Origin of the sequence: Lutibacter oceani, assembly GCF_003384935.1 — a bacterium.
Taxonomy (GTDB): domain Bacteria; phylum Bacteroidota; class Bacteroidia; order Flavobacteriales; family Flavobacteriaceae; genus Lutibacter; species Lutibacter oceani.
Map to the genome: position 1 here is coordinate 1,153,430 of NZ_QTTQ01000009.1, position 57,671 is coordinate 1,211,100.

Genomic DNA, 57,671 nt, shown 5'->3' on the forward strand with positions numbered 1-57,671 from the left:
AATCCAATTGGATAAAGAAGATAGGATTTCAACTAAAAATAACGAGTTAAATAGAGTTTTAGGAGGAGGGTTGGTTAAAGGTTCTATGACACTTTTAGGCGGTGAACCCGGTATTGGAAAATCTACATTATTATTACAAATAGCATTAGCTATTCCAAAAAAAGTATTATATGTTTCAGGGGAGGAAAGTCAGTCGCAAATTAAAATGCGTGCTGAGCGACTTCAAATTAAAAATACCAACTGTTTAATTTTAACCGAAACAAATACACAACATATTTTTAGAGCCATCGAAGAAGTACAACCAGAAGTTGTTGTAATCGATTCAATTCAAACCCTACATACGGAATATATTGAAGCCTCACCAGGTTCTATTTCACAAATAAGGGAAACTACGGCTGAACTTATAAAATTTGCAAAAGAAACTGCCACACCAGTACTTTTAATTGGTCATATTACTAAAGATGGAAATATAGCAGGACCAAAAATTTTGGAACATATGGTGGATGTAGTATTGCAATTTGAAGGAGATAGAAATCATACATACCGTATTTTACGAGCCAGTAAAAATCGTTTTGGTTCTACTGCTGAACTTGGAATTTACGAAATGCAAAGTATTGGTTTACGTGAAGTTGATAATCCTTCTGAAATATTAATTTCTCAAAAAGAAGACGATTTAAGTGGTACGGCAATTGCGGCAACTTTAGAAGGAATGCGACCTTTAATGATAGAGGTTCAGGCATTAGTAAGTACTGCTGTTTACGGTACACCCCAACGTTCAGCAACAGGTTACGATACAAAAAGATTAAATATGTTGTTAGCTGTATTAGAAAAACGAGCTGGTTTTAGACTAGGCGCAAAAGATGTTTTTTTAAATATAGCCGGTGGAATTAAAGTTGATGACCCAGCTATTGATTTAGCAGTTATAAGTGCTATTTTATCTTCAAATGAAGATGAGGCCATTCCTCAAGATTTTTGTTTTGCTGCAGAAATAGGTTTGGCAGGCGAAATTAGACCGGTAAACCGGGTGGAACAAAGAATTTTAGAGGCTGAAAAACTTGGTTTTAATAAAATATTCATTTCAAAATTTAATAAAATAAGTTCAAAAAACCATAGTATTAAAATTGTTCGGGTTACTAAAGTTGAAGATATTTACGCAAATTTATTTGCATAAAAAAAACCGAGTTTTAGACTCGGTTTTTTTATAGGTAATGTTATAAACTATTTTTTGTTTACTTCTAAAATATATTTTTCCAAAGCCATAGTCATAGAAGGTGTTTCTGGAGTTGGTGCTTCAATATTACATTTTAAGCCAGCCTCTGTTGCAGCTTTTACTGTTGAATTTCCAAAAACGGCAATTCTAGTATTATTTTGCTGAAAATTAGGGAAATTTTGAAATAAGGAATCTATTCCTGAAGGGGAAAAGAAAACCAAAATATCATAAAATACATTTTCTAAATTAGATAAGTCACTTACAACAGTTTTAAATAAAATAGCTCTAGTCCAATTAACTTCAAGTTCATTTAAAGTTTCAGGAACAATGTCTTTTAATTTATCAGATGAAGGTAAAAGAAACTTTTCATCTTTATATTTTTTAATAATTTTAGATAATTCCGGAAAAGTACGTTGGCCAACATAAATTTTACGTTTTCTATAAACTACATACTTTTGCAAATAGTAAGCAACTGCTTCAGATTGACAAAAATATTTCATAGTATCTGGCACAGTAAATCTCATTTCTTCTGCAACTCTAAAAAAGTGATCAACAGCATTTCTACTAGTTAAAATAATGGCTGTATAGCTTCTTAAATCAATTTTTTGAGTTCTAACTTCTTTTGCAGAAACTCCTTCAACATGAATAAAAGGCACAAAATCAATTTTAACTTTTTGCTTTTCTATTAAATCTGTATATGGAGAATTTTCCGTCTTGGGAGCTGGCTGAGAAACCAAAATTGTTTTCACTTTCATAAACTTCAATTTTGTCTTTAAATCGTTAGTTTTAAAATAATTACTATAGGTACTATTTCAAGTGCGCAAAGGTACAAAATAAAATAAAACAAGTTATTAAATATCAACTTTTTATTATTTATTAGTAAAAGACCATACCTTATTATTAATAGAAAAAGAAAAACAGCAAGCGTTATTTTAAAAATTAAATCATCAAATTGTTTTGTGTAAGTAGATAAGATTAATAGGGGTAATATCCATAAAATCAAGTTATTAAAATAACTTATTTTTTGAAATGAAATTTTTTGATGAACGGATTTTATATCAAAAATGAAAGCTAGAAAAATTCCAGTTAATAAACGAAAAGCAAAATACAAACTTACTCCTATAGCAATTGCTATATATAATTTTAAACCTGCAAAGCCAATTTTTAAACCTAAAAATCCATTTAAATAATATAACAATAAAGCAATAGTTAAAAGCTGAACAATAAAAAAAAGTATTTGATAAAGGTTGAAGAAAATATTTTTTTCTTTATTAAAATAGGAAAGCATGTTCTTTTTCTTAAAAAAAAAGGAACTTGTCTTTAGCAATCTATTTTCAAATAAAAATTTTTCAATTGTTAAAATTGAAAGAATTATTAAAAAAACAAAAGTAATCCAGTCGTTATTTAAAATAGTTATTTTTTCTGCACCAATCATTAATCAATGATAAAATTTTAAGGCAAAATTAGTAATAATTTGTTTTATCTTTGCCGCATAATTTTTCTATATGTCAAATACATTAGTAATAATACCAACTTTTAATGAAAAGGAAAATGTTGAATCAATTATTAGAGCAGTATTTAGTCAAAAAAAACAGTTTGATATTTTAATTGTTGATGATAATTCTCCAGATGGAACTGGAGATATTGTAAGCGAATTGCAAAAGGAGTTTCAACAATTATATTTAGAAGTAAGAACTGAAAAAAAAGGCTTAGGGACCGCTTATATACATGGTTTTAAGTGGGCTTTAGAAAGAAATTATGATTTTATTATTGAAATGGATGCAGATTTTTCTCATAATCCAAAAGATTTAATTAAATTGTATAAAGCTTGTGCTGAAGATGGTGCTGACTTTTCAATAGGTTCAAGGTATTTAAACAATAAAATAAATGTAGTAAATTGGGATATTAAAAGGTTGTTTTTATCTTACTTTGCTTCAAAATATGTGAAAATTGTAACAAGAATACCAATTTTTGATACCACAGCTGGTTTTGTTTGTTACAAACGTAAAGTTTTGGAAAGTATAGATTTAGATAAAATTAAATTTGTGGGGTATGCTTTTCAAATTGAAATGAAATTTAAAGCTTGGAAACACAATTTTAAGCATAAAGAAGTTTCTATAATTTTTACTGATAGAAAAAGAGGAACATCAAAAATGAGTGGATCAATAATTTCAGAAGCTATTTTTGGTGTCATTAAAATGAGAATGCAAGGATTGCCAAAATAAAGAAAGAGAAAAATATGGGGTTAACACTTATTAAAAACGCTCAAATTGTTAACGAGGGTAATATATTTGAAGGCGATGTATTAATTGATGGTGAATATATTGTAGATATTGATATCTCAATAAGTTCAAAATCTTCTGATACTGTGGTTATTGATGCTGAAGGAAAATTTTTAATTCCTGGAGTAATAGACGATCAGGTGCATTTTAGAGAGCCAGGACTTACTCACAAAGCAACTATTGAAACAGAAAGTAAAGCTGCGGTAGCTGGAGGAATTACTTCATTTATTGAAATGCCAAATACGGTTCCGCAAGCAACTACACAAGAATTACTGGAAAAAAAGTTTGAAACAGCTTCAAAAACGTCTTATGCAAATTATTCTTTTATGTTTGGTGGAACAAATGATAATTTGGACGAGTTGTTAAAAACAAATCCAACAAATGTTGCAGGAATAAAATTATTTTTAGGATCTTCAACAGGAAATATGTTGGTTGATGATGCTGTTGTTTTGGAAAAGATTTTTTCTTCAACAAAAATGCTTATTGCAGTACATTGTGAAGATGAAGCAACTATAAAAGCTAATTTAGAAACTTATTTAAAGGAATATGGAGATGACATTCCTATTGAAATGCATCCTAAAATTAGAAGCGAACAAGCTTGTTATTTATCATCTTCAAAGGCAATTGAATTGGCAAAAAAAACAGGTGCACGTTTGCATGTGTTTCATTTATCAACTGAAAAAGAAACCAAGCTTTTTACAAATAAAATACCTTTAGAGAAAAAGCAAATTACAGCAGAAGTTTGTGTACATCATTTAACCTTTGATGATAGAGATTACAAATCAAAAGGAACATTAATAAAATGGAATCCGGCAGTAAAAACTGAAAAAGATAAAGAAGGTTTATGGAAAGCATTGCTTGATGATAGAATTGATGTAATTGCAACAGACCATGCGCCACATACAATTGAAGAAAAAAAGCAAGTATATACAAAAGCTCCTAGCGGTGGTCCATTGGTTCAACATGCGCTACCAGCAATGTTGAAGGAATACAGAAACGATAAAATTTCAATAGAAAAAATAGTTGAAAAAATGTGTCATAATCCTGCTATTATTTTCAAAATTGAAAAAAGAGGATTTATAAAAAAAGGATTTTATGCTGATTTGGTTTTAGTTGATATAGCTTCACCTTGGACCGTAAAAAAAGATAATATTTTGTATAAATGTGGTTGGTCTCCTTTTGAAGGCACAACTTTTTATTCAAAAATTACACATACTTTTGTAAATGGAAACCTTATTTATAATAACGGAAAATTTAATGATACAATAAAAGGCAAAAGATTGTTGTTTAATAGAACAAATGAATAAATTTATTTACATAGTACTTATTAGTTTTTTATTGTTGAATTGTACTAGTAATACAATTTTAAAAAAACCGGATAACTTGATTCCAAAAGATCAAATGGTTGATTTATTAACCGATCTTTTTATAGCTATGAATGCTCAAACAACTAAAAATATTGATTTAAAAAGAAATGTAAATTACTTTCCATTGGTTTTTGAAAAGTATAAAATTGATAGCACACAGTTTAAGGAAAGTAATTATTATTATACCTCTAAGGTAGATGATTATGATGATATTTTAAACGAGGTTCAAGTACGTTTAGAAACTTTAAATGAGGTTTATAAAAAAGAAAAAAAGCTTAAAGATTCAATAGAAACTGTTACAAAAAAAATTGAGGACTCAATTAAAAGAGTTGAAGGAATTAATAAACCCATTACAAAACCAATATTTAAATCTAAAATTAAAAAATAATTAGTGGTTTTCTATTTTATATAAAACACAATCTTTTAAGTTTTCAGATTCCAAAAGTAAAGGGTGCATAAAATTTTTAACTTTTTTTAATCCTATTTTCTTCATTACATTTTCTGAAACTATATTAATTTTTGGTGCAATAGCATATATTTCATTTAAATTTAAATGTGTAAAAGCATATTCTAAACACTTTTTTGCGCCTTCAGTTGCAAAACCTTTATTCCATGCTTTTTTATGTAGTCTCCAACCAATATCTATACAAGGAGTAAAGTCAGCATCATAATTTTGTTCAGAAAGTCCAATAAAACCAATAAACTCATTATTTTTAATTGTATCAACTGCAAAATAGCAAAACCTTTTTTCAATAAATTGTTGTTGCATTTTTTTAATAAATAATACAGTATCAGTTTCAGAAAGTGTTTTAGGGAAAAATTTCATAACTTCTTTATCTGAGTTTATTTCAGCCATTTTTTTGAAATCAGATTTTTCCCAATTTCTAAATCCTAACCGTTGTGAAGTAAATATATAATTTGACATATTTTTATAAATCTTTCAGATAAAATTTACAGACTTCATTAATACTTGTTGAAATAGGTTGAAATTTAAAATCCAGGGTGTTTTTTATTTTTTCAGAAGAAAAATAACGTTTTTGGTGAATTGATTTTGATGATTGTTTTGTTAGTAATGGAGGTTTTTTTATTAAAAATGATTTAACCTTTTCAATTCTCCAGCCAATTTCACTCATTAATTTTGTCACTTTTATAGAGGGTATATTTTTATTGAAATTTATAGCAATTTTAGTAAATATATCTTGAAAACTATTGTTTTCTGCAACTAAAATAAAACGCTCGTTTTGCACATCGCTTTTCATTAAAAGCCGCATTGTTTTTACTACATCATTTACTGAAACATAACCGGTAATTCCTTCAGAATAAAATTTAAAGCCTTTGTAAATTTTATCAAATATTTTTCCCGATCCGTTTTTCCAAAACCCAGCACCTAAAATAACACCCGGATTAACAATAATAACTGGAATTCCTTCTTGAGAAGCACGCCAAACTTCCATTTCAGCGCCATATTTTGAAATGGCATACCCGTAATTACTTTTTTCAATGTCCCATTCATTGGTTTCATCAATAGGTTTTTTATGTATTGATTTTCCAACAGCGGCAATAGAGCTAACAAAGCAGAGTTTCCGAATGTTATTTTCAATGCTAAAATTTACAATATTTGCAGTGCCCTCAATATTGATTTTTCGCAATTTCTTATAATCATTAGGGTTGAATGAAACCAACGCCGCGGCATGGTATACTTCTGTAACATTTTTAAAAGCAATTTCTAATGTAATAACATCTGTAATATCTGCTTCAATCCATTGTATTTTATTAAATAACATTTCAAAATCTTCAGAAAAATAGCTAAATACATTTTTTACAGCTTGTAAATTGCTTTTTTTTCTATAAATCGCTTTTACCGTATCATTTTCCAAAGAAAGTTGATACAATAAATGAGAGCCTACTAAACCTGTTCCACCTGTAACTAATATCATAAAACGAATGTAACAAAAATGTTTATTTAAAGTTATTTCTACAAAGTAAAATTTTATCTTTGCTGAAATTTAAAAATTTGGAAATGAATTTTGTTGAAGAACTACGTTGGAGAGGCATGTTACATGATATTATGCCTGAAACTGAAGAATATTTATTAAAAAATAAAACTACTGGTTATATTGGGTTTGATCCTACAGCTGACTCTTTGCATATTGGAAGTTTGGTCCCAATAATTATTTTAATGCACTTTCAAAAAGCAGGACACAATCCAATTGCTTTAGTTGGTGGAGCAACAGGTATGGTTGGTGATCCTTCTGGAAAATCTGATGAACGAAACTTATTGGACGAAGAAACATTAAATAAAAATGTTGCCGGTGTAAAAGGTCAGTTAGCACGATTTTTAGATTTTGATAGTACGGTTGAAAACAAGGCCGAATTGGTAAATAATTACGATTGGATGAAAAACATTTCATTAATCGATTTTGTTCGTGATGTAGGTAAACATATAACGGTTAACTATATGATGGCAAAAGATTCTGTAAAAAAACGTTTAGGATCAGATTCTCAAGCAGGAATGAGTTTTACAGAATTTACATATCAGTTATTTCAAGGATACGATTTTTACCATCTGTATAAAGAAAAAAATTGTGTGCTTCAAATGGGAGGTTCAGACCAATGGGGAAATATTACAACAGGTACAGAACTTGTTAGAAGAAAAGCACAAGGTAAAGCCTATGCGTTAACCTGCAAACTAATTACCAAAGCTGATGGATCTAAGTTTGGGAAAACTGCTGGAGGAAATGTATGGTTAGATGCTAACAGAACTTCTCCTTATAAATTCTACCAATATTGGTTAAATTCTTCTGATGAAGATGCCGAAAAGTATATTAAAATATTTACTTTTTTAGATAAGGAAACTATTGAAAAATTGATTGCGGAACATAAAGAGGCACCACATTTAAGAATACTTCAAAAGGCAATTGGTGAGGAAGTAACAGTTATGACTCACGGACAAGAAGCTTACGAAAATGCTATAAAAGCTTCAAATATTTTATTTGGAAAATCAACAGCTAATGACTTAAAGAGCCTGGATGAACAAACATTTTTAGATGTTTTTGATGGTGTGCCTCAAGCTGAGGTTGAACGTGCGGTTGTTGAAAAGGGTTTGGAAATAGTTCCGGCTTTTTCTGAAACAGGATTTTTAAAATCTAATGGAGAAGTACGAAGAGCTTTAAAGGAAAATTCAATATCAGTTAACAAAGAAAAAGTAAATGAAGAATTTGTAATTACTTCAGATGATTTAATTGCTGATAAATTTGTGTTGTTACAACGCGGTAAAAAAAGTTATTATTTACTAAAAATAATTTAAATTTTTAATTAAAAAAAGATTTTAAAAGACTACTGGAAAGTGGTCTTTTTTATTTTAAAACTAATAAGTTACAACCTCTAATATCGGAATTATCAAAACGTCCAAGAACTTCAAAAGTTCCATTTGTATAGGTCTTTCCTAAGTCTTGAGTAGCAATAAAAGAACACGAATTAATATTTGCTAAATCAATTACGTTAATTCCACCAGATTTTCCTTCGGGTAAAATTGTTAAAGCGTCTTCGGTATCACGAGTTAGTATTTTCATCCAAGGAGGGCATTCAAAAATTCCATTTCCTTTAGAATAAGCCTGGCTTAACAACTCTGTCATTCCGTATTCTGAATGGATTTTTTCAACTCCAAAACCCTTACATAAAATTTCGTGTAATTCTTCTCTAATTAATTCTTTTCTTCTGCCTTTCATTCCACCAGTTTCTATAACTATGGTGTTTTTTAAGTTGAAGTTGAATTTTTCAACCAAATCTAGCAAGGCAAAAGAAACCCCAATTAAAAGTATTTTTTCACCTTTTTGGTCTAGTTCAACTAAATTTTTCCATAATTTATCTAAATTATTTAAATAAAAGCCACTTTTTGGTTTTTTAGATTTTTTAATTAAATCATTTACCATGTAAATTAATGAAGAGCCATCCCGTTCTAAATAAGAAGGTAATAAAGCTAAAACAGTGAAATTTTCAATGGATCCATAAAAAAATTCAAAACCTTTATTAAAGCTGGTTTCATAAATAGATAAATCTGTAACAAAGTGTTTGCTTTGAGTTACTCCCGTGGTACCACTACTTAAAAACACTTCTTCTATTGGTTTTGTTGAAGAAATAACAGTGTGTGATTTAAAAAATTGAATAGGGAGAAAAGGAATTTCATTGATATTTTTAATAGAAGAAATATCAGTATTTAAAAGGCTTAAAAATTTCTGATACACTAAATTATTTGTTGCCTGAAACCTAAAAATATTTAAGGCAGTTTTATTAAAGTCATTAACACTATGTAACTTAAATAGCTTATTTGTTTTCATAAAAATTGGGAAACATCACAAAAGTAATGTAAATTTACGCAACCTATTATCTTTTTAGGTATCTTATTAACAATTAAAACGCTAGTATTTGAGTTTAAATAAGCTCATAAAACAATGTGCAAATAACGATAGAAAGGCACAAAAAGAAATTTATCAGCTTTTTGCGGGTAAGTTGTTTTCTATATGCCTTAAATACTCTAAAAATAAACAAGAGGCTCAAGATAATTTTCAAGATGGTTTTGTAACCATTTTCGATAAAATTGGGCAGTTTAATTTTAAAGGTTCATTTGAAGGTTGGTTAAAACGCGTTATGGTAAACACGATTTTATTAAAATATAGAAAAAAAACCGTGTTAAATATTGTTACTGAAGAGATTCCTGATGAGGTGGTTGTTGACATCGACGATGATGAAATTTCTTTAGATTTTTTGTTAAATCTTATTCAAGAGTTGCCAGATAGATACAGAATGGTTTTTAACCTTTATGTATTGGATGGTTGTTCTCACAAGGAGATTGCAAAAATGTTGAAAATTGCAGAAGGCACATCAAAATCTAATTTGGCTAGAGCAAGAGGCATTTTAAAACAAAAAATCGAAGTATATCAAGAGAGTCAACAGTCTGTTTAAGATAAAAGGTTATAGTGAGAGATTATAAAAACATTGATAGAATATTTCAAGAAAACTTAAAAGATTTGGAGGTGTTTCCACCAAACAGAGCTTGGAGTTCAATTGAAAAAAACTTAGCCCCTGTTTCTAATAAGAAACGATTGCCAATTTGGATAAAATTTGCAAGTATTGCTGCATTATTAATACTTTTTTTTAGTATTGGTACAATTTACTTTATTCCTGAAAATAATTTTTCAAAAAATTTCCTGAAAACAACTAGCAAAGAAGAAATAGTTGTTGATGAAAATGCTAGTGTAAATGCAAAAAATTTAAGCGAAAGCAGCAAAAAGAAAAACATAAAATTACTTCCTAAAACGAATGAAATAGAAACTTTAGAGAATGGTGCTGATTTAACAGATTTAGTTAAAGACATTGAAAATAATAATGTGGAAGACGCTACCTTTAAAAATAAATCTAATAGAAATTCTATTTTAGCAGATGCATTGAATTTACCACTTTCAAATGAAAAAAATCAGAAAGTTGAGCCTGTTGAAGATACAAATGGAAGAATTACTGTGGCAACTATTTTTGCACCAATTTATATTAATTCATTAGGTGATGGTTCTGGAATAGATGGTCAGTTTAAAGATAGCAGAGCATCAGGAAATTCATCCTATTCTTACGGAGTTAAATTTGCGTACCAACTTAATAATAGGTTTAGTGTACAATCAGGTGTAAATCTTATTAATTTAGGATATAAAACAAACAACGTTTATATAACTCCGGGTGTTTCGGTACTTGGGTTTTCTAATTTATCAACAAATCCTATTGCCTCAAAAACACAAAGTTTAGCAACATCAAAACAAAGTGATGTAAATGCAATAGATCCCAATAAAGGAAGTATAAATCAAGTGTTTGGTTATGTTGAAATTCCTGTTGAAATAAAATATAGCGTTACCGATGGTAAGTTAGGAGTAAATTTAGTTGGTGGTTTTAGTACGCTTTTACTTAATAAAGATGAAGTTTTTGTGGAAACAAATTCTTTCACACAAAGTTTAGGAGCTTCAAACAATTTAAGATCCATAAACTTTAGTGGAAATATTGGTGTTGATGTAGATTATTCAATAAAGAAGAATTTATACATTAATATTTCACCAATGTTTAAAATGCAAACAAATACCTTTTCAAAAAACTCGGGTAGTATACAGCCTTACTACTTAGGAGTTTATACAGGATTAAATTATAAGTTTTAGTTGGTTTATTATTTGGTTGGTTACCAAATATTGAATGAAGAGGGCCATTTCAAATTTGAAATGGCTTTACTTTTTATACCATATAATATTTGTAGCTTTGTTAATCAGATAAATTAAATAAAACAAAAAATGGAAATTTTAACTATAAAAAGTACTATTAAAAAAGCATTAGATAAATTAGGTGTTAAACAACTAAATAATGGTACATCAACAGGTTCAAATTCTTTTGGAAAAGGTGAAATTATTCAATCATATTCACCAGTTGATGGTGAATTAATTGGTGCTGTTTCAACTACAACTAAAGAAGATTATAATAAAGTATTAATTACAGCACAAAAAGCTTTTAAAACTTGGAGATTAAAACCTGCACCTCAACGTGGAGAAATTGTAAGGCAATTTGGAAATAAATTGCGAGAACTAAAACAGCCTTTAGGAGAATTAGTTTCTTATGAAATGGGTAAATCTCTGCAAGAAGGCTTGGGTGAAGTACAAGAAATGATTGATATTTGCGATTTTGCAGTAGGATTATCACGTCAATTACATGGTTTTACAATGCATTCTGAAAGACCTGGACATAGAATGTACGATCAATATCACCCTCTTGGAATTGTTGGTATTATTTCAGCATTTAACTTTCCGGTTGCTGTTTGGGCTTGGAATACAGCTTTAGCTTGGATTTCAGGTGATGTTTGTATTTGGAAAGCTTCAGAAAAAGCACCTTTATGCAGTATTGCTTGTCAAAATATAATTACAGAAGTATTAAAAGAAAATAATTTACCAGAAGGAATTTCAAATATTATTAATGGAAATTATATTGTTGGTGAATTTATGACAACCGATAATCGTGTTCAATTAATTTCAGCAACGGGCTCTATTAGAATGGGTAAAATTGTTGCTAAAACTGTGGCAGAGCGTTTAGGTAAATCATTGTTAGAATTGGGAGGTAATAATGCTATAATTGTAACACCTGATGCAGATCTTAAAATGACTGTTATTGGAGCTGTTTTTGGAGCTGTAGGTACTGCCGGACAACGTTGTACATCTACAAGAAGGTTAATTATACACGAATCTATGTATGACAAAGTAAAAGATGCATTGGTTACTGCTTATAAACAATTAAGAATTGGAAATCCATTAGACGAAAATAATCATGTTGGACCTTTAATTGATAAAGATGCAGTAAAAATGTATGAAAAAGCATTAGATAAAGTTATAGAAGAAGGTGGAAAAATAATAGTTCGAGGTGGAGTTTTAAGTGGGAAGGGATATGAAAGTGGTTGTTATGTAAAACCTGCCATTGCAGAAGCTGAAAATCATTTTGAAATTGTACAACATGAAACATTTGCTCCTATTTTATACTTATTAAAATATACAGGTGATGTAACGAATGCAATTGAAATTCAAAACGGAGTTGTACAAGGGTTATCATCAGCAATTATGACGAATAATTTACGTGAAGCTGAACAATTTTTATCTCAAGCAGGATCGGACTGCGGAATAGCAAATGTAAATATTGGTACTTCCGGAGCTGAAATTGGAGGAGCTTTTGGAGGTGAAAAAGAAACAGGCGGTGGTAGAGAGTCTGGTTCTGATGCTTGGAAAATTTATATGAGACGACAAACAAATACAATTAATTATACTACGGAATTGCCTTTAGCACAAGGAATAAAATTTGATTTATAAAAAATAAGAAGAATAAAATAAGGCTATTTAAAAAGTATATTTTTCGTCAACCTGAAATAAATTCAGGTTCTCAAAGTAATTGATTAACGGTACGATGAGATTCTGAAATAAATTCATAATGACGGTTCTCAATACTTTTTAAATAGCCTTATTTCAACTTTAATAAAAATTCTTTTATCTTTTCTTTAGATAAATTTATTTTTTCAAAAAGCGCTTCAACTTTTCCATGTTCTATAAAATTATCTGGGACTCCTAAGGTTTTTATTACATTATTTTTGTAATTATTTTCAGATGCAAATTCTAAAATAGCAGTTCCAAATCCGCCAATAATTGTACCATTTTCTATAGTTACAATAGTTTTAAATTTTTTAAATATTATATGAAGTAATTCAGTATCTAAAGGTTTTATAAAGCGCATGTTGTAGTGAGCTACTTTATTTTTAGGTAAATCCTTCTGAATATCTATAATTGTATTTCCAATATTACCAATACTTAATATAGCAATTTCATTTCCTTCTGTAATACAATTTCCTTTACCAATTTTTATAGCTGAAAAAGGTTGTTTCCAGTCGATAATTGTTCCTCTACCACGAGGATATCTAATTGCAAGAGGGAAATTAATGCCTAATTGTGCCGTGTACATTATATTACGCAATTCAATTTCATTTAACGGAGCAAATAGTACCATATTTGGTACGCAACGTAAATAAGCAATATCAAAAACACCATGATGCGTAGCACCATCTTCACCTACAATTCCTGCTCTGTCAATACAAAAAATTACAGGTAAATTTTGCAAAGCTACGTCGTGAATAATTTGATCGTAGGCACGTTGTAAAAATGTAGAATAAATGTTGCAAAACGGAATTAATCCTTGTGTTGCCATTCCTGCACCCAAAGTAACTGCATGTTGCTCAGCAATACCAACATCAAAAGCTCTTTCAGGAATTTCATCTATCATTAGTTTTAAAGAACTTCCAGTAGGCATTGCGGGTGTAATACCTACAATATTTTTATTTTTTTTAGCCAGTTCAACAATAGTTTCTCCAAAAACATCCTGAAATTTAGGAGGAAGTAATTCATTGCTTTTTGGGGCTAACTCACCTGTAATTTTATCAAATTTACCGGGAGCATGGTATTTTACCTGGTCTTGTTCAGCTTTTTGTAACCCTTTTCCTTTGGTGGTAATAATATGTAAAAATTTAGGCCCTTTAACCTGCTTTAACCTTTGTAATTCCTCAATAACAGCATCAATATTGTGTCCGTCAATTGGTCCCGAATAATTAAAGTTTAAAGCCTCAATGATATTATTTTTTCTAACTTTTTTACCTGCTTTTACATTGGTAAAATAGTTTTTTAAAGCCCCAACACTTGGGTCTATCCCCATAGCATTGTCGTTTAAAATAATTAACAAATTTGCATCAGTTACCCCTGCATGATTTAATCCTTCAAACGCCATTCCACTTGCAATGGAAGCATCACCAATTACTGCAATATGATGTTTTTCAAAATTCCCATTTAATTTTGAAGCAATTGCCATTCCTAATGCTGCAGAAATTGAAGTTGACGAATGTCCAGTGCTAAAAGCATCATATTTGCTTTCACTTCTTTTGGGAAATCCAGAAATACCACCTAATTGTCTGTTAGTATGAAAAACACTTCTGCGTTCAGTTAAAATTTTATGCCCATAAGCTTGGTGACCAACATCCCAAATTAATAAATCATTTGGAGTGTCAAAAACATAATGCAGCGCAATTGTTAATTCAACAACACCTAAACTTGCACCTAAATGACCTTCTTTAGTTGCAACAATATCAATAATAAAATCACGTAATTCTTTAGCAACTTGTGGAAGTTGTTTTTTTGAAAGATTTTTTAAATCTTTTGGATTGTTAATATGTGATAATAAATTGTTTTTCATTCATTACAAAACTACAATATTTAAATTGTTCGTTATATTAAAATAATTACTTTTGAATTATGATAAATCCTTTTGATGATATTTATTTTATGAAACGTGCTTTGCAGGAAGCTCAATTGGCTTTTGAAAAAAATGAAGTTCCAATTGGTGCTGTTATTGTAATGAATAATCAAATTATTGCACGAGCTCACAATTTAACAGAAACGCTAAATGATGTTACTGCTCACGCTGAAATGCAGGCTTTTACTGCTGCTGCAGATTTTTTAGGAGGTAAATATTTAAAAGAATGCACATTGTATGTTACGCTAGAACCTTGTCAAATGTGTGCTGGAGCAAGTTATTGGACTCAAATTGGTAAAATTGTTTATGGTGCTTCTGAAGAAAAAAGAGGGTTTTTAGTTATGAATACTACTTTACACCCAAAAACAAAAGTTATTGGTGGAGTTTTAGAAGAAGATTGCAGTAAACTTTTAACTCGTTTTTTTATTGAAAAGCGGAATTTGAATTAGCTATTTTTTTTATTATGTTCTTCTAGGTCTTTTCTATATTTATCAAAGGTAAAATCTTTAATATTTTTGTTTTTATATCTATGAAAAATAAATAAAGGCATAAAAACAAAAGCTAATACCAACACACCAATTCCAATTATAATTTCACCATTTGGATCTCCTGAACTTTTTGTGTAAAAACCATATCCTAGCGTTCCTAAAATAAGTATTAAAAGAAAAAATAATGTAAATTTCATAATTAGTTAAAATATGTATGGATTACAAAATTACAAAAAGTAATACATTTAGATAGTTTTTAAAATAAAAGATGAATAGAGTTTTAGTATTGTTATTATTTATAAGTTTGTTGGGTTGTGAGTACAAAAATTCACCTTCTAAAAGTATGTCTGTTAAAGCCAAAAAAACCGTAATAGCGCATAGAGGAGCATCGGGTTATTTACCTGAACACACACTTGCTTCAAAAGCTATGGCTTATGCTATGGGGGCTGACTATCTTGAACAAGATATTGTTTTAAGTGCTGACAATGTTCCAATTGTAATTCATGATATACATTTAGAAACGGTTACCAATGTTGCTGAAAAGTTTCCGGAAAAGAAAAGAATTGATGGGAAATTTTACGTGATTGATTTTGCTTTTGAGGAATTAAAACAACTAAATGTTTTGGAAAGATTTAATCCAGAAACTAAAAAAGCTGTTTACCCCTTGAGGTTTCCTGAAAATAAATCATCATTTAGACTACATTCTTTGCAAGAAGAAATTGAATTAATACAAGGATTAAATAAAAGTACAGGTAAAAATATTGGTATATATCCAGAAATTAAGGAACCAAATTTTCATAAAAATGAAGGTAAGGATATTTCAAAAATTGTATTGGAAATCCTTAGTAATTATGGATATACAACTAAAAATGATAATTGTATTTTACAGTGTTTTAATGCCGAAGAATTAAAACGAATTAGACAAGAACTTAAAAGTGAATTATTTTTATTGCAACTTATAGAGTTTGGAGAAGATGAAAAAAGAATAGAAGAATTTTCGGAATATGCAGATGGAATTGGACCTTGGTATAAACAAATTATTAAAGGAAAAGATAATAAAGGAAAATGGTTAATATCAGATTTGGTTAAACAGGCTCATAAAAATAAATTGATAGTTCATGCATACACTTTTAGAGCAGATCAGTTAGGTGAATTTAAATCGTTTGAAGAAATATTACAAGTAGCTTTGTTTGATGCTGAAATTGATGGTGTTTTTACTGATTTTCCAGATAAAGTAGTTAATTATATAAATAAAAAAATTAAGCAGTAACTTCAATCAGTTTTCTTCTGTAAGCTGTTAATAGTCTTGATTTAGAAATAAAACCAAAATATTTACCTTCTTTTATAACTACTAAATTCCAAGCACCAGTCATTTTAAATTTATTCAAAATTTCTTCAGTAGAATCTTTTTCATAGTAAATAATATCAGAAGCACTATGCATTAAGCTTTCAACTTTTACTTTTTCGTATAAATCCTTATTAAACATAATACTTCTTATATCGTTAAGAGTAATAATTCCTAAGAATTCATTGTCGTCATTTACAACAGGAAAATGATTTCTTGACGATTTTGCAACTGCATTATTTACAATTTCACCCAAAGTCATTTCGGGATTTAATAAAATAAAATTAGTTTCAATTACTTTATCTAAATCTAGTAACATTAGCACATTTTTATCTTTATCATGTGTTAAAAGTTCTCCCCTTTTAGCTAATTCAGAAGCATAAATATTATGCGGTATATACCTTTTAGTTATTAAAAATGAAATAGAAGAAACAATCATTAAAGGAACAAATAATTCATACCCGCCCGTAATTTCTGCAATTAAAAATATTGCAGTTAAAGGCGCTTGTAAAATTCCAGCCATTAAACCAGCCATACCAACCATTGCAAAATTTGTGGAAGATAATTGGTGGCTAAAAATGTTACTATTATTAATTATTAAGGCAAATACATAACCTGTAATACTACCTGTAAAAAGGGTTGGGGCAAAAACTCCACCAACTCCACCAGCACCAAAAGTTAAAGATGTGGCGATAACTTTAAATAAAACCAATCCTATTAAAAAGGCAATAACAACCAATATATTATCTACTTCAACATGAAAAATATTATTTGAAATAATAGGTTCAATATTTCCTTTTAAAACATTATTTATTGTTGAATAGCCTTCACCAAATAAAGGTGGAACTAGAAAAACGGTAATACCTAGTAAAATTCCTCCAAAAAGTAATCTTTTGTGCGCCCCTTTAAAATCTCTAAAAAATGCACTAATTTTAAAATAAACTTTGCTGAAATAAATGGAAGCAGCTGCAGATGAAACACCTAATAAAATGTAAAATAACACATCGTTTAATTGAAACTTATCCTCAATATTAAAGTGTAATAATACGTCATCACCAAAAAAGAAATAGGAAGTTAAAACAGCAGTTATTGATGCTAACAATAATGGAATCATTGAAGCTAAAGTTAGTTCTAAGCTAAAAATTTCAACAGCAAAAACAATTGCAGCAATTGGAGCTTTAAAAATTGAAGACATTGCTCCTGCAGCTGCAGCTCCAATAAGCAGTGTTCTTGTGGTTTGGTTTAAGTGAAATAATCTGGCAAAATTAGAGCCAAGAGCAGCTCCAGTAGCAACCGTTGGACCTTCCAAACCTACAGATCCTCCAAAACCAATTGTAATGGGTGCGGTTATTAATGAAGACCACATTTGGTGACTAGGCATTATGCCTTTTAATTTTGATATGGCAAATAAAGTGGAAGGAATACCATGACCTACTTTTTTCTTAATTATGTATTTTTTAATAAAACGCACCAAAAGCAACCCAATTATTGGGAAAATGAAATAAAATGCACTATGAATTTCTTTAATAAATTCACCTTCTAATAGTTCTTGAATTAGGTGGGTAAGGTTTTTTAACATCACGGCTCCAAGACCTGCTAATAAACCAATAACAGCACTAGCTATACGAATAAATTGTTGATTAGAGATATTCTGATATCTCCACTTTAAAAATTTAAGTAATAAATATTTTGATTTTGTTGACATTTAATTTTAACAAAAAAGGATTTGCAAAAGTATTAAAATAATGTGGTTAAGTTTTACGTTTGGGACAACTTTTACATTTCTTTTCTCCTTTTTTTTTGTATTTTTTGCAACATTCATCTTTGGTATCGCCTTTAGACTTTTTGCCTTCCGGTTTTTCCCAATTAAAATCGTAATTAAAAATAGTTAAAGGTTTTGAATTCGTCACTTTTATTATTTAGAATGATTTTAAACGAAGGTACAAATACTTTATAAATCATTGTAATTTTTTTTATATAGCAATTAAATAATTAAACGAACTCCTCCTAATTCTTCAATTTTATAAGGAAACTTATCGCTAGGAGAACCTATAAACATAAAGTTAATTGGAATGTTCCACTTTTTAGAAAGATTTTTGATTAACTCAGGATTAAATTTTCCATCAACAGTAATAAATTCAATGTTAATTTCAGGATATTCTTTACCTAAAAAATCAATTTCTTGTGCTAAATTTTGAGGAGCGCTTTGGTCCTTTTCTAAAGCTAATACTATTTTAATTTTTTTTGTATGTTCATTTTTAATAATATAAAGCATTACTTTATTAAGAGAAGCAATATTATCACCCTTTGTAAAAAAAACAAATTCCTGTGAGTTAATTTTATTTATAGTACGCAGAATTATTCGGTCTGTTTTTAAAACGAAATTTCTAATTGGGTCAAAAACAACATGGATAGCGTTCAATAAAAAATTTAATAATACTGTTCTATTTAGCATTATAATAATAAATATTATTGAAGGAACAAAGTAGTCTAGAAAAACTGTTAAATTGCTTGGTGAACCATTTTTTGTTTCCATAGAAATATTTCCAAAAAGAGCAATTAAAACAGCTCCAATTGCAATAAATAAAGACAACCAGGAAGCTCTTTCTTGGCGCGGTAAAGAATTACGTTTTACTTTTAATAAAATATTACCAATTCCAAAAAGAGCCATTACTGATAGAAATGAAATAGTGTAAACTCCAGCTAGTAATTGTACATTTCCTTTTGTAATTAGCAGTACTGAAACAGATAATAAGAAAAACATTATTATAATTCTATATGAACTACCTGTTGTGCTTTTCTTCAAGAAAAATTGAGGCATAATGCGATCCAAAGTCATACGTTCTAACAATCCAGATACACCTACAAAGCTTGTTAAAACGGCACCACTTAATACTAAAAATGCATCAACTGCAATTAAAATTGGTAGCCAAGAACCTCCAACGTGTTTTCCCATTTCAATTAATAAAGTATTTTGGTATTCACTGCTTTGTAAAACAGGAATTGCAAATAAAGCTAAAGCAAAAATGGCCATTAAGGGGTTTATAATACTTACAATACCCCACATATTTTTTAATGTTTTTGGAAAAACTCCTTTTTCTTGTTCTTCAACAAAATTTGCAGAACTTTCAAATCCAGAAACACCTAACATTGAAGCTGCAAAACCTAAAAATATTGCGTTTGTTATACTACCTCCTTCTAATGGGAAATGCCAGTTTTCAAAAAAAGTACCAATTCCATTTTGAGTTAAAAAGTAAATAATAAAACCACTTAAAATTACTAATGAAGCTAAATGAAATAGAAAAATTCCAATAGCAACTTTAGCAGACTCTGTAATACCTCCAATTGTAAGACCTGCAAAAACAGCAAGTAACCCAATTGTGGCAATTATTATTGGCATTGTAGGAATTAAATGATGTAAATAATGAATGGCTTCATTTGCAGAAATTACTGCTGTTGCCATATACGATAGTAATGTTAAAGTAGCCGCAAATGATGCCATACTTTTACTAGTAGTATTTAATAAAGCATTATAAGCCCCGCCATTTAAAGGTAACGCACCAACCACTTCACCATAAATTTTTCGAAATAAGAATAAAACGAATGATACAATTAACAATGTTATCCAAGCATATTGTCCTGCAAAAGCAATGGCCAAAGCAGAAACATAAAGTACTGAGGAGCTAATATCATTTCCACAAATAGCTGTGGCTGCTAACTCGTTCAATTTTTTATGGACTTTTTTAGTTTCCATTTTTAGAATATTTAAATGTTTAATATAAAAAAAATCCTCGATAAAATTTTATCGAGGATTTTTTTATTTATTTTTCAAATCTAGTTTTAAACATAATTCTTTTAATTGCTCATCATCTATTTTGGATGGTGCATCAATCATTATATCTCTTCCGCTATTGTTTTTCGGAAAAGCTATAAAATCTCTAATAGTTTCTTGTCCTCCTAAAATGGCAACCAGTCTATCCAACCCAAAAGCAAGTCCGCCGTGTGGAGGAGCACCATATTCAAAAGCATTCATTAAAAATCCAAATTGTTCTTTTGCCTGTTCAGGTGTAAAACCTAAATGATCAAACATTAAAGCCTGTGTTTTTTTATCGTGAATTCTAATAGAACCACCACCTATTTCATTGCCATTTAGCACCATATCATAAGCATTGGCTCTTACTTTTCCTGGATCTGTATCTAAAAGATGCATATCTTCTGGTTTTGGAGAGGTAAATGGGTGGTGCATTGCATGGTAACGTTGTGTTTCTTCATCCCATTCTAGCAATGGAAAATCTATTACCCATAATGGAGCAAATTCATTTGGTTTACGTAAACCTAAACGCGTAGCTAATTCCATACGTAATGCGCTTAATTGTCCACGAACTTTATCAGCATTACCCGATAAAACACAAATTAAATCTCCAGGTTTTGCACCAGTAACTTCAGCCCATTTGGCTAAATCTTCCTGGTTGTAAAATTTATCAACAGATGACTTATAAGTTCCGTCTTCATTACAACGAACATACACCATTCCTAAAGCACCAATTTGTGGACGTTTTATCCATTCAATTAATTTATCAATTTCTTTACGAGTATATGCATTTCCACCTGGTACGGCAATACCAACAACCAATTCAGCATTATTAAATACGCCAAAATCTTTGTGTTGAGCAACTTCATTTAATTCGCCAAACTCCATTCCAAAACGAATGTCTGGTTTATCATTTCCGTATTTTTTCATGGCTTCTTCGTAAGTCATACGTGGAAATTTAGCAACTTCAACGCCGTTAATTTCTTTTAGTAAATGACGTGTAAGTCCTTCAAACGTATTTAAAATATCTTCTTGCTCAACAAAGGCCATTTCACAGTCAATTTGTGTAAATTCCGGTTGTCTGTCTGCACGTAAATCTTCATCTCTAAAGCATTTTACAATTTGAAAATACTTATCCAGTCCACCAACCATTAATAATTGCTTAAAAGTTTGAGGCGATTGAGGCAATGCATAAAACTGACCTTCATTCATTCTACTTGGCACTACAAAATCACGGGCGCCTTCTGGAGTAGATTTTATTAAAACAGGTGTTTCAACTTCAATAAAACCTTCATCAGATAAATATTTTCTTGTTTCAATGGCAACTTTACTTCTAAAAATAAGGTTATTTTTTACTGGATTTCTTCTAATATCCAAATAACGATATTTCATACGCAACTCATCACCACCGTCTGTTTCATCTTCAATTGTAAAAGGAGGAACTAATGATTTGTTTAAAACCGTAAGTTCTTTAACCAAAATTTCAATTGCACCAGTAGGTATATTTTTGTTTTTAGAAACACGCTCAATCACTTCACCTTTAACCTGAATTACAAACTCACGCCCTAATGTTTTAGCTTCTTCAACCATTTCTTTAGAACTTCGGTCAGCATCAAAAATTAATTGCGTAATACCATATCGGTCACGTAAATCAACCCAAATCATAAATCCTTTATCACGGGTTTTTTGCACCCAACCAGCCAAGGTAACTTCCTGACCTACATTTTCAATTCGTAATTCTCCGTTAGAATGTGTTCTATACATTTTTTTGTATTTTTTAAGAATGTGCAAATTTAGTGATTTCATTTATAGTTTAAACAGTTTGTACAACTTTTTGTAACAACAGCTATTTTTTTAAGAATTTAATTAGATAAACACAATTTTGTGTTTTAAATATAAAAATAAACAACTTATAAATAATTGAAAATAAGTAAGTTGATAAAAAATTTACAATTTACTTGTTAAATAGTACGAAACGTACTATATTCGTAATACGAAACGTACTAAAAATTAAAATTATGAATATAAAACCAACAGTTTTAGATTTTGCGATCTTAGGCTTAATTCAGGATAATTCACTTTCGGGATATGCAATTAGAAAAATGTTTGAAGAAACTGCTTTGGGGAGTTACAGTAGCAGTCCTGGAACAATTTACCCGGCTTTAAAAAGACTTCAAAAAGGTGGATTAGTAGAGAAAATTTCACAAATAGATTCTGCCAAATCTAGTTTTAAAATTACACAACAAGGGTTATTAATATTGAAAAGCTGGTTTTTAAAACCTATAGAAAAAGTTGATGTGGAGAAAAAAATAAATGAACTGTTACTTCGATTTGGATTTATGGAATCTTTGATTGATAAACAACAACGAATTCATTTTTTAATATCATTTCAAGAAGAACTTATAAAATATATCTCTGAATTAGAAACTTACTATAAAAGCGAAGGATTTAAAATGCCACTTCACGGTAAACTTGCATTTCAATATGGTATTGAATCTAATAAAACAACCTTAAAATGGTGTAAAAAATCAATTTTACAATTAACTTAAAAGCAATTTATTATGAAATCTAATTATTTAAAAGTATTGTTGGGAACCCTTATTATGTTCTTTTTATACACTATTTATAGGTTAATTACTGGAACAGAAGTTTCTTTCAACACCTCAGGAGTTTTACTTGGATTATTTTCAAGTTTATTAATCGTTATTTTACTTAGTTATTATATTTTTCATTCCTCTTTTAAAGGCATTAAATTGGTTTTTGCTGTTTTTATTATTCACTATGTTATTGGGTGTTTTAATATTTTAATTGAGTCCTATATATTTAATGTTACCAATAGAGTACAAACTTTACAAGAAATGCTACAAGGGTTTTTTGTATCTGTATTTTTTGCTCCAATATTTGTATGGTTATTAGGGAAATGGAATGATGAATCTGCGAAATTAAAGTTTGAAAAACGTGCTGTTTTTAGTTGGATATGGCGAAGTGCTTTAGGAATTTTTTTGTATTTAATATTTTATTTAGGTGCAGGAATGGTACTCCAAATGTCATATCCAGAATTAATGGACTTTTACAGTGATAAAATTCCACCCTTTGATGTAATGATTTTAACCCAGTTTCCAAGAGGATTATTATTTGTAATAATTGCAATTTTAATATTAAGATCTTTAAAACTATCAAACTTAAAAAAAGCTGTTTTAATTGGATTGATATTCTCTATTTTAGGAGGTATTGCACCATTAATTCCACCAAATGATTTAATGCCAAGTAATATTAGATTTGTACATGGAATTGAAGTAGGAATCTCAAATTTTTTATATGGATTTATAATTAGCTTTTTGTTAGGTCAAAAAAAGAATAAAACAATGAATGAAATTCAAGGTTGAGTTCTAATCTAAAATCTTGTAGATTTGTGGTTATGAAAGCTATAAATATTTCAGAAAAATTTAAACTGTTTAATGAACATTGGACTCCAAAAAAAATTGGAGAATTAAATGGACAACAAGTTTTACTAGCTAAATTGAAAGGTGAATTTATTTGGCATTCTCATGAAAATGAAGACGAACTTTTTATGATTATAAAAGGTTCCTTAAAAATTGAATTAAGAGATAAAACCGTTCATTTAAATGAAGGTGAACTCTATATTATTCCAAAAGGAGTGGAGCACAAACCAATTGCCGAAAAAGAAGTTCATGTACTTTTGTTTGAGCCTTTAGCGATTAAGCATACTGGAAATGTTACCAATAAATTAACTGTTAAAACATTTGAAACAATATAATTATGGGGAAACTTTTTTTAGTTCCTACACCAATAGGAAATTTAGAAGATATGACTTTTAGAGCCGTAAAGGTTTTAAAAGAAGTAGATTTGATTTTAGCCGAAGATACAAGAACCAGTGGAAAGTTATTAAAGCATTTTGAAATTGCTACACATATGCACAGCCATCATATGCATAACGAGCATAAAACGGTTGAAAATATAGTGAAGCGTATACAAAATGGTGAAAATATTGCCTTAATTTCAGATGCTGGAACACCAGCAATTTCAGATCCTGGCTTTTTATTAACCCGTGCTTGTATAGAAAATGATATTGAAATTGAATGTTTACCTGGCGCAACTGCATTTGTTCCTGCATTGGTAAATAGCGGATTGCCAAACGATAAATTTGTTTTTGAAGGATTTTTACCTGTGAAAAAGGGAAGACAAACACGGTTAACGTTTTTAGCTGAAGAAACCAGAACTATGATTTTTTATGAATCGCCTCATAAATTATTAAAAACCCTTAATAATTTTGCTGAATATTTTGGAGAAGATCGTCCAATATCAGTTTCTAGAGAATTAACAAAGTTATATGAAGAAACTATTAGAGGAACAGTTTCAGATTTGATTGAACATTTTACAAAAAAAGATCCAAAAGGGGAATTTGTAGTTGTGGCAGGTGGGAAGAAGTGAAAAACTTAAAGCCTAAGAAATTATTAAATTTCTTAGGCTTTAAGTTTTTTAAACTCATTTTAATAACTCATTTTAACAATTTTTTCAACAGCCTTAGGAGTTACTTTTCCGTGCTCCCCTAATCCTTTCCAACCTCGCTCTTCAAAACGCTTTGAAATTATTTGAGCAGTTCCCTTGTAATCTTCGGTATATTCAGACAACTTGGTTTTTATACCTAATGAATGGAAAAATTCAGTAGTTTTTTTAATTCCAGCTTTTGCTTTATCATCTTTGGTTCCTTCAGTAACATTCCAAACACGTTCAGCATATTGTGCCAATTTATCTTTTTTACTGTCTAAATTAAAAGTATAATGACTTTCAGCAATAATTGCTAACGTTCTGGCATGGTCTATACCAAATAAAGCTGTTAATTCATGTCCCATCATATGTACAGCCCAATCTGAAGGTACACCTTGCTGAATTAATCCGTTTAATGCCATTGTACAACTCCACATAAAATTTGAGGCCGCTTTATAATCAGATGGATCTTTTAATATTGCAGGCGCAACTTCAATTAAGGTTTGTAAAATACTTTCCGCAAAACGATCTTGTAATTTAGCATCTACTGTATAGGTCATATATTGCTCTAACACGTGCGTAAATGCATCTGCCAAACCGTTTGCAATTTGACGCGTTGGGATTGATTTTACAACTTCGGGATCTAAAATTGAAAATACAGGAAATAATCCTGGTCCGCCCATGGCAAATTTTTCTTTCGTTTCTGCTCGTGTAATTACAGCTCCAGAATTCATTTCTGAACCAGTTGCTGGCAAAGTTAAAACAGTTCCAAAAGGCATTCCTACCAAAGTACGCATGTTTTTGGCTAAAATATCCCAAGGTTCTTCGCCTTCATATAAAGCTGCAGCCGATAAAAATTTGGTTCCATCTATTACAGAACCGCCGCCAACACCTAATAAAAAAGTAATATTTTCAGCTTTAATAATATCTAAGGCTTCTAACAATACTTCATATTCTGGGTTTGCAGGAATTCCACCAAATTCTATCACTTCAAAATTTGAAAGTGCTTTAGAAACTTGTTCATAAATGCCATTTGTTTTAATACTTCCACCTCCATACAACATTAAAACTTTTGAATTTTCAGGAATTTCAGTAGCTAAATTTTCTATTTGCCCTTTTCCGAACAAAATTTTAGTTGGATTTTTATATTGAAAATTATTCATAATAATTTAATTTTTAGTTTTAATTATTCTACTACAGTTACTAAATCTTCTGTGCTTTTTCTAACTTTAGGCAGGTTAACCAACCAGTCTTTTTCAGTATCTCTATATCCAATCGGTAAAAGCACACAACTTTTTAAGCCTTTTTCTCTTAAACCTAAAATTTTATCAACGGCTGCAGGATCAAATCCTTCAATTGGAGTTGTGTCAACACCTTCAAAAGCAGCTGCAATAATGGCCGCACTAAAAGCAATATATGCTTGTTTTGCAGCGTGGTTAAAGTTTTCTTCAGCATCTTTTTGTGGATAGTTGCTCAATAACATTTGGCGGTAGTTTTCCCAGCCTTCGTTTTTAAATCCACGAACTTCGTTTGTTAAATCAAACATTTTATTAATGCGTTCTTCAGTATAAGTATCCCAAGCAGCAAAAACCAATAAATGAGAACAATCTGTAATCATAGACTGATTCCAGGAAACGGGTCTAATTGCTTCTTTAATTGCTTGATTTTTAACTACAATTATTTCAAAAGGCTGTAAACCACTTGAAGTAGGAGCCAATCGTGCGGCTTCAATAATTCTATCTATTTTTTCTTCCGATACGTTTTCACCATTCATTGCTTTTGCTGCGTATCTCCAATTTAATTTATCTAATAATTCCATTGTTTTCTTTTAATTTATTTTTAGTTATTCTTTTTTTATATTTTTTAGTACGTCAACCTGAACTTGTTTCAGGTTTGCACAGTGATTGATTATTAATATGATGAGATTCTGAAATAAATTCAGAATGACACCGTTGCTATTTCTTTTATTTTTTCTGAAGTAATAATTTGTGATGTTGAAGTTGAATTTGCCAAATTTATCATAGCTTGCGCTATATTTTCAGCTTCAATTATTTTGTATTTTTTTAAATTTCCTATAAATAAAGGTTGTATGAGTTTAAAAATCGCCAATCCAATTTTTTCACCAATCCTGTTTTCATTTCTGTTTCCACCTATAATTGAAGGTTGTAAAATATAGGTATTAGGTATGTTTTGTTGTAAAACCTCTTGTTCCATTTCACCTTTTGTTCTGTTGTAAAATATGTTGCTTTTTGCATTGGCTCCCATTGCTGAAATCACTAAAAACGTGTTGATTTTATTTTCTTTTGAAAGTTTTGCAGCAGTTACAGGAATTCCAAAATCTATTTTTTTATAAGTTTCTTTATTGGGTGTTTTTTTAGCGGTTGTACCAATACAGCAAAAAACCTCATTACCGGTAAATGCTTCTTTAAAAGTTCCTAAATCCAACATGTTTCCAATAAATTGCTGAACTTTTAAAGGTAATCCTTCAATTTTTTTACGTGAAAATAATTTGATGGTTTTATACTTATCATCTTTTATTAGTTTGTGTAAAAGAATGTTTCCGGTTAAGCCAGTTGCTCCTAAAATAATAGCTGTTTTTCCCATATCCTATAATTTTATGCTGTCCCAGGCAAGGTTGAAAGCTTCATTCAACTTACCTTCGGTTAAATCACAACTGCTTTTAAATTGTTTATTGGTTAAAAAAGCCAAAGGATAAATAGTAAAGGCATATAAAAGATAGGGCGAAATAGGTTTTATAATTTCTTCTTGTATTCCTCTTTCCCATAAATCCAGTAAAGGCTGTAAATGCTTCAAACCTTCACGTTTTATTTCTTCATCAATAATAGGAGTGTTGTCGCATTGAGATAAAAAATTAGCCTCTTCTATCTGATTTAATTTGAAATTTGCAATGTTAAACCAAATCTGTTTAAAACTTTCTTTAACGCATGTTGCTTCACAATAATTTTTAAAAGCAAATACACTAAACAATGATTTTATTTCTAAATACAACTGGTTAATTAAGTCTTGTTTGTTTTCAAAATAGATATAAATAGTTGCCGGCGACATTTCAGCCATTTTCGCAATTTTTGACATAGGCGCATCGTGAAAACCCTGATTGTTTACCAAGTGAAGCGTTGCATTTAATAAAGCAACTCTTTTTTTATCGCATTTTTGTCTAATTGCCATAGAAACTTGTTTTCTTCGGCAAATATATATAAAAATATTTACAAAATGAATGTTCATTCTTTTTGTAAATATAAAATAATGTTAAAATTTAAAAGTAGTACTTTTGGTGAAGTATATAAATTATGGGAACTAAAAGAAATAAAAACGGAAATCTACATCCAAATAATAAACATTTACAAGGCTATAAGTTTACAGAATTATGTGAAGCATATCCTGATTTAAAAGAGTTTGTGTTTGTTAATGAATATGGAACTGAAACGATAGATTTTGCAAATCCAAAAGCGGTAAAAGCTATAAATAAAGCACTTTTATTTAAGTATTACAATTTAAAATTTTGGGATTTTCCTGACGATAATTTATGCCCGCCAATTCCCGGAAGAGTTGATTATATTCATTATTTAGCTGATTTGTTAATTAACTCTGGAATTAATGAAGGTGCTAAAATTTTGGATATTGGAACAGGTGCCAATTGTATTTATCCTTTGTTGGGAAATGCCGAATATAATTGGAGTTTTGTTGGAACAGATATTGATAAAAAATCGTTGGACAGGGCAGAAAAAATTATTAAAAAGAATGCTCTTTCCGATTTTATTAAATTAAAACATCAAAAAGATTCGACACATATTTTTACAGGTATTTTAACTGCTGACGACAAGTTTTCAGCATCCATTTGTAATCCACCATTTTATAGATCTCAGGAAGAAGCAATGCAGGCCAACTCAAGAAAAATGGAGGGTTTAGGAACTACAAATATTGGAAGAAATTTTAGTGGAAAACAACAAGAATTATGGTATAAAGGTGGTGAAAAAGCATTTATTCATACCTATTTATATGAAAGTTCTAAGTTTAAAACAAACTGTTTTTGGTATACTATATTGGTTTCAAAAAAAGAAAATGTACAAAGTATGTACGATTCTTTAAATAAGTTAGGAGCTACCGATATTAAAACAATTCCAATGCATCAAGGCAATAAAGTTACGCGTATTATAGCCTGGACATTTCTTTCAAAAGAGGCACAAAAAGAGTGGAATAATTAAGTTACACTTAGTTAATTAGTTGCTATTTGTAACAAAAGCAATCCGTTTACTATCTTTAGACCAACTAGGTACATTTATGGTTCCTTGCCCTCCATATATATAAGCAATTGTTTTAGGTTCTCCGCCTTCAACTGGCATTAAACGCAATGAACATTGTTTGTAAAAAGGGTGATCTCCAAAGTTGATATCTGGAGGAAATGAAATAAAAACAATCCATTTTCCATCTGGAGAAATATGTGGGAACCAATCTTTATAATTGGTATCAAATGTTAATTGCATTTGATTACTTCCATCAGCATTCATTTTCCATAACTGCATATTTCCAGTTCTGTTTGAATTGAAATAAATAGATTTTCCATCTGGAGCATATTCTGATCCATCATCTAAATCTTTGGTGTCAGTTAATTGTTTTTCTTCTTTAGTATCAACATTTATGCTATAAATATCATATTTATTATTACGATTTGCAGTAAAAAGCAAGGTTTTATTATCTGGAGAAATACCATGTAAATAAGAAGCGCCAACACCATCTTTTGTTATTTTTTTAGGGATGGAATTTCCATTTGGATTCATAATATAAATTGAAGAAGTTCCTTCATCATCAGCATTATGATGACTAATTCCTAAAATAGTTTCATCAAAAGAAAACACGTGATCATTGTTGTTATTGGTTGCAAATCCGGTGTTTATTTGAACAACTTCTTTTGTATCAAAATTATACCTGTATAAAAAACCATTTGAATTGTAAACTAACTCTTTGTCATTATTAACCCAATTTGGAGCCTGAATTGAATGGGCAGAATAAAATAACGATTTTCTAAGCCCGGTTTCTACATCCATAATTTCCATGGTGCTTCCAATATAATCTCGGTATGGTTGAAAATCTGGTGCTGCAGGTTTAATTATTTTAACATTGCTAAATATGGCTTCTTCCATTACTTCGGGATTATGAGAACAAACATAAATACCCACAAAAACCTCATTTCTTAAATTTATAGCTTCAATTTTAACGGTTGTAAATGGTTCTCCAAACTTAGCGGTTGACATATAATAAGAGGTTCCTCTTCGTTCTAATTGAACCACATCTGGAGCTTTATCGGAGGATTCAACTTGTTCTGTAATTCCACCATTGGTTTTTCTATATTGTAAAGAAGTTAGCCCATCACCATGAATACTTGCATTTACATGCGGTGAATTTCCGCTTAAATTATTTCTAACAATCCAACCAATTTTCCTGTGAGGATCTAAACCTTCACCTATAAATTTTACATGTGCTCTTAAAATAAAATCACCTTGAATAGATTTGTATACATATTGAAATTGGTCGTTTTCAGCCCACATATTTATACCGGATCCTGTTAATTTATAAATCTGATTATCAGTATTATAATTAACTGTGCCAATCTTTTCTGGATTTCCAATATTTGTTTGATTCTCAAAAATCCCAAGGCTTTTGTTGTTAGTCATAATAATCGATTCGTTTGAAGAGACTGAATTTTTTGGTTGATTACAAGCTATTGCTATTAAAAAAATAGTGGAGCAAAAAAATAAATTTTTCATTTATGAATTTTTATAAAATGAATATCAGGTAGTTACTAATTTAACTCATTTTATGTTTACTTCATATTTTTGAAAGACCTATTTTTTATACAATTCTCTCAAAAAAACGTACAATTATTTCATCATTTTTAAAATGATGATTTAAAGATGAAATATATTTGGAAGTAGGGTATTTTTAATACCAGCGTTTTTTATTCTTTTTTGAGGCTACTGATTTTCTGCCAGATCGGTGTTTACTTTTTCCTGGTGTTCTATGAATTTCTTTTTTCGCTTTTGGATCTAAAACATAAGGATGCTCATCCATTACTGGAATAACAGTATTTATTAATTGCTGAATTCCTGCAATATATGGTTTTTCATCAGCAGAACAGAAAGAATAAGCATTTCCGGAATTTCCAGCTCTACCAGTTCGTCCAATTCTATGAACATAGGTTTCAGCAACATTAGGAATATCAAAATTTATTACCGCATCCAAATTTTCAATATCAATTCCACGTGCTGCAACATCTGTGGCAATTAGGATATTAATTTTACCATCTTTAAAATTTTCCAAAGCATTTTCACGGTCGTTTTGTGTTTTATCACCGTGAATACTATCCACTTTGTAACCATTGCCTTTTAACATTTTCTCTAATTTGGCAATTCCCATTTTGGTACGCCTAAATATTAAAATATTTCCTTTTATGGTATTTCTCAACAAGTGTAAACACAGCTCCATTTTATGTTGTTTATGTACATAAAATAACAATTGTTGAACGTTTTGAGCAGCTGAAGATGATGGAGTAGCATTTACTGTTTCTGGTTCTTTTAAAATGGTATTTGCCAGTTGAACTACTTTTGTTGGCATTGTTGCAGAAAATAATAAAACCTGTTTTTCCAAAGGACATAAGCGTTCAATTTTCCTAACATCATCAATAAAACCCATATCAAGCATTAAATCGGCTTCATCTAAAACCAACGTTTCAATATAATCTAAATTAATGCAATCTTGTTTGTGTAAATCTAATAACCTTCCCGGTGTTGCAACCAAAATATCCACTCCTTTATTTAACACATCTTTTTGTGGTTCAATAGAAGTTCCTCCATAAACTACAGTAGTTCTTAAATTAGAATACTTTCCGTAAACTTTAAAACTTTCCTGAATTTGAAGTGCTAATTCCCTGGTAGGGCTCACAATTAAAGCTCTAATTTTTTTACCTCGTTTACCAGCATCCTGTTTGTTAAAAAGCATTTGTAAAATTGGCAATGCAAAAGCAGCTGTTTTACCAGTTCCTGTTTGGGCAGTAGTAATTACATCTTTTTTTGCTAATACCAGCGGAATTGTTTGTTGTTGAACAGGTGTTGGAGTATCATAATTTTGTTCAGCAATGGCTTTCAAAATAGATTTATTTAGCTGTAAGTCTTTAAATTGCATATAATTTTTTTAAAACAAGATTTTTGCAAAGATACAGTAAAATGAATAAGCTAAATTATAAAACCAACAAACCGTAATTTCTTAAATTTTTAATAGGTTTTGAGTACCAAAACAATTCAAAATCATTAAAATGTTGTTCAAAGTCTTCTTTTAGTTCTGCAAAAGTGAATGAATTTCCTTTTTGAACATTTATTTTTTCTAATTGATTTAACAACCATTCCCCTTTTTCTTTATCTATTGAAGTTTCAAACAAATCATTTTTGGTATGAAATGCCAATTGAATTAATTCACGTGTTTTTCCTCTTTTAGTTTTTGAAAAATAAGAAACCAAAGGTTTTTGACCTAACCAGAGTATTTTTGAAGAAGACTTTATGGTTAAATTTTCTTCAGAAGTTAAGCAATTTTCAATGTAATTTGGAGGAATTGTAGTTTTAGGGATTTTAAAATCGAACCAATCTTGTAAGTCAATATCAAAACCAATACCGTGCATAAAATTAAAGATAGATTTTTTTAAACCATAACTAAATTTAGTATGATTTATTCCTGTTTTATCTTTAAAATCAATGTCGTTATTGGCAAAAGTAATTTCTTTATATTCGGGAATTACGCCATATTTTTCAGGCTCTAAACCAATTGGACTATGAGTTGTGAGTGCAAATTGGTGCCAAAATCCTGAGTTTATAATTTCCAATTCAAATAATTGCCGCACCATTTCTAAGCTATCAACTGTTTCCTGAATAGTTTGTGTTGGAAAACCATACATTAAATAAGCGTGAACTAAAATACCTGCGTCAGTAAAATTTAGGTTTACCTGAGCAACTTGGGCAACAGTTACCCCTTTGTCTATTAATTTTAGTAATCTATCTGAAGCGACTTCTAAACCGCCAGAAACTGCAATTAACCCTGATGCTTTTAATAGTGTGCACAAATCTTTGGTAAAACTTTTTTCAAAACGAATATTTGCCCACCAAGTAACTGTTAAATTTCTTTTTAAAATTTCCAATGCCAATGCTCGCATTAAAGCGGGTGGAGCTGCTTCATCCACAAAATGAAATCCACTTTCTCCTGTACAGGCAATAATTTCTTCCATGTTATCCACCAGTAATTTAGCGGTTATGGGTTCGTAAATTTTAATATAATCTAAGGAAATATCGCAAAATGTACATTTTCCCCAGTAGCAGCCATGCGCCATAGTGAGTTTATTCCAACGGCCATCGCTCCATAAACTATGCATTGGATTGGCAATTTCTATTACTGAAATGTAGGTATTCAATAACAAATCTGTATAATCTGGAGTGCCTAGTTCAGCTTGTTTATAATCGTTTTTTAGTGAATTATTTATATAAACAACTTCTTCGTTTTTCTTTAAAAAAGTTCTTTTTAGTTGAGGATTATTATTGGTTGAATTTGAAATAGCGTTGAATAATAATTCTATAGGTAATTCGCCATCGTCTAAAGTTATAAAGTCAAAAAAATCAAAAACTCTAGCATCTGTAACCGATCTCAATTCTGTATTTGGGAAGCCACCACCCATAGCAATTTTTGTTTTTGGGTAGTTTTTTTTAATGAATTGTGCACAACGAAAAGCACTATACAAATTACCTGGAAAAGGAACTGAAAAGCATACCATTTTGGGTTGTATTTTCTTCAGATTTTCTTCTAAAATAGTTAAGGTTATTTTGTCTATGTAAGTTAATTCACTTTGTAAATTACTATATAATTCATCAAAACTGTTGGCACTTTTACCCAATCGTTCTGCATAGCGGCTAAAGCCAAAATTTTCATCAACACATTCTTTTATAAAATCGGATAAATCTTCTAAATAGAGTGTTGCTAAATGTTTTGCTTTGTCTTGTATTCCCATGGAACCAAAAGCCCAATTCATATCGTCTAATTGCTCAAATCTTGAGGCTTCTGGAAGAAAATTGTCTGTGCAAATTTGCCTTGCTAAGGTCTGGTTTTTTCCTTGTAAAAAGGAAATAACAGCATTTATTGTTGTAAAATAATCGTTTTTTAATGCATAAATACGTTGGGAATTTTCTGAAATAATTGTGTTTTTTTCAACTGCAAAATCGAAGAGTTCTGTTAAACTTTCTTTTGAAAACAAGGTGGTAATTACTTCAATTCCTAAATCCATTTGATAGGAACTTATTTGTTTTGTATTCAAAAAACCTTTTAAATACACTGTTGCAGGATACGGTGTATTTAATTGAGTAAAAGGTGGCGTAATAAGCAGTATATCTTTTGCCATAAAATTAACTTAAGCTGTTATTTTTGAATAGTATTGAGGTACAAATTTTCCACTTTTGTACGTGCCCATGGTGTTCTTCTTAAAAATTTAAGACTCGATTTTATGGTTGGATTGCTATTAAAACAATTTATTTTAATTCTAGAACCTAATTCTTCCCAACCGTATTCTGAAACTAAATATTGCAAAATTTCTGCTAATTTAACACCATGTAAAGGGTTGTTAGGTTGCTCTTGTTTGCTACTTTTTTTATCCATAAAGTTTAAAAATTGAGCGTATTTTTTAGTATGGGTTAGTTATAAATAATTATTTATGAAAATGTTCTTGGTAAAGATACTGTAAAATTGAATATTACACATGTTCATCTAAAAGGATCCTATTTTCATCAGGATCATGTATTAAAAAATTTACCTAACCAGTTGTGTTTTTAGCAACTTCATCTTGTTTTTTTGAAGTTAATACTCTAAAGTTATAATTTATATAAACTTCTCAAAACAAACGCTATTTTCAACATTTTCATAAAAACCAAAATTAGCGGTTATTGTATAACCACATCTTTTATAAAGTTCAATAGCTTCAGGTTGTTGTTTGCCAGTTTCTAAAATACATTTTTTAAATTTTAGTTCCGCTGCCCAGTTTTCTAATTCAGTTAAAACTTTAGAAGCAACACCTTTTCTTCGACCAAAAGGTGAAACATACATGCGTTTTATTTCTACAACGTTGTTTTCGTGTATTTTAAATGCGCCACAGCCTATTGCCACCTCATTTTCAAAAGCTACAACAACATTTTTTAAACCGTCAATTTTATTAAACTGGTCGTAAAAATCGTGATCTGCGCCATCTCTTATTTTTAAATCAGCATCTAGAAATGAAACTAAATTTTTAAAATCTTTATTCGAGAAGTCTGTTCTTATTAAATTAACCATAATAATAATTTTTAAAATAGATTAAGTTTTATATAATTTCGATTAATAAATAGCTGATTTTTATAAAATTACGGATTTAAATTCCCTGAAATAATAATTAAATATGTTAATGGAATGGCAATTAATAAACCAATAATTATGGGTTTTAAAGTGCTTTTTTCTTTCTGTTTTATAGCTTCTGGATTTTCTTTTTTCCAAATATACTGATCCAGTAAATATACTCCCAAAATACTTGAAGTTATTGAAATTATTGGATTTGTAACACCTATTTGATCAAATAGTAAAACTGATGAAACAGCATATATAATTGAAGCTAAAATTGTTAATCTGGCAGCTTTTTTATTGTTTAATGTTAAAAAGTTTAAAGCCATTAAAACGCCACCTCCAAATACAGAAAATAAAACACCAAAAATATATATGAATTTTTTACTGTAAAGCTCAGGAACTTCATTGTAATTATTTGAATGAAACTTTGGTGAATTATTTAGTGTGTCCTCCTCTTTACTTTTTAATGCAGCTATTTCTTGCTTAATTTTTTTACTTCCTTCAATTTTACAACCTCTTTTTTCTAGTTCTAAAATAGCTGCTAATACCGCATCCTCTTGAAAATGATCTTGATTTTCGATATAATTTTTTAATTCATCGTTAGATTTTGAAATCATTTTTTCAGCATAGAAATTTTCTTCGCTCATTCTTTAATTGTTATATATTTTTTTAGGTTTGATGACAAGATAGTATTCAATTCTTTTTCATTTCCTTTTGAAGTTTCAGTAAATAAAAATCCAAAAACGGCGTATTTCCTAAAATCTACTTTTCTTAAGTTTAAAGGTTTTTTAAAATCTTTTAAAAGTAAGTTATAATTAAATGCTTTAATATTACTTTCTTTAATTCCAGAGTTGTTGTCCAAAACAATCAAATTGTATTTTTTGTCTTTTCTAGTTTTTAAAATTTCATTCCAATTAGGTGATTTTTCGTATAAAAACTGCTCGTAAGAATTAAAATCATAGGCAAAGTAAGAAATATCACCAGTTGTACACCAGCCACCAAAACGTAACGGATTAATTTCTATAGGGTTTATTTTACCTGTTTTGTCTATTCTAATTTCAACATGCATTGGGAAATTTTTCAGTTGTGCTTTCTGTCCAACTATTTGTAGAAAATCTTCTATTTCAGACTTATTTTTTTCTATAATTTCTTTTGAAGTCATGTACACACGATCGCTTACATCTTTAGCTGAAGAAAAAATATGATGCATAACATTTAAAACTTTTGGTTTACCTTTAGTATTAAAATAACAATCAATTGCGTATTCCTCACCTTCAATATATTCTTCAATAATAAAGTCTGAAACATTCACTACTTCTTTTGGATACATTCCTTTAAATGCTTCTATTTCTTGTTCAATATTGTTTAAAATTGTATTCCATTCTTCAACAGAATCAACTTTATGAACCGCTAAACTAAAAAAGCCAACAGCAGGTTTAATAATTAACGGAAATTTTAATTGTTTGGCATTTAATTTAGGTAAATCTGCCAATTTTACACCTTTAAAAAAGTAATTTGGGAAAGCATCTTTAATAAGTTCTCTAAACAAAATTTTATTTTTAAAAAGCTGAATTTGACTTGGTAATTTTGAAAAACTTAAATTTTGTTCAATCCAGCTTATGGCATTTTCGGAATTTGAATAGAGTGGAGTATTTGGGTCTTTTTTAAATAGTTCTATTGCTTCTTTTTCTGAAATCCAGTTCAACGAATCATCAGAAATCATGCTTTTTACAACCGTTGTTGCAATTACTGGAAAGTTATTTTCTTTTATGGTTTTAACTAAAAAATCTGAGACAAAAGGTTTATCAATAAGAATCATTTTTTATCAATTTTAAATTTTAACAACAACCTGAACTTGGAGTACAACAAGAAGTGTTAGTTTCTTGTAAATCGGATAGTTTTACTTTGGGTTTTACAGCTGGAATTCCACAATTATTCTTCGCCAAACAATCTGTTTGTTTGGTTGTTAGTAAAAAATTGATACCATCAAAATCTAAATTGTACTTTCCAATAGTTTCACCTTGGTATTCAACTTCAATTTCTAAGTCGTTAATACCCAACACTTTTTCTGAAAGTTCAATAATATGAACTAATTTTTCCGGGTGTAATCTGTGATCATAATCATCTGCTTCCCATAATTGAAAATTTACTACTTCTTCATTTCTTACTGTTCCACCGCAATCAATAAAATGTTTAGAAATTTTACCAACTTCTGTAACATGAAAATGGCTTGGAACTAAATAGCCGTTTGGTAATTGAAATGCAATTTTATCTAATTTATTTAAGTGTTTTTTTATTTCTGATAATTTCATAAGTATTTATATTTTACAGCAATTTTCTGCTAGGTTGTTAAGGTTTAAAAAATTGTTTAGTATAGCTTTTATTTCATTCCAATTTTCATGGTTAATACAATAGCAAACACTGGTTCCGGAAATAGTTCCTTTTATAATTCCTAAATTTTTGAGTTCTTTTAAGTGTTGTGAAACGGTTGGTTGCGCTAAACCTATTTCGGTAACAAGATCCCCACAAATACAAGATTGAGATTTAATGATTGACTGCAAAATTGCAATACGGGCAGGGTGCCCTAAAACTTTTGCTATTTTGGCAATACTATTCTGTTCTTTTGTAAATATTTCTGATTTAGTTATTCCCATAATTTATACATTGCAATATTACGATTAATATTTTAATTAAAAACACTTTTATAATATTTTTGTAATTTCTTACTCTGTTTCAATAAGAAAACGCTTTTTATCAGCTGTAGTTAAAGTAGCAATTGCTCCCATTATTTTAGCATTATTTAATCTTTCTAAAATAAAATCTGGGTCTAATGCAAATATACGTTCAGGCCCATCTATATAACTTAATTTTAAAAATTTACTATCATTAGAAAAACAATAAGCAATACCGCTGTTATCTATAAAATAGGAGCTTAATGTAATTAATAACTCATTTTCTTTGTTAAAAATACCTTGATAATTCACTAAAAAATTTCCATCTGGACTTGAAATTGTATTTGGTGAAATCCCTTTTGCATTTGGGAACTCGGCAATAATAGTATTGTTTTGGGTTCTTATACTTTGTGCCATATGTAACCAGCTATATTTTTCTAAATCTTCTTCAACAGGTAGCATATAATAATCTTCACTTATTGAAATATTACCATGTGCTGTATTAGAATTGTAAATTTCAATATAAGGAAACGGCTCTGTTTTCCAAAGATTTATAATGGTATCTTTAATGCTGTTTTGTTCTGAATTCTGCCAAACAAGATCTAAAGTTTTTGTAATAATATACTTGTTGTTGTCTGTAAAATTGACTTCAAATATATCGTTTCTACTACCACTTTTTAAAATAGCCCTTGTTTTAAAAATATCAGTATCTAAATTATCTTGAAGATACGCTTTGTTATCAATTAAAGCTGTTTTACTATTTGCTGAACCTAAAATTGAATATTTTCCATCTGTTGAAATAGCAACATCCTGAATATACCCAGTAAATCCGCCAAAACCTTCTAATTTAATTTCAACGGGATCTATATTTTCAAATTCATATATTTCAGTTTTAAAATTATATAGAATTGGAAATTCTAATTTGCCACCTGCAATTAAAAATTCAGTTTCATTGGTATTAGGATTAATAAATATATCGGTTGAAGCTTGTCCTAAGTATTCATGTGGAGGAACGCTCTCAATTATTGCATCAATTTCAGGTTTAAAATAACCTAATTTTTTTGTGCGTTTATTTTTATTTATTAAATCCGTATTTAGAATTTTAAAACCTGGTTCTTGGTAAAAACCATAACCACTGTAAAACACTTTTGTAAGTTGTTCAGAGGCAATTTTTGTAGGTAAATTATTTTCATTTGCAAAGCTATAGGCATATTCTGCAAGTCTTAAAGATTTGGTTGGATCTTCATTTAATTGCGCTTGTGAGCTGGCAATATATGTAGATAATAAAGCTTTTAGGGTTTCAGCTTCAGCTACTTTTTTTTGTTTCATTGCATAAATAGATAAAAGAATGGCTGCTACTAATAAAGTACTTAAAACACTTATTGCTGCATTTCTAATTCGCATAGTGCGTTTGTGTTGCTTAACCGCTTCACCAACCATATTTCCAACGGTTTTATTATGTAATGTTGCAGCAATAAGTACTAATTTGTCTTTAAAATCAGGATTGTCCAATGTTAAATTTTCTGAAGCATTTTCGCGAAAATCTACATACAAAGGTTCATTTTTAAAAACACCAGATAAATTTTTTGGAATTGCTGTGGTTTTGCTCCAGTCAAAATCTGAAGTAGCATGATTCCAAAGCAGTTCACCATCCGTTAAAACAATTAAAAAGTTATCTATGGATTTAGTTGTTTTCCAGTGTTCTACCTCTTTTGTACAATAATGCGATTGCGCTGATAAAGGTGAAGCAAAAAATATAAAATACTCTGATGCGTTTAATCCTTCTTCAATTTTCCCCCATAAATCAGGTGAAATTGAAAGGTCGTTAGAATCTCTAAAAATATTAAGCGCCCTGCGTTTAAACGTTGGTTTTGCAAATTTTTCGAGAGCGCTTTCTAAACTTGGCGCTAATTTAAAATCCTGACTGTGACTATAAGAAATAAAGGCATTGTATTTCATATTCAATTTTTTTAGTTAAACCTAGTATCTGATTTTAATGTTTTAAATTTTCCAATTTTGTTTTTATACCATCCAATTTTTTCAACTTTATGTATATCAAAATCAGGAATATACGGTTTTATATCTAAAAGTGGCGTTCCATCAAGAATATCATTATTTTCAATTTCCAGTATATTGTCTTTTATACTAATTAATTTAACTACTGAAATACCAATCTGATTTGGTCTTTGTGGAACTCTTGTAGCAAATACACCATGGGTTTTATTATCTAGAAATGGAGTTGTTGTTAATTTATATAGATTTGATTTATGGAAATGATAAATAACGTAGAGGTGAGAAAATGCTTCAAGATCTTTTAGTCCTTCCATAAATATTTTTTCAATGATTATGGTTCCTTTTAGACCTTTTGCCGCTTTTGCCTGTATAGGCATTCCTTCTTTTGTTTTATGAGGTGAGTTTATTACCCCTATTGGTTTGTAGTTAATTGTCATAAAAATCAGGAGTTTTGTTATTGGTTTACAATTAAATATTAATTCCGAATAAATATCCAACCAAGGCAGTTAAGCCCATTGCTACAGTTCCCCAAAAAGTGATTCTAATTATAGCTTTTAAAATGTTTGATCCACCAGTTTTTGCTACCAAAACACCTAAAATAATAAGAAATAAAATTGCAAAACCATATAAATAGTATTCCATACTTTTTAAGGGTAGAAAAAGTGTTACTAAAAAGGGAAGGATTCCGCCAACAGTAAATGAAGCACCAGAGGCAAAAGCGGCTTGTATTGGTTTAGCTTGGCTAATTTGGTTAATACCTAACTCATCTCTAACGTGAGCTGCTAAAGCATCATGTGCTGTTAATTCTTTTGCTACTGTTAAAGCGGTTTCTTTTTTTAAACCTCTTTCTTCATAAATTGCTGCTAAATATTGTAATTCCTGCTCTGGCATTTCTTTTAGTTCCTTTTTTTCTCGCGCAATATCAGCATTTTCCACATCTGTTTGGGAACTTACAGAAACATATTCGCCAGCCGCCATTGATAAAGCCCCAGCTACTAAACCAGCTAATGTTGCCAAAATAACAGGTTCTCTAACATCACTAGCGGCAGCAACACCAATTGCAATACTTGCCGTTGATATAATTCCATCATTTGCACCCAAAACGGCAGCTCTTAACCAATTGCTTTTATGTATATAATGATTTTCTAAATACGTATCTAAATTCTCTGAATTTTCAATCATAATTAATCTATTTATTCAATTAATACAAAGTGTTTTTGAGGTTATTTAACTTACTTTTCCAATTTTAAATTTAGTATTTTTTGTTTTATAAACATTTTTAAAATGTTAAATACATAATATGGTTTGGATTGGAATGTGTGCTGGAAATTTGAAAGTCATATTTTCCTACTATTTTAAATCCTGATTTTGTATAGAAATTAATGGCTCTTTGGTTTTTTACCCAAACGGCTAACCAAATACCATTTTGTTGCTTGTTTTTAGCTAATTCAATATTAAAATTAAATAGTGTAGCTCCTAAATTTTTACCGTAAAATGTTTTCAATAAATAAAAGCGATCTAATTTGGTAATATTTTTAGGGTTAATATTACTATTTGCAGTGTTTAATATAATTTTAGAAAAGCCAGCAATTTTATTATTGCAATAAATTAGGTGGTAAATATTGTTTTCATTTTCTAACTCACTTAACAATATTTCTTTAGTATAAGTTTTAGAAATAAAAGTGCTTATATCTTTAGTTGAGGCACTAGTTCCGTGCGATTCCCAGAATGATTTTTCTCCAATTTCAGCTATTAATTCAGCATGTTCAATTGTACCTTTAATTATTTTAATCATTCATTTCTTTTAATATTTCTTCAACTTTTTCTAAATCAGATTCAGATACTTGTAGTTCCACTTCAAAAGAAGGAAGGTAATTCATTATTTGAGTTGTAAATTCATTTCGCATAAAACATTTTATTCCTTCAGATTCTAATTTACTTTTTAATACTAATAAATCTGCCTCAACATGTGATTTTTTAATTGTTACTAAGCTCATAATTAAACTATTTACAAGGTAATTTTTAATACTTTAAAATTAGTATTTTTATTTTTGAAAGATTCTATTTTTAATGATTTTTATATACAGAATAACATATTCTTTTGCTAAATGATATAACATTTTAACTAGATTAGTGTAAAAATAAGGATACTACTAATTACTCCTATAACAGTAGTTGTAATCCCAATTTTTTTTGTTTTTAACCAACCAGATAAACTTATTACAGCAATTAAAGAGTAAATACCAATGAAAAAAGATAATCCACCTACTAATCGTGGATAGAAAAGTAGCTCATTTGAATTTTGATAAGGTGAGTTTGGAGTTAAAATTATTAAAACTTTGTTCATTCCAAAAACCGCTACAATAAATGAGACAGCAGCAAGGGATAAGCCCAAAATCATAAACTTCATAATTTTACTATTGTTGTTAACAACAATAAGAGTTCCTAAAATAGTTGCAGAAATACCTCCAAGAAAAACACTGATAAAAACAAGTTGTTCAGCTAATACTCTAAAATATTCTTGTGGTAATTCTGTCATAGAAAATAAATTTAAATAAAATTGCAGTTTTAAAAGTACAATTTTCAGTTTGTTAAATATACTAATTTAAATTGTTTCGAATTTTTAATAACTTGTAGTTTTTGCCACATTTTATTATAAAACTCATTTTCAATAACTGCATCTGGTTCTTCCTGCGATATGGAGTTATCATTTGCACAAATCACAAAATTTAATAGTGCAATAATAAGTAGAGGTCTGGCTATATTTTTATTGGTAAGACTTTTTTTTAGCAACAGGGTTTAATTGTAATTGGTTTTTAAAAAATGGATGATTGTGTTTTAGTTGTAAATTTTTCAAGAAAATTCATTCCTTTTTGAGAGTTTCCTTTTTTGTTAAGTCTTGGGCTCCAAACCGCAATACTGTATTTATTTGGGTGAATTGCCACAATACCACCACCAACACCACTTTTTCCTGGTAAGCCAACTTTAAAGGCAAATTCACCAGCTTCATCATAAAAACCGCATAAAAGCATAATTGCATTTATACGTTTAGATTTACTTTCTGAAAGTATTTTATTATTTGTAATTGGGTCTATTCCATCATTTGTTAAAAAAAGAAATGTGCGTGAAAGCTCTTTACAAGTCATTTCAATAGAACATAAATTAAAATAAAAATCCATTACAACATCAATGTCATTTTTAATATTGTTGAATGATTTCATTAAATTTACCAAAGCCATATTTGTAAAGCCTGTAATTTTTTCAGATTCAGCAGTTTTTGAACTAAAATTTAATGTTTTATTACCCGAAAGCTCTCTAATAAACTCAAGAAAATCTTTTTTTGGATTTTCAAGATTACTTATAAGTATATCGCAAATAACAATAGCACCGGCATTTATTAATGGGTTACGCGGTATTCCGTGGTTATATTCTAATTGAACAAGCGAGTTAAATGATGTTCCTGAAGGTTCAACATCAATCCGTTTCCATAATTTTTCACCTTTCATTTTATAAGCCAATGTTAATGCCAAAACTTTAGCAATACTTTGTATAGAAAACTTTTCGTTTGAATCGCCAATACTATAATGTTCATTGTTTAAAGTTGTAAGGTGTACTCCAAATTTATTAGGATCTATGTTGTTTAATTCAGGAATATAAGAAGCTACTTTTCCGTGGTCTTTTATTTTATTTAAAGAAGTATTTATTTTAAAAAATATGTTGTTATAATCCATTTTATAATTCAAATTCAAGTTGTTTTTACTATTTTTAAATTAAAGGAATTTACTTCCTTAAAATGGTATTAAATGTATTAAATAATAGTGATTAAATTTCCGTATCTTTAACTTTATGATAAAAGATAATAAATTAGCAGTACTTATTGATGGTGATAATATTCCTTCAAGATATATTAAAGAAATGATGGAAGAAATTACCAAGTATGGAACCCCAACTGTAAAACGTATTTATGGAGATTGGACCAAGCCACATTTATCCAAATGGAAAAGTATTTTATTAGAAAATGCGATAACACCAATACAGCAATATGGCTATACTACAGGTAAAAACGCCACAGATTCAGCCATGATAATTGATGCAATGGATATTTTATATTCAGAAAAGGTAAATGGTTTTTGTTTGGTGTCATCAGATAGCGATTTTACCAAACTAGCAACCAGATTGCGTGAAGAAGGCTTGGTGGTTTATGGAATTGGAGAAAAGAAAACACCCGATCCGTTTATAGTTGCCTGCGATAAATTTATTTATTTAGAAATATTGGATACTAGTGAAGATGAAGCTGAAAACGGTAAAACAAAACCTAAAAAAGCAAGTATAGATAAAATTACACCAAAAGTTATTAGATTGCTGAGAAATTCTGTTGATGATGCTGCAGATGATGATGGCTGGGCATTTATGGGAGATGTAGGTTCACTTATTTTAAAAAAACAACCAAATTTTGATGCACGTAATTTTGGTTTTGAAAAGCTAACCCCTTTGTTTAAATCCTTACCTCAATTTGAAATTGAACAAAGAGATAGAACCAGCGGACGCTTTAAATTAATTTACGTTAGAAATAAAAAGAAATAGTTAGTCGTTTTTTATGCTGGAATAATTAAAAAAAAGCGCATATTTGCTCAAAATTACCGGGGATGTAGCTCATCTGGCTAGAGCGCTTGACTGGCAGTCAAGAGGTAGTGGGTTCGACTCCCATCTTCTCCACTTTTAAAAACCGTAATTATATTTTAATTATGGTTTTATTTTTTTAAATCAATCTAATTTTCGGGAATATAATTAAATGTATTAAAATCTGCGTAAGCATTGGTTGTCTTATTTATAGAAGTTGCAAACAGCCCTAAATATACGCCTGTAAAACCGCCATTTGTTTCAGAACTTAAATAACGTACATCCAATTTATCAATAAATTCAAACTCTTTTCCGTTAGTTGAATATGCAAATGAATAAAAATCATTTTCTCCTTTAACTTGAAGGTAAACACTTCCTTTAGGTATATTTATTTTAGATATATTGTGAGATAATTCCCCTAAACGATAGCTTAAAACCAACACACGTTTTCCAGTGGAATTTTGTTTTAATGATAATTTATAATGCGCTGTATTATTTCTGTAAACAGTTAAACCAGCTTCATCACCATTTTTAGCATTAAAAAGATCCATTTTTGTGGTTGTAGTAAATTCAATATGTTCTTGTCGTCTCCCTAAAAATGTTGGAGAATCTACAGCATCTAATAAAATAGGTGTTGCTTTTAATCTTAAATAGCCTTTTTTTGAATTTAATAAATAGTTTTTTAGCGTAGGATTTCTTAAATAATTCCACTCAAATCCTAATGTATCTTCATTAAAATTAGTACTATATGTAGGTTTTTTTAAAGGTTGTAAAGGAAGGGTAGGGACTTTCATATTTAAATGAATTATTCCATTGCCATTAACAACTGGCCAAGCATTTTTATCCCATTTTACAGGTGCCAAATAAGTTTCTCTTCCAAGTACATGATGAAGACCAGATTGAGGTCGAAAAGCTAAACATACCATCCACCAAGAACCATCATTTGCTTGTGTTAAATCAGCATGACCGGTTCCTTGAATAGGATTCATTTGTGCATCTTTATTAATGTGCGTTAAAATAGGATTTGCAGGATTTGATTCATATGGGCCATCAATGTTTTTACTACGTGCAATTGTTACTTTATGACCATATTCGGTGCCGCCTTCAGAAATTAACAAATAATACAAACCATCTTTTTTATAAATATGTGGTCCTTCAGGATAGCGCCCTCCAGTTCCAGTCCATATTGCTTTACTTGGAGATAATTGTTTTCCAGTTATTGGATTTATTTCAGACAAATAAATACAGTTATCAGGATTTGAAGTTAAATAACATGTATTGCCTTCAAAATACAAAGAAGGATCTATACCTTTTTGTTCTAACCATATAGGTTCTGACCATTCTCCTGCGGGATTTTTAGTGTGTACTATAAAGTTTCCTTTACCGGAAACGTTAGTTGTAATCATATAAAAAGTACCATTATTATAACGAATTGTAGGCGCATAAATACCACCCGATGCACCAATTTTCTCTAAATTTACTTGTGAAGGGCGTGTTAAACAATGGCCTATTTGTTCCCAATTAATTAAATCTTTACTATGAAATATTGGAACTCCAGGAAAAAACTCGAAACTACTATTTACCAAATAAAAATCATCACCAACTTTGCAAATACTTGGATCCGGATGAAAACCAGGAATAACGGGATTTTTATAACCTTGTCCATAGGTTGTATAGATAAAAAAGGTGCTTAAAAATATAAAAAGAATGATTTTACGACTTCTCATTTTTTTCTGCTTTAATTTGTCATTTTTTTAAATAGTTATTATAATTCATTAATAAAAAGCATCTTATTATTAATAAATATCAATAAAATGATTTTTATCAGTAAGATAATAGAAATCAATCAATAATTTTAAGGAACAATTATATTCACTTGGATCCCTGAATATAATTATTTGAATAAGGAAAACCACTTTCTTTTGGGAAGTGGTTTTCTCATTTAAAATATATTATTTGTTCCAAATTTTCTCCATTTCTTCTAGGGTTTTTCCTTTGGTTTCTGGAACAAACTTCCATACTAGCCACATAGCTAAAACACCCATTATACCATAAATCCAATAAGCAAAACCGTGGTTGAACTTTTCTAATAAATACGTATTCTTATCCATCATTGGGAAGGTCCAGGAAACAAGATAATTCGAAATCCATTGTGCTGCAACTGCAACTGCCAATGCACGCCCTCTAATTTTATTAGGAAATATTTCCGACAATAAAACCCAGCAAACAGGTCCCCAGCTCATTGCAAAACTAGCTACGTAAATTAACATAAAAAGTAACGCACCTATTCCAACTGATTCCATAAAAAATGTTGTTCCTAGTGCAAACATTGAAATTGCCATACCTAAAGCACCAATAATCATTAATGGTTTTCTTCCATACTTATCAACCGTTAAAATTGCTAAAACGGTAAATAATAAATTAACTGCACCAACAATTATTGTTTGCAACAATGCGGCATCTGTACCAGACCCCATACTTTTGAATATTTCTGGAGCATAATATAAAACTACATTAATACCAACAAATTGTTGAAAAACGGAAAGCAGTATTCCAATTACTATAACAGTTATTCCAAATGAAAATAACTTTCCAGAATGACTTACAACTGTATTTTGAATTTCGGCTAATATTTTTTTAGCTTCTTCAACACCATTTACTTTAACTAAAACGTTAAATGCTTTTTCAGGTTCAGATTTTAACACTAAAGATCTTGGAGTATCAGGCACAAAAAACAACATTATTAAAAATAAGGTTGCCGGTATAGTTTCCGAAGCAAACATCCAACGCCATCCAACAGTATTTAACCAAGAGTCATCTCCTTGTTTAGCAATGTAATAGTTTACAAAATAGACCACTAACATACCAAAAATAATAGCAAACTGGTTCATAGAAACCAGTTTGCCTCTTATTTTAGCAGGTGCTATTTCAGCAATATATAAAGGTGAAAGCATAGAGGCTAACCCTACACCTATTCCTCCAATAATTCTATAAACAATAAAAATATAGATAAATGTATGGTCTCCATCACCAACAGGTTTCAGCAACATTTCGGGCATTGCAGATCCAATGGCTGACAATAAAAATAGAGTAGCAGCTAAAATCAACCCATTTTTACGACCTAATTTTTTACTGATTATTCCTCCTGAAATTCCACCAATAATACAACCAATTAATGCACTAGAAACAACAAAACCTAAACGGGCATTTGCTGCGGTTTCTTCTAATCCAAAGGGAAGTACAAAAAAACTTTCTAAGGAACTGACGGTTCCTGAAATAACGGCTGTATCGTACCCAAACAAAAGTCCGCCAAGTGTTGCAACAATTGTAAGTTTTAATAAATAACTTTTATTTGCTGATGTTCCCATACTGCTTACAGATTAAATATATTGATTAATAATATTTTCAAACAATTCTTGTTTGCCACTTTTTAATGGTAATTCACCGTTTTCTTGTGCAATTTTATATAAATCTTGCATAGAAAGTTTACCTTCTTCAAAAGCTTTTCCGTTTCCAGTATCAAACGAACTATAACGTGCGGTTCTTAATTTATCATAAGGCGAAGAAGTAATAATTTTATCAGCAATTAATAATGCTCTGGCAAAGGTGTCGGCCCCTCCTATATGTGCAAAAAATACATCTTCCATATCAGTTGAATTTCTTCTTATTTTTGCGTCAAAATTGATACCTCCACCTTGTAATCCACCTGCTTTAAGGAAAACTAGCATAGCTTCAGTAGTTTCTTGAATATTATTTGGAAATTGATCTGTATCCCATCCATTTTGGTAATCTCCACGGTTTGCATCTAAACTTCCTAACATTCCTGCTTTTGCAGAAGTTTCAATTTCGTGTTGAAAAGTGTGTTGCGCAAGCGTAGCATGGTTTACTTCAATATTCATTTTAAAGTCTTTATCCAAACCATACTGACGTAAAAATCCAATAGCTGTAGCAGCATCAAAATCGTATTGATGTTTCATTGGTTCCATTGGTTTTGGTTCAATAAAGAAATTACCCTTAAATCCTTGTGCACGTGCATAATCTCTTGCCATAGTTAAAAACTGCCCCATATGGTCTAATTCTCTACCCATATCGGTATTTAGTAAAGACATATAACCTTCACGTCCCCCCCAAAAAACATAGTTTTCACCACCTAATTTAATTGTAGCATCTAAGGCTAATTTTATTTGTCCACCAGCTCTTGCAACTACGTTAAATTCTGGATTTGTTGCAGCACCGTTCATGTAACGTGGATTTGAGAAACAGTTTGCAGTTCCCCATAATAATTTAATACCTGAAGCAGCTTGTTTTTCTTTAATATAATCTGTAATTAAATTTAATCTTTCTTCAGATTCAGCAAAAGTTGTACCTTCTTGAATTAAATCGAAATCGTGGAAGCAGAAATAATCAAATCCCATTTTGCTAATAAATTCAAATGCAGCATCAGCTTTATCTTTTGCTGCTTGAATTGGATCTGAAGCTTCATCCCATGCAAAATTTTGTGTTCCTGGTCCAAAAGGATCTCCTCCTTGTCCACAGAATGTGTGCCAGTATGCAATTGCAAATTTAAAATGCTCACGCATTGTTTTTCCTGCAACAAATTGATCTGGGTTGTAATACTTAAATGCGAAAGGATTGTCAGATTCCTTTCCTTCAAATTTAATTTCACCAATACCTTTAAAGTATTCTTTGTTTCCTAAAATTGCCATTGTATGTTGTTTTTTGTTGTTATAATTTTATTTACTATTTAAAATAAGGTTTAATTCTTTTTTCCAGTTTTGATAAGCTTTTAAATAGGGTTCTTTGTCTTTAAAAGGCATAAAGGTCATTACATGGTCATTTTCAATTATCAGTTTTCCATAAGTTTCAAAATCACCTTTGTGTAAACCTGCAGCTCGAGCTGCACCTATTGCGCCAGTTGTATTGTATATTTCAATTTCTTGCGCTATTAAAGTAGCCACAGTATTTGCAAAAATTTCTGATCTAAATAAATTATCATTTCCAGCTCTCATTACATTTATATTAATTCCGTCTGATTTTAGAATTTCCATTCCATAAACAAATGAAAATGCAATACCTTCTAAGGCTGCTCTACAAATATGGGCTTTATGATGATTGTTTAAATTTACATTTACAAGTCGTGTACCTATTTCCATATTGTTTAACATTCTTTCAGCTCCATTACCAAATGGGAGCATGCAAACTCCATCTGAACCAACAGGTATTTCCGAAGCCAAATTATTCATTTCTTCATAAGAACTAACCGCTAAATTGTTTAGCAACCACCTGTATTGAATTCCTGCTCCGTTAATATTTAGTAATTTTCCAATTCTTGGAATAGATTTTTTATAGTTTACGTGTGCAAAATTATTAACACGTGTACTTTCTTTACCAGATAAGTTATCTGTAACTGCATAAACAACACCTGATGTTCCACCGGTTGCAGCTACTTCACCAGGATTAAATACATTTAAAGAAAGTGCATTATTTGGCTGATCTCCTGCGCGGTAAAAAATAGGTGTTCCAGTAGCTAAACCACTTTCTTGTTCGCCTTTTTCATCTACTTTGCATTGGATTCCAAATGTATCAACAATTTCTGGCACTAATAATTTATCAATACCATAATATTCTAAAAGAAAATCAGCAATGGAATCATTTTTAAAATCCCAAAATATGCCTTCTGAAAGTCCTGATATTGTGGTGTTTATTTCGTTTGAAAATCGATAAGCAATATAATCTCCAGGCAACATAAACTTGTAAATATTCTTATAAATTTCAGGTTCATTTTCTTGTACCCATTTTAACTTTGATGCCGTAAAATTTGCTGGAGAATTTAGTAAATGCGACGCGCACTTTTCGGGGCCAATATTTTTTAATGCTTCATTACCAATTTGCACAGCTCTGCTATCGCACCAAATAATACTTTTTCGAAGCGAGTTTCCTTCTTTATCAACTATAACCAAACCGTGCATTTGGTAAGAAATACCAATACCTTTAATTTGAGTTCTAGAAATGTTATGAATCTTTTTTAATTTTTGAATGGATTTACAAATATGTTGCCACCATTCTTCAGGTTCTTGTTCTGCCCAACCATTTTTTAAAGCGAGCATACTCATTTCTGTTTCTGGCTCTTGAACAACACCCAGGCTTTTTCCTGTTGAAATTTCTACTAAAGCTGCTTTAATAGATGAACTTCCTAAATCAAATCCTATGTAATACATAATTTTATAATGATTCTCTTACTATTAATTTTGTTGCAATATATGTTTGCATTGGTTTATCTTCTGTTATAAATGCTGCTGCTTTTGTACCTAGCTCTTTAAAATCTGTTGAAATCACAGAAATGCCTTTATAAATAAATTTTTTCATAGGGGTTTCATTGTAAGATAAAAACCCAACATCTTTTCCCGGCTCTAAATTTTTTTCCCTGCATTGTTCTAAAAATGCACCTAATATTCGATCACTAACGCTTAAATAAGCTACATCTTTTTCGATATTAAATTCTTTAGAATTTGTAATAATCTTAAAATTAAAATTGAACTTTTTACAATATTTTTTAAAATAAACTACTGTTTCTAAAGGGTGATTTGTAAAAGTTGGATATATAAAAGAAAGCTCTTTATATTTTCCAAATAAGTCAGTTGCTCCTTCTAAGCTATTGTAAAATGATTGCCCAAAATCTTGAAATACATAATTATTTTCAGGTTTAGAAAGAATATTCCAATCTATTAACAAAAGTTTTTCATTACTAATTTTTGATAATACAATTGGCACTTCTGTATTATCAAATCCCATTACAACATATTTATAATATTTACCAATACTGTTATTTATAATGGTTTTAAAATTGTCAATATTGTAATGATGAAACTGGACATCTGTAATAAAATTTTCCGGCAAATTATTTATAAATGAATGATATAAAACCTCTTTATAGGCTTTAAATGTGTCTAAAACTAGCAATACTTTTCTAGTTTCATTTGCAACATAATAACCTTTATTTGGAACCGATTCTATAACTCCGTTTTCTTTTAAAATTGAATACGCCTTAAAAACAGTATCTCTTGATAATTGATTTGTTTTACAAACACTATTAACTGAAGGCAATGCATCTCCAGTATGTAAAATGTTTTTTGCAATAGATTCATTAATAGCATTCACAATTTGCTGATATTTAGGAATATCGCTATTGTGATTTATAATTAATGTAAAATTATTTTTCAACATATGCTATACTGTTCTGTTCCGGTATGTAAATTTAATTGTTTTTTTCTAATAAAAAAGAAATGTTTATAAAAAATATAGCTACTAAAATTTATATAAAATCTGTATATTCGAGTAAGAATCTCCATTTTATATATGAAAGACAATAAAGACGTCACCATTTATGATATTGCCAAAAAATTAAATCTCTCTAGTTCTACAATTTCTAGGGCTTTAAAAGATCATAAAAGCATTAGTGAAAAAACTATTAGTAGGGTAAAAAAAACAGCACAGGAAATGGGGTATCGACCAAATATTTTGGCTGCAAGTTTAAGGAGTAAAAACACTAAAACCATCGGAGTTTTGGTTCCTACAATTTCACAACCATTTATATCTTCATTAATTAGCGGAATTGAAATTACAGCTCAAAAAGCAGGTTACAATGTTATTATTACACAGTCTCATGACTCTTATCAAGAAGAAGTAAATAAAACTAAAACTCTGTATAACAGTAGGGTAAGTGGAGTTGTTTGCTCTTTAGCCATGCAAACTCAAAACACTTCTCATTTTCAACAATTTTTAAATAAAAATATACCAATTGTATTTGTTGATAGAGTTCCTAAAAATTTTAATACCTACAAAGTAATGATCAATAATTATACTGCAGGTTTTAAAGCAACTGAACACCTTATTTTTAAAGGTTGTAAAAGAATTGCTCATTTTTATGCTGGTTCTGAATTTGGGAATTTATATAGCGAGCGAAAAAGAGGTTATTTACATGCCTTAAAGAAGCATCATTTACCTATTGATAAAGAATTAATTATATACTTGAATGAAGTTACTTATGAAGAGGGAAAACGAGCTAGTCATATTTTATTAGATCTAAAAAACCCACCCGATGGTATTTTCTCCCTAAATGATACAACAGGTGTTGCTGCTATTCAGGTTGCAAAAAAAAGAGGTATAAAAGTTCCTCAAGATTTGGCGATAATTGGTTTTAACAATGATCCAATTTCTCATATTATCGACCCAAGTTTATCAACAATTACAAACCCTGCAATTAAAATGGGTAAAACTTCGGCCAAAATTATTTTAAAACATTTTGATTCAACCGAGAAAAATGATATTGCTGAAATTACATTTTTAAATACTGAAGTTTTAGCAAGAGAATCTTCAAATAAAATTAATTTTAAAATTTCTTAGTTAATTTACCATTATAATAGCCTCTGCCATTTTTGCTGCTCCAAGTTCAAAACTTCTTTTCATTGGGCTTGTACCTCCAATAAATATTTTAAATTTTCCAGGTTCAATTATTCTTTTTCCGTTATTATCAACTATTTCAAAAGCTTTTGGTGAAAGCTCAAATATTACTTTTTTAGAAGTTCCAGGTTCTAAACTGATTCGTTTTGTTTTAATAAGTTGTGAATTAGGTACTGTAACTGAAGCTTCTAAATCTGAAATATATACTTGGACAACTTCATCTGATTTTACATTCCCTGTATTTGCTACGTTAACTACTACAGAAATATTTTCTGTTTTTGAAATGGAAGTTGATGAAACTTTTATATCATTATAAGAAAAAGTGGTGTAACTCAATCCAAATCCAAAAGGGTACAATGGATCTTCATTCATGTATTTATAGGTTCTCCCTTTCATTGAATAATCATCATAAGCTGGTAATTGATCCAAAGACTTTGGAAATGTTATAGGCAATCTTCCCGAAGGAGAAACATTTCCAAAAATAATATCTGCAACTGCTGTACCACCTTCTTCACCTGGATACCAAATAAATAAAACCGCATCTGATAATGCTGCAACTTCAGCTAAATTTATAGGACTTCCTCCAGTAATTACTGTAACAATTGGCTTTTTATCTTCAGGATTTTGGTCTGCAGTTTTTCTTAAATCTTTTAGGTATTCTAATTGATTTTGAGGTAAATTATAATCTAGTCTGTCACCAGCGGTATTTGAATCTATTGAATCTCCTTCTTCACCTTCCAATTGACTGGAAACACCTAAAACTACAATAGTAACATCACATTCTCCAGCATTTCCTGTTGCATAGTTTATTGGGTTTATGGAAGGCTTATTAAGCATAGACCCAAGTCTAAATTGTAATTGACTAGCAGGATTTATTGCGGCAGTAATGCCTTCTAAAATAGTCACCATATTTGGGTTTACACCATAATAATTTCCTAAAAGTATTTCTATACTGGCTGCATTTGGCCCTGTAACAAAATAATTTGGTAAGTCATTCTTTAAAGGTAAAACACCATTGTTTTTCAACAATACAATCCCTTTTTGAGCAACTTCTTTTGCTAACAATCTATGCTCTTTACTATCTACAATATCTCCAGAAATAGCATCATAAGGATTCGTTCCTGATGGATCAAATAATCCTAATTTAAATCTTGTTTTTAATAAAATTGCAAGTTGCTTATCAATTTCCTTTTCTGTAATTAATCCTTTTTCAACCGCAAGTGGTAAAGCTCCATAAGAATCACCACAATTTAAACTTACTCCACTTTTTACCGCAAGTGCAGCTGCCTCTTCAGCCGTTTTCACCACTTTATGACCGTTATCTGCATAAAAATCTACTATTGCCCAACAATCACTTAAAACATGACCTTTAAAATTCCATTCCCCTATTAGCACATCTGATATTAAATATTTATTTGCGCAACAAGGCTCTCCATTGGTACTATTATACGCGCACATTACAGCTTCTACATTTGCTTCTTCAACCAATGCTTGAAAAGCTGGTAAATAGGTTTCCCATAAATCTTTTTGTGAAACTTCTGCATTGTATTCATGTCGTAATTTTTCAGGTCCGCTATGCACAGCATAATGCTTTGCACAGGCAGCAGTTTTTAAATAATTAGGATTATCTCCTTGCAGTCCTTTAACAAAAGAAGTTCCTATAATACTTGTTAAATATGGATCCTCTCCATAAGTTTCCTGACCTCTACCCCATCTTGGATCTCTAAAAATATTGATATTTGGGGTCCAAAAAGTTAACCCATTATACTGAATATTATAACCTTTCGCTTTTGATCTATTATGTATGGCTCTTGCTTCATCTGAAACTGCAGAAGAAACTCTATAAGCTAAATCTGAGTCAAAGGTTGCTCCTAAACCAATAGCTTGTGGAAAAACCGTTGCAGCTGCAGAACGTCCAACTCCATGTAATGCTTCATTCCAATAACTATAAGGTAAAATTCCCAAACGTTCAATTCCTGAAGTGTTATGCATCATTTGATCTGCTTTTTCTTCAATAGTTAGTCTGGAAATAAGGTCTTGAATTCTTAAATCAATAGAAAGAGAGGTATCAAAAAAAGGGAGTGTATCTGTTAGCTGACTAGAAGATTTATTGAAATTTTCAGCTTTTTTAATGTCATTCTTTTTACATGAAATTATTAATAAAAAGACTACTAATAGTTTTAAAAGATTTCGTGAAATTGTTTTCATATAAAATGTTTGTTTGGTTAACTCAAACTAAAGTTAAAAAAATTAAAAATATACGGGAGTTTTATAAATTTTAAATAAACGCAACCGATTGCGAAATTAATTTATTTTATATAAATTAACAACATAATAAAAGGATTTAATTTCTATATTAAGATCCTTTTTTGCAGGCAAATTGGTTTGAATTTGGTGGCTTAGCTTTGGATACTTATTTAGATGCAAGCACTATTGCAGAAGAATGGATTCGTTCATCTTTTTCAAACGATGCTAATTTTGTTAAGCCTATAAAAGAAGTGATACTCAATTCCAGAAAAGCAGTTGTAAATTATATGACTCGGTTAGGATTACATTATATAATGGATACCGAGTACCATTATGGTCGTGAGCCTTTGGTAGGAAATATTTCAAGACCCGAATTAAATCCTGTGTATTATCATAAAGCTGACAAATATTGGGTAGAATTTAATCGTACAAATACAGCAAGCAGTGCAATCAGTTAATACGCACTAGAAATTGCTGAATTATTTAGTAATTTAGCAACTTGTTCGGAAAAAGATTTACTGTGGTTTCATCATTTATCATAGGATTATAAATTAAAAGTTGGAAATACCCTTTTGGGATCGAATTGCATTAAAATATCAAGAAGGCGTTAATGATGTTGAAACAATGGTTAAAACTTGGAATAACATGAAAAATTATGTGGTTGAGCAACGTTATAACGAGGTTAAAATTTTATTATATATTCAATATAAAGAGGCAAAGAGGTGGCGAGATACTTGTTTTATTTTCAACAATTTTTTGAAAAAGAATTATCAAAAAGGAGTTAAAATGCCAACACAAACATTAGAATATTTTAAATCCTCAAAATTTCCTTTTGCTCCAGAAAATTAAAAATAATAAAATAGCAATAGTTACTGGCAGAAATAGTATTGGATTTTAATTTAGTATGATTATGAAACAAATGCAACAAACCATGCGTTGGTATGGACCTAACGATACAATTAGTTTAAAAGATATTAAACAATGTGGAGTAACAGGCATTGTAACTGCTTTGCATCAAATACCGGTTGGTGATATTTGGACAGTTGAAGACATTAAAAAAAGGCAACAAATTATCCGTGATGCTGGAATGGAATGGGTTGTAATTGAAAGTTTACCCGTTCACGAAGATATAAAAAGAGCCTCTGGAAATTTTAAAAAATATATTGAAAACTATAAAATTAGTATTCAAAATATTTCAACATGTGGTCTTAAAGTAATAACATACAACTTTATGCCAATTTTAGATTGGGTAAGAACAGACCATGCATTTGAGAACCCTGATAGTACTAAAGCATTACTTTATAACAAAGAAGCTTTTATTTATTTTGATGTGTTTTTATTGAATAGACCAAATGCAAAAAATGATTTTACTGAAAAGGAAATTGAAGATGCATTGATTTTAGGAAATAAACTTTCCGAAACAGAAAAAAACAAATTATTTAAAAATGTTTTATTAGGATTGCCAGGTAGTAAAGAAGATTTTACGGCTGAAAAAATCTTATCACTTTTGGATGATTATAAAAATATTGATGATTCTCAATTAAGAGCTAATTTAATTTATTTTTTATCTGAAGTTGCTCCAATTGCACAAGAACTGGGTGTAAAGTTAGCAATTCATCCAGATGATCCACCTTTCTCAGTTTTAGGTTTGCCAAGAATTCTTTGTACAGAAAACGATATTAAAAAGATTTTTAATGCAGTTCCAATAAATGCCAATGGGTTATGCTATTGCACAGGTTCTTTAGGTGCCAATCCAACCAATAATTTGGAAAAGATTATTGATGAATGGGGAGATAGAATTCATTTTTTACACTTAAGAAATGTTAAAAGAGAAAATGAGAGTGTTTTTAGAGAATCGGAACATTTAAATGGTGACAATCCTATGGAAAGCATAGTTGAAAAACTAATTATTTTAATGAATCAAAGAAATATTAGCTTACCAATGCGGCCGGATCACGGTTTTTTACATTCTTTAGAAGAAGGAAAAGAACAATATCCTGGCTATTCCCTAATTGGTAGATTAAAAGGTTTAGCCGAATTGAGAGGATTGGAAAAAGGGATTGCTTTCAAATTAAAAAATCTCTGAAACTAATTTAATGTTTAAAATTCAAGTTGTCTATAAAATGCCTCACTCACTAATTTTTAAGCTAATTTGAAGATTTTGACAATATAGATATCAATTATTACCTATTCCTTTTAGGATAAAATTTACGACGTTTAGGTTTATTTAAACTCTCAGTTTCTTTTGGTTTATGCTCAACTCTACGTTTAGCTTTTTTACGTTGATTTTTGGTAGGTTTTTCAACTAACGGTATTTCTTCATTTTTATCTAAAATAAAAGGATGTTCTTCAATAACCGGAATTTGAAGATTT

58 protein-coding genes and 1 tRNA gene (2 of these 59 running past the window's edge) are annotated in these 57,671 nt (G+C 29.9%); 21 read left to right on the forward strand and 38 right to left on the reverse strand.

Translation table 11 applies throughout. The features are described from left to right. Window positions 1-1,171 carry the 3' portion of a DNA repair protein RadA gene (gene radA / locus BX611_RS05085; protein ID WP_115878723.1) on the forward strand. 188 nt of this gene lie to the left of the window's left edge, so 1,171 of the gene's 1,359 nt are visible here — the last part of the coding sequence; the start codon falls outside the window, past its left edge; it ends in the stop codon at window positions 1,169-1,171. Window positions 1,172-1,218: 47 nt separating this feature from the next. On the opposite strand, the gene BX611_RS05090 is transcribed toward radA, so the two are convergent. Continuing rightward, window positions 1,219-1,965, reverse strand: a complete 747-nt coding sequence (locus BX611_RS05090) for a uroporphyrinogen-III synthase (RefSeq protein WP_115878725.1) — start codon at window positions 1,963-1,965, stop codon at window positions 1,219-1,221. A gap of 17 nt (window positions 1,966-1,982) precedes the next feature. After that, window positions 1,983-2,645, reverse strand: a complete 663-nt coding sequence (locus BX611_RS15295) for a DUF4271 domain-containing protein (RefSeq protein WP_115878727.1) — start codon at window positions 2,643-2,645, stop codon at window positions 1,983-1,985. 70 nt (window positions 2,646-2,715) lie between these two features. Between BX611_RS15295 and BX611_RS05100 the strand changes: the two genes are divergently transcribed. From BX611_RS05100 to BX611_RS05110, 3 genes are all read left to right on the forward strand, one after another. Next, on the forward strand, window positions 2,716-3,435 hold the full coding sequence (locus BX611_RS05100) for a polyprenol monophosphomannose synthase (RefSeq protein WP_115878729.1): 720 nt from the start codon (window positions 2,716-2,718) through the stop codon (window positions 3,433-3,435). Between the two features lie 14 nt (window positions 3,436-3,449). Continuing rightward, on the forward strand, window positions 3,450-4,799 hold the full coding sequence (locus tag BX611_RS05105; RefSeq protein WP_115878731.1) for a dihydroorotase: 1,350 nt from the start codon (window positions 3,450-3,452) through the stop codon (window positions 4,797-4,799). 76 nt (window positions 4,800-4,875) lie between these two features. Continuing rightward, entirely contained in the window at window positions 4,876-5,247 is a 372-nt protein-coding gene (locus BX611_RS05110) for a DUF4296 domain-containing protein (RefSeq protein WP_181897233.1), read from the forward strand. On the opposite strand, the gene BX611_RS05115 is transcribed toward BX611_RS05110, so the two are convergent. Together BX611_RS05115 and BX611_RS05120 are read right to left on the reverse strand one after the other, a co-directional pair. Then, entirely contained in the window at window positions 5,248-5,784 is a 537-nt protein-coding gene (locus BX611_RS05115) for a GNAT family N-acetyltransferase (RefSeq protein ID WP_115878735.1), read from the reverse strand. 4 nt (window positions 5,785-5,788) lie between these two features. Next, a complete protein-coding gene (locus BX611_RS05120; protein ID WP_115878737.1) occupies window positions 5,789-6,796 on the reverse strand; it encodes an NAD-dependent epimerase/dehydratase family protein in 1,008 nt (335 codons plus the stop codon). Window positions 6,797-6,879: 83 nt separating this feature from the next. Here BX611_RS05120 and tyrS point away from each other — a divergent pair, with 83 nt between their 5' ends. Then, on the forward strand, window positions 6,880-8,166 hold the full coding sequence (tyrS, locus tag BX611_RS05125) for a tyrosine--tRNA ligase (protein ID WP_115878739.1): 1,287 nt from the start codon (window positions 6,880-6,882) through the stop codon (window positions 8,164-8,166). 49 nt (window positions 8,167-8,215) lie between these two features. Here tyrS and BX611_RS05130 read toward each other — a convergent pair whose 3' ends face one another. After that, window positions 8,216-9,196 (reverse strand): LuxE/PaaK family acyltransferase, encoded by a 981-nt coding sequence (locus BX611_RS05130; RefSeq protein WP_115878741.1) that lies wholly within the window; start codon window positions 9,194-9,196, stop codon window positions 8,216-8,218. 88 nt (window positions 9,197-9,284) lie between these two features. On the opposite strand from BX611_RS05130, the gene BX611_RS05135 reads away from it, so the two are divergent. The 3 genes from BX611_RS05135 to amaB all read left to right on the forward strand — a co-directional run bounded on the left by BX611_RS05135 (window position 9,285) and on the right by amaB (window position 12,736). Then, on the forward strand, window positions 9,285-9,821 hold the full coding sequence (locus BX611_RS05135) for an RNA polymerase sigma factor (RefSeq protein WP_115878743.1): 537 nt from the start codon (window positions 9,285-9,287) through the stop codon (window positions 9,819-9,821). A gap of 14 nt (window positions 9,822-9,835) precedes the next feature. Next, window positions 9,836-11,053 carry an outer membrane beta-barrel protein gene (locus tag BX611_RS05140; RefSeq protein ID WP_162880029.1) on the forward strand — a complete coding sequence of 406 codons (1,218 nt, stop codon included), beginning with the start codon at window positions 9,836-9,838 and terminating at the stop codon, window positions 11,051-11,053. A 129-nt stretch (window positions 11,054-11,182) separates the two neighbouring features. After that, complete coding sequence (amaB, locus tag BX611_RS05145) at window positions 11,183-12,736, forward strand: L-piperidine-6-carboxylate dehydrogenase (protein WP_115878748.1); 1,554 nt, start codon at window positions 11,183-11,185, stop codon at window positions 12,734-12,736. A 148-nt stretch (window positions 12,737-12,884) separates the two neighbouring features. On the opposite strand, the gene dxs is transcribed toward amaB, so the two are convergent. After that, window positions 12,885-14,657, reverse strand: a complete 1,773-nt coding sequence (gene dxs / locus BX611_RS05150; RefSeq protein ID WP_115878750.1) for a 1-deoxy-D-xylulose-5-phosphate synthase — start codon at window positions 14,655-14,657, stop codon at window positions 12,885-12,887. A 59-nt stretch (window positions 14,658-14,716) separates the two neighbouring features. Between dxs and BX611_RS05155 the strand changes: the two genes are divergently transcribed. Continuing rightward, window positions 14,717-15,166: a nucleoside deaminase gene (locus BX611_RS05155; protein ID WP_115878752.1), complete on the forward strand. Its 450-nt coding sequence runs from the start codon at window positions 14,717-14,719 to the stop codon at window positions 15,164-15,166. On the opposite strand, the gene BX611_RS05160 is transcribed toward BX611_RS05155, so the two are convergent. Continuing rightward, window positions 15,163-15,402, reverse strand: coding sequence for a hypothetical protein (locus BX611_RS05160; RefSeq protein WP_115878754.1), 240 nt, complete (start codon window positions 15,400-15,402; stop codon window positions 15,163-15,165). The two genes, BX611_RS05155 and BX611_RS05160, sit on opposite strands and share 4 nt — an antisense overlap. 71 nt (window positions 15,403-15,473) lie before the next feature. Here BX611_RS05160 and glpQ point away from each other — a divergent pair, with 71 nt between their 5' ends. Then, entirely contained in the window at window positions 15,474-16,475 is a 1,002-nt protein-coding gene (gene glpQ / locus BX611_RS05165) for a glycerophosphodiester phosphodiesterase (protein ID WP_115878756.1), read from the forward strand. On the opposite strand, the gene BX611_RS05170 is transcribed toward glpQ, so the two are convergent. From BX611_RS05170 to aspS, 4 genes are all read right to left on the reverse strand, one after another. Then, window positions 16,465-18,255: a chloride channel protein gene (locus BX611_RS05170; protein WP_115878758.1), complete on the reverse strand. Its 1,791-nt coding sequence runs from the start codon at window positions 18,253-18,255 to the stop codon at window positions 16,465-16,467. The genes glpQ and BX611_RS05170 overlap by 11 nt on opposite strands. 46 nt (window positions 18,256-18,301) lie before the next feature. Continuing rightward, window positions 18,302-18,460 (reverse strand): hypothetical protein, encoded by a 159-nt coding sequence (locus BX611_RS15025; protein ID WP_162880028.1) that lies wholly within the window; start codon window positions 18,458-18,460, stop codon window positions 18,302-18,304. 74 nt (window positions 18,461-18,534) lie between these two features. Continuing rightward, window positions 18,535-20,304: an APC family permease gene (locus BX611_RS05175; RefSeq protein ID WP_115878760.1), complete on the reverse strand. Its 1,770-nt coding sequence runs from the start codon at window positions 20,302-20,304 to the stop codon at window positions 18,535-18,537. A 63-nt stretch (window positions 20,305-20,367) separates the two neighbouring features. Next, entirely contained in the window at window positions 20,368-22,125 is a 1,758-nt protein-coding gene (gene aspS, locus BX611_RS05180) for an aspartate--tRNA ligase (RefSeq protein WP_115878762.1), read from the reverse strand. Window positions 22,126-22,379: 254 nt separating this feature from the next. Here aspS and BX611_RS05185 point away from each other — a divergent pair, with 254 nt between their 5' ends. The 4 genes from BX611_RS05185 to rsmI are packed head-to-tail and all read left to right on the forward strand — an operon-like array spanning window position 22,380 to window position 24,813. Beyond that, on the forward strand, window positions 22,380-22,910 hold the full coding sequence (locus BX611_RS05185) for a PadR family transcriptional regulator (RefSeq protein WP_115878764.1): 531 nt from the start codon (window positions 22,380-22,382) through the stop codon (window positions 22,908-22,910). Between the two features lie 12 nt (window positions 22,911-22,922). Continuing rightward, the gene (locus BX611_RS05190) at window positions 22,923-23,747 is read left to right on the forward strand and encodes a hypothetical protein (protein ID WP_115878766.1); all 825 of its coding nucleotides are present in this window, start codon (window positions 22,923-22,925) and stop codon (window positions 23,745-23,747) included. A gap of 32 nt (window positions 23,748-23,779) precedes the next feature. Beyond that, window positions 23,780-24,139 (forward strand): cupin domain-containing protein, encoded by a 360-nt coding sequence (locus tag BX611_RS05195; protein WP_115878768.1) that lies wholly within the window; start codon window positions 23,780-23,782, stop codon window positions 24,137-24,139. A gap of 2 nt (window positions 24,140-24,141) precedes the next feature. After that, window positions 24,142-24,813: a 16S rRNA (cytidine(1402)-2'-O)-methyltransferase gene (gene rsmI, locus BX611_RS05200; RefSeq protein ID WP_115878770.1), complete on the forward strand. Its 672-nt coding sequence runs from the start codon at window positions 24,142-24,144 to the stop codon at window positions 24,811-24,813. Between the two features lie 59 nt (window positions 24,814-24,872). On the opposite strand, the gene BX611_RS05205 is transcribed toward rsmI, so the two are convergent. The 4 genes from BX611_RS05205 to BX611_RS05220 all read right to left on the reverse strand — a co-directional run bounded on the left by BX611_RS05205 (window position 24,873) and on the right by BX611_RS05220 (window position 28,113). Next, window positions 24,873-26,033 carry an iron-containing alcohol dehydrogenase gene (locus tag BX611_RS05205; protein ID WP_115878772.1) on the reverse strand — a complete coding sequence of 387 codons (1,161 nt, stop codon included), beginning with the start codon at window positions 26,031-26,033 and terminating at the stop codon, window positions 24,873-24,875. A gap of 23 nt (window positions 26,034-26,056) precedes the next feature. Further along, window positions 26,057-26,689 (reverse strand): nitroreductase family protein, encoded by a 633-nt coding sequence (locus tag BX611_RS05210; RefSeq protein WP_115878774.1) that lies wholly within the window; start codon window positions 26,687-26,689, stop codon window positions 26,057-26,059. Window positions 26,690-26,808: 119 nt separating this feature from the next. Beyond that, complete coding sequence (locus BX611_RS05215; protein ID WP_115878776.1) at window positions 26,809-27,474, reverse strand: NAD(P)H-binding protein; 666 nt, start codon at window positions 27,472-27,474, stop codon at window positions 26,809-26,811. A gap of 3 nt (window positions 27,475-27,477) precedes the next feature. Then, complete coding sequence (locus BX611_RS05220) at window positions 27,478-28,113, reverse strand: TetR/AcrR family transcriptional regulator (RefSeq protein ID WP_162880027.1); 636 nt, start codon at window positions 28,111-28,113, stop codon at window positions 27,478-27,480. A gap of 65 nt (window positions 28,114-28,178) precedes the next feature. On the opposite strand from BX611_RS05220, the gene rlmF reads away from it, so the two are divergent. Next, window positions 28,179-29,093 (forward strand): 23S rRNA (adenine(1618)-N(6))-methyltransferase RlmF, encoded by a 915-nt coding sequence (gene rlmF / locus BX611_RS05225; protein ID WP_115878780.1) that lies wholly within the window; start codon window positions 28,179-28,181, stop codon window positions 29,091-29,093. A 15-nt stretch (window positions 29,094-29,108) separates the two neighbouring features. Here the strand turns inward: rlmF and BX611_RS05230 are convergent, their stop codons facing one another. The 16 genes from BX611_RS05230 to BX611_RS05310 form a co-directional block, all read right to left on the reverse strand. After that, window positions 29,109-30,653 (reverse strand): TolB family protein, encoded by a 1,545-nt coding sequence (locus BX611_RS05230; RefSeq protein ID WP_220344127.1) that lies wholly within the window; start codon window positions 30,651-30,653, stop codon window positions 29,109-29,111. Between the two features lie 175 nt (window positions 30,654-30,828). Beyond that, entirely contained in the window at window positions 30,829-32,067 is a 1,239-nt protein-coding gene (locus BX611_RS05235; protein ID WP_115878782.1) for a DEAD/DEAH box helicase, read from the reverse strand. A 55-nt stretch (window positions 32,068-32,122) separates the two neighbouring features. Next, window positions 32,123-34,318, reverse strand: coding sequence for a B12-binding domain-containing radical SAM protein (locus tag BX611_RS05240; protein ID WP_115878784.1), 2,196 nt, complete (start codon window positions 34,316-34,318; stop codon window positions 32,123-32,125). A 17-nt stretch (window positions 34,319-34,335) separates the two neighbouring features. Next, window positions 34,336-34,572, reverse strand: coding sequence for a VF530 family protein (locus tag BX611_RS05245; protein WP_115878786.1), 237 nt, complete (start codon window positions 34,570-34,572; stop codon window positions 34,336-34,338). 219 nt (window positions 34,573-34,791) lie between these two features. Next, entirely contained in the window at window positions 34,792-35,241 is a 450-nt protein-coding gene (locus tag BX611_RS05250) for a GNAT family N-acetyltransferase (protein WP_115878788.1), read from the reverse strand. 68 nt (window positions 35,242-35,309) lie between these two features. Then, the gene (locus BX611_RS05255) at window positions 35,310-35,933 is read right to left on the reverse strand and encodes a hypothetical protein (protein WP_115878790.1); all 624 of its coding nucleotides are present in this window, start codon (window positions 35,931-35,933) and stop codon (window positions 35,310-35,312) included. Then, window positions 35,930-37,105 carry an ATP-grasp domain-containing protein gene (locus tag BX611_RS05260; RefSeq protein WP_115878792.1) on the reverse strand — a complete coding sequence of 392 codons (1,176 nt, stop codon included), beginning with the start codon at window positions 37,103-37,105 and terminating at the stop codon, window positions 35,930-35,932. The genes BX611_RS05255 and BX611_RS05260 overlap by 4 nt, the downstream gene beginning before the upstream one ends. A gap of 19 nt (window positions 37,106-37,124) precedes the next feature. Further along, window positions 37,125-37,598 carry a DUF6428 family protein gene (locus BX611_RS05265; RefSeq protein WP_115878794.1) on the reverse strand — a complete coding sequence of 158 codons (474 nt, stop codon included), beginning with the start codon at window positions 37,596-37,598 and terminating at the stop codon, window positions 37,125-37,127. A gap of 6 nt (window positions 37,599-37,604) precedes the next feature. Continuing rightward, window positions 37,605-37,940, reverse strand: coding sequence for an ArsR/SmtB family transcription factor (locus BX611_RS05270; RefSeq protein ID WP_115878796.1), 336 nt, complete (start codon window positions 37,938-37,940; stop codon window positions 37,605-37,607). A 69-nt stretch (window positions 37,941-38,009) separates the two neighbouring features. Beyond that, complete coding sequence (locus BX611_RS05275) at window positions 38,010-39,917, reverse strand: toll/interleukin-1 receptor domain-containing protein (protein WP_115878798.1); 1,908 nt, start codon at window positions 39,915-39,917, stop codon at window positions 38,010-38,012. Window positions 39,918-39,928: 11 nt separating this feature from the next. Continuing rightward, entirely contained in the window at window positions 39,929-40,408 is a 480-nt protein-coding gene (gene tsaA, locus BX611_RS05280) for a tRNA (N6-threonylcarbamoyladenosine(37)-N6)-methyltransferase TrmO (protein WP_115878996.1), read from the reverse strand. Window positions 40,409-40,439: 31 nt separating this feature from the next. Next, the gene (locus tag BX611_RS05285; RefSeq protein ID WP_115878800.1) at window positions 40,440-41,153 is read right to left on the reverse strand and encodes a VIT1/CCC1 transporter family protein; all 714 of its coding nucleotides are present in this window, start codon (window positions 41,151-41,153) and stop codon (window positions 40,440-40,442) included. Between the two features lie 97 nt (window positions 41,154-41,250). After that, window positions 41,251-41,766 carry a GNAT family N-acetyltransferase gene (locus BX611_RS05290; RefSeq protein WP_240324973.1) on the reverse strand — a complete coding sequence of 172 codons (516 nt, stop codon included), beginning with the start codon at window positions 41,764-41,766 and terminating at the stop codon, window positions 41,251-41,253. Beyond that, complete coding sequence (locus tag BX611_RS05295) at window positions 41,759-41,968, reverse strand: putative signal transducing protein (protein ID WP_115878802.1); 210 nt, start codon at window positions 41,966-41,968, stop codon at window positions 41,759-41,761. The genes BX611_RS05290 and BX611_RS05295 overlap by 8 nt, the downstream gene beginning before the upstream one ends. A gap of 128 nt (window positions 41,969-42,096) precedes the next feature. Further along, window positions 42,097-42,510, reverse strand: a complete 414-nt coding sequence (locus BX611_RS05300; RefSeq protein WP_115878804.1) for a hypothetical protein — start codon at window positions 42,508-42,510, stop codon at window positions 42,097-42,099. A 277-nt stretch (window positions 42,511-42,787) separates the two neighbouring features. Beyond that, window positions 42,788-43,702, reverse strand: a complete 915-nt coding sequence (locus tag BX611_RS05310; RefSeq protein WP_115878808.1) for a glutaminase — start codon at window positions 43,700-43,702, stop codon at window positions 42,788-42,790. Between the two features lie 115 nt (window positions 43,703-43,817). On the opposite strand from BX611_RS05310, the gene BX611_RS05315 reads away from it, so the two are divergent. Further along, window positions 43,818-44,555 carry an NYN domain-containing protein gene (locus tag BX611_RS05315; RefSeq protein WP_115878810.1) on the forward strand — a complete coding sequence of 246 codons (738 nt, stop codon included), beginning with the start codon at window positions 43,818-43,820 and terminating at the stop codon, window positions 44,553-44,555. Between the two features lie 58 nt (window positions 44,556-44,613). Beyond that, a tRNA-Ala gene (locus BX611_RS05320) sits at window positions 44,614-44,687 on the forward strand. Window positions 44,688-44,740: 53 nt separating this feature from the next. Here BX611_RS05320 and BX611_RS05325 read toward each other — a convergent pair. The 5 genes from BX611_RS05325 to BX611_RS05345 all read right to left on the reverse strand — a co-directional run bounded on the left by BX611_RS05325 (window position 44,741) and on the right by BX611_RS05345 (window position 51,815). Then, window positions 44,741-46,318: a glycoside hydrolase family 43 protein gene (locus BX611_RS05325; protein ID WP_115878812.1), complete on the reverse strand. Its 1,578-nt coding sequence runs from the start codon at window positions 46,316-46,318 to the stop codon at window positions 44,741-44,743. A 225-nt stretch (window positions 46,319-46,543) separates the two neighbouring features. Next, window positions 46,544-47,959, reverse strand: a complete 1,416-nt coding sequence (xylE, locus tag BX611_RS05330; protein ID WP_115878814.1) for a D-xylose transporter XylE — start codon at window positions 47,957-47,959, stop codon at window positions 46,544-46,546. Between the two features lie 12 nt (window positions 47,960-47,971). Further along, window positions 47,972-49,297, reverse strand: a complete 1,326-nt coding sequence (gene xylA, locus BX611_RS05335; protein WP_115878816.1) for a xylose isomerase — start codon at window positions 49,295-49,297, stop codon at window positions 47,972-47,974. A 27-nt stretch (window positions 49,298-49,324) separates the two neighbouring features. Next, complete coding sequence (locus tag BX611_RS05340) at window positions 49,325-50,809, reverse strand: xylulokinase (protein WP_115878818.1); 1,485 nt, start codon at window positions 50,807-50,809, stop codon at window positions 49,325-49,327. A 4-nt stretch (window positions 50,810-50,813) separates the two neighbouring features. Beyond that, on the reverse strand, window positions 50,814-51,815 hold the full coding sequence (locus BX611_RS05345; protein ID WP_115878820.1) for a GntR family transcriptional regulator: 1,002 nt from the start codon (window positions 51,813-51,815) through the stop codon (window positions 50,814-50,816). 132 nt (window positions 51,816-51,947) lie between these two features. Here BX611_RS05345 and BX611_RS05350 point away from each other — a divergent pair, with 132 nt between their 5' ends. Next, on the forward strand, window positions 51,948-52,994 hold the full coding sequence (locus tag BX611_RS05350; RefSeq protein WP_115878822.1) for a LacI family DNA-binding transcriptional regulator: 1,047 nt from the start codon (window positions 51,948-51,950) through the stop codon (window positions 52,992-52,994). Here BX611_RS05350 and BX611_RS05355 read toward each other — a convergent pair whose 3' ends face one another. Then, window positions 52,995-55,259, reverse strand: a complete 2,265-nt coding sequence (locus tag BX611_RS05355; protein WP_115878824.1) for a glycoside hydrolase family 3 C-terminal domain-containing protein — start codon at window positions 55,257-55,259, stop codon at window positions 52,995-52,997. Between the two features lie 161 nt (window positions 55,260-55,420). Here BX611_RS05355 and BX611_RS15235 point away from each other — a divergent pair, with 161 nt between their 5' ends. The 3 genes from BX611_RS15235 to uxuA all read left to right on the forward strand — a co-directional run bounded on the left by BX611_RS15235 (window position 55,421) and on the right by uxuA (window position 57,384). After that, window positions 55,421-55,756, forward strand: a complete 336-nt coding sequence (locus BX611_RS15235) for a hypothetical protein (protein WP_317047876.1) — start codon at window positions 55,421-55,423, stop codon at window positions 55,754-55,756. Window positions 55,757-55,856: 100 nt separating this feature from the next. Beyond that, the gene (locus BX611_RS15240; protein ID WP_262510534.1) at window positions 55,857-56,147 is read left to right on the forward strand and encodes a hypothetical protein; all 291 of its coding nucleotides are present in this window, start codon (window positions 55,857-55,859) and stop codon (window positions 56,145-56,147) included. A gap of 61 nt (window positions 56,148-56,208) precedes the next feature. Then, window positions 56,209-57,384 carry a mannonate dehydratase gene (uxuA, locus tag BX611_RS05365; protein ID WP_162880026.1) on the forward strand — a complete coding sequence of 392 codons (1,176 nt, stop codon included), beginning with the start codon at window positions 56,209-56,211 and terminating at the stop codon, window positions 57,382-57,384. 97 nt (window positions 57,385-57,481) lie between these two features. Here the strand turns inward: uxuA and BX611_RS05370 are convergent, their stop codons facing one another. After that, window positions 57,482-57,671 carry the end of a DEAD/DEAH box helicase gene (locus tag BX611_RS05370; protein WP_115878826.1) on the reverse strand. The gene runs 1,091 nt beyond the window's last position, so only the last 190 of its 1,281 coding nucleotides appear in the window; its start codon lies beyond the right edge, outside the window — the gene reads right to left on this strand; it ends in the stop codon at window positions 57,482-57,484.

Coding starts and splice junctions, on each gene's coding strand:
- BX611_RS15295 (WP_115878727.1), bottom strand. CDS start 2,645: ATGATTGGTGCAGAAAAAATAACTATTTTAAATAACGACTGGATTACT.
- BX611_RS05190 (WP_115878766.1), top strand. CDS start 22,923: ATGAAATCTAATTATTTAAAAGTATTGTTGGGAACCCTTATTATGTTC.
- BX611_RS05120 (WP_115878737.1), bottom strand. CDS start 6,796: ATGATATTAGTTACAGGTGGAACAGGTTTAGTAGGCTCTCATTTATTG.
- amaB (WP_115878748.1), top strand. CDS start 11,183: ATGGAAATTTTAACTATAAAAAGTACTATTAAAAAAGCATTAGATAAA.
- BX611_RS05345 (WP_115878820.1), bottom strand. CDS start 51,815: ATGTTGAAAAATAATTTTACATTAATTATAAATCACAATAGCGATATT.
- BX611_RS05250 (WP_115878788.1), bottom strand. CDS start 35,241: ATGGTTAATTTAATAAGAACAGACTTCTCGAATAAAGATTTTAAAAAT.
- BX611_RS05240 (WP_115878784.1), bottom strand. CDS start 34,318: ATGGCAAAAGATATACTGCTTATTACGCCACCTTTTACTCAATTAAAT.
- rlmF (WP_115878780.1), top strand. CDS start 28,179: ATGGGAACTAAAAGAAATAAAAACGGAAATCTACATCCAAATAATAAA.
- BX611_RS05170 (WP_115878758.1), bottom strand. CDS start 18,255: ATGTCAACAAAATCAAAATATTTATTACTTAAATTTTTAAAGTGGAGA.
- BX611_RS05090 (WP_115878725.1), bottom strand. CDS start 1,965: ATGAAAGTGAAAACAATTTTGGTTTCTCAGCCAGCTCCCAAGACGGAA.
- BX611_RS05230 (WP_220344127.1), bottom strand. CDS start 30,653: ATGAAAAATTTATTTTTTTGCTCCACTATTTTTTTAATAGCAATAGCT.
- BX611_RS05185 (WP_115878764.1), top strand. CDS start 22,380: ATGAATATAAAACCAACAGTTTTAGATTTTGCGATCTTAGGCTTAATT.
- BX611_RS05270 (WP_115878796.1), bottom strand. CDS start 37,940: ATGGGAATAACTAAATCAGAAATATTTACAAAAGAACAGAATAGTATT.
- BX611_RS05350 (WP_115878822.1), top strand. CDS start 51,948: ATGAAAGACAATAAAGACGTCACCATTTATGATATTGCCAAAAAATTA.
- BX611_RS05255 (WP_115878790.1), bottom strand. CDS start 35,933: ATGAGCGAAGAAAATTTCTATGCTGAAAAAATGATTTCAAAATCTAAC.
- BX611_RS05195 (WP_115878768.1), top strand. CDS start 23,780: ATGAAAGCTATAAATATTTCAGAAAAATTTAAACTGTTTAATGAACAT.
- BX611_RS05355 (WP_115878824.1), bottom strand. CDS start 55,259: ATGAAAACAATTTCACGAAATCTTTTAAAACTATTAGTAGTCTTTTTA.
- BX611_RS05260 (WP_115878792.1), bottom strand. CDS start 37,105: ATGATTCTTATTGATAAACCTTTTGTCTCAGATTTTTTAGTTAAAACC.
- xylA (WP_115878816.1), bottom strand. CDS start 49,297: ATGGCAATTTTAGGAAACAAAGAATACTTTAAAGGTATTGGTGAAATT.
- tyrS (WP_115878739.1), top strand. CDS start 6,880: ATGAATTTTGTTGAAGAACTACGTTGGAGAGGCATGTTACATGATATT.
- BX611_RS05325 (WP_115878812.1), bottom strand. CDS start 46,318: ATGAGAAGTCGTAAAATCATTCTTTTTATATTTTTAAGCACCTTTTTT.
- BX611_RS05115 (WP_115878735.1), bottom strand. CDS start 5,784: ATGTCAAATTATATATTTACTTCACAACGGTTAGGATTTAGAAATTGG.
- glpQ (WP_115878756.1), top strand. CDS start 15,474: ATGAATAGAGTTTTAGTATTGTTATTATTTATAAGTTTGTTGGGTTGT.
- BX611_RS05175 (WP_115878760.1), bottom strand. CDS start 20,304: ATGGAAACTAAAAAAGTCCATAAAAAATTGAACGAGTTAGCAGCCACA.
- aspS (WP_115878762.1), bottom strand. CDS start 22,125: ATGTATAGAACACATTCTAACGGAGAATTACGAATTGAAAATGTAGGT.
- tsaA (WP_115878996.1), bottom strand. CDS start 40,408: ATGACAATTAACTACAAACCAATAGGGGTAATAAACTCACCTCATAAA.
- BX611_RS05155 (WP_115878752.1), top strand. CDS start 14,717: ATGATAAATCCTTTTGATGATATTTATTTTATGAAACGTGCTTTGCAG.
- BX611_RS05290 (WP_240324973.1), bottom strand. CDS start 41,766: ATGATTAAAATAATTAAAGGTACAATTGAACATGCTGAATTAATAGCT.
- BX611_RS05340 (WP_115878818.1), bottom strand. CDS start 50,809: ATGTATTACATAGGATTTGATTTAGGAAGTTCATCTATTAAAGCAGCT.
- BX611_RS05220 (WP_162880027.1), bottom strand. CDS start 28,113: ATGAACATTCATTTTGTAAATATTTTTATATATATTTGCCGAAGAAAA.
- BX611_RS05210 (WP_115878774.1), bottom strand. CDS start 26,689: ATGGAATTATTAGATAAATTAAATTGGAGATACGCAGCAAAAGCAATG.
- BX611_RS05130 (WP_115878741.1), bottom strand. CDS start 9,196: ATGAAAACAAATAAGCTATTTAAGTTACATAGTGTTAATGACTTTAAT.
- BX611_RS05215 (WP_115878776.1), bottom strand. CDS start 27,474: ATGGGAAAAACAGCTATTATTTTAGGAGCAACTGGCTTAACCGGAAAC.
- dxs (WP_115878750.1), bottom strand. CDS start 14,657: ATGAAAAACAATTTATTATCACATATTAACAATCCAAAAGATTTAAAA.
- rsmI (WP_115878770.1), top strand. CDS start 24,142: ATGGGGAAACTTTTTTTAGTTCCTACACCAATAGGAAATTTAGAAGAT.
- BX611_RS05285 (WP_115878800.1), bottom strand. CDS start 41,153: ATGATTGAAAATTCAGAGAATTTAGATACGTATTTAGAAAATCATTAT.
- BX611_RS05235 (WP_115878782.1), bottom strand. CDS start 32,067: ATGCAATTTAAAGACTTACAGCTAAATAAATCTATTTTGAAAGCCATT.
- BX611_RS05315 (WP_115878810.1), top strand. CDS start 43,818: ATGATAAAAGATAATAAATTAGCAGTACTTATTGATGGTGATAATATT.
- BX611_RS05265 (WP_115878794.1), bottom strand. CDS start 37,598: ATGAAATTATCAGAAATAAAAAAACACTTAAATAAATTAGATAAAATT.
- BX611_RS05205 (WP_115878772.1), bottom strand. CDS start 26,033: ATGAATAATTTTCAATATAAAAATCCAACTAAAATTTTGTTCGGAAAA.
- BX611_RS05300 (WP_115878804.1), bottom strand. CDS start 42,510: ATGACAGAATTACCACAAGAATATTTTAGAGTATTAGCTGAACAACTT.
- BX611_RS05105 (WP_115878731.1), top strand. CDS start 3,450: ATGGGGTTAACACTTATTAAAAACGCTCAAATTGTTAACGAGGGTAAT.
- uxuA (WP_162880026.1), top strand. CDS start 56,209: ATGAAACAAATGCAACAAACCATGCGTTGGTATGGACCTAACGATACA.
- BX611_RS05160 (WP_115878754.1), bottom strand. CDS start 15,402: ATGAAATTTACATTATTTTTTCTTTTAATACTTATTTTAGGAACGCTA.
- BX611_RS05275 (WP_115878798.1), bottom strand. CDS start 39,917: ATGAAATACAATGCCTTTATTTCTTATAGTCACAGTCAGGATTTTAAA.
- xylE (WP_115878814.1), bottom strand. CDS start 47,959: ATGGGAACATCAGCAAATAAAAGTTATTTATTAAAACTTACAATTGTT.
- BX611_RS05100 (WP_115878729.1), top strand. CDS start 2,716: ATGTCAAATACATTAGTAATAATACCAACTTTTAATGAAAAGGAAAAT.
- BX611_RS05295 (WP_115878802.1), bottom strand. CDS start 41,968: ATGAGCTTAGTAACAATTAAAAAATCACATGTTGAGGCAGATTTATTA.
- BX611_RS05310 (WP_115878808.1), bottom strand. CDS start 43,702: ATGGATTATAACAACATATTTTTTAAAATAAATACTTCTTTAAATAAA.
- BX611_RS05245 (WP_115878786.1), bottom strand. CDS start 34,572: ATGGATAAAAAAAGTAGCAAACAAGAGCAACCTAACAACCCTTTACAT.